The organism is Streptomyces sp. NPDC007901 (genome assembly GCF_042959465.1).
In the GTDB taxonomy this organism is placed as follows: Bacteria; Actinomycetota; Actinomycetes; order Streptomycetales; family Streptomycetaceae; genus Streptomyces.
Genome location: NZ_JBIBKW010000004.1, coordinates 553,578 through 610,485 on the forward strand (window position 1 = coordinate 553,578; position 56,908 = coordinate 610,485).

The following is a 56,908-nucleotide window of genomic DNA, read 5'->3' on the forward strand; positions in this document are numbered from 1 at the left end:
CCAACCCTCGCCACCGACTGACGACTTGTGCCGCAAGTCTCTCGCGTCGATGCGCAATTTTTCACATCCCGTGGGACGTATTGCGATCGACTGTGCCGTGAAGGCACCATGAATCCGGGAAATACGACAGTGACCGCACTCGCATGGCGAACCACCGTGCCTGCGTTGGGACATGCCCGTGAGGGGATGCACATGATCGAACGCCAGCGGAGCACCACGACCGAAACCCGTGCCCTGCAAGTCGCCCCGCCGCCGATCCTGTTACTGGCGAGCGAGCCCCAGTCGGCCAGGGCAGCACGGCTGTTCGTGAGCGACTTCATCACCCATCACAGCCCGGACGCCTCCCGGGACCACATCGACGCCGTCGCGCTGGTCACCTGCGAGCTGGTCACCAACTCCCTGCGCTACGAGACCGACCCGGACGATCCGGTCCGGCTGCTCATCGAGTCCGACGGCTCCCGGACCCGGGTCGAGGTGCACGACCCGCTGAGCCGCCACCCCCGGCTGCGGCCCATCTCCGTCGAACGGGACCGCGGGCGCGGACTGCTGATCCTCGACGCGCTCTGCTCGGGCCGCTGGGGCGTGGGCAACCTGCCCTGGGGCAAGTCCATCTGGGCCGAGGTCAGCGCCGCCTGACCGCCCCCCGCGTCGTACCCGCCTCCGAACACGCGGAGTTGGTCCGCCTCACACTGTGTGGTCCATCTCTCGCGGCAGATGGATCATGCCTGGTCAGAGGCTTGTTAAGCTTCAAACGACTACTCCGAACGGCGGCTTTCGAGTGGCCGTCAGATGAACGGAAGCCTAGCGTCGTACTAACATTTCCGGTTTGTTACCTAGCCGGACCCGGATAACCCCAGGCACACCTGCGGGCCCGCCGGCTCCCCGGAGGGTTCCGGGAACGAGACGCGAGGACCGGATGGCAGCCATAGACGAGAGCAGTGCTCTCGGCCTGCTCGACGATGAGATCCGCGAGGAGTTCGGGGACACGGCCCGATTTTCGGCCGGGGCGGCAGCGTCGCCGCGCACGCTCGTAGACGTGTTCGAAGCAAGTGTACGGACCCACCCCGATGAGCCCGCGCTGGACGACGGCACCACGCAGCTCACCTACCGCGCGCTCGCGGTGGAGGTGGAGCGGCTGCGCCGGCGGCTCGCCGCGGCGGGGATCGGGCTCGGCGACCGCGTGGGCGTGCGCGTCCCGTCGGGGACCAATGATCTGTACATCGCCGTTCTCGGCACCCTCGCGGCCGGCGCCGCCTACGTCCCCGTCGACGCCGAGGACCCGGACGAGCGGGCCGCGCTGGTGTTCGGGGAGGCTGAGGTCGCGGCCGTCCTCGGCGAGGGCCTGCACATCGACGTACGGCGCGCGGACGGTCGTACCGCCGCACGCCCCGGCGCCGAGCACGACGCCTGGATCATCTTCACCTCCGGTTCCACCGGCAAGCCCAAGGGCGTCGCCGTCACCCACCGCAGCGCCGCCGCCTTCGTGGACGCCGAGGCCGCGCTGTTCCTCACCGAGGAGCCCGTCGGACCCGGCGACCGGGTCATGGCGGGCCTCTCGGTGGCCTTCGACGCCTCCTGCGAGGAGATGTGGCTCGCGTGGCGCTACGGCGCCTGTCTGGTGCCCGTGCCGCGCTCCCAGGTCCGTTCCGGCGCCGATCTCGGCCCCTGGCTGGTCGAGCAGGAGATCACCGTCGTCTCGACCGTGCCGACCCTGGCCGCGCTCTGGGAGCCCGAGACCCTCAACGACGTCCGCCTGCTCATCTTCGGCGGCGAGGCCTGCCCGCCCGAGCTGGCGCAGCGCCTGGTGACCGAGGGCCGTGAGGTCTGGAACACCTACGGGCCCACCGAGGCCACCGTGGTCGCCTGTGCCGCCCTGATGAACGGCGAGGAGCCGATCCGCATCGGGCTGCCCCTCAACGGCTGGGAACTCGCCGTCGTGGACGACGCGGGCGAGCCCGTCGCCATGGGCGAGAGCGGCCAGCTGGTGATCGGCGGGGTCGGCCTGGCCCGGTACCTCGACGCCGAGAAGGACGCCGAGAAGTACGCGCCCCTGGAGTCACTGGGCTGGGAGCGGGCGTACCGCAGCGGTGACCTGGTGCGCGCCGACCGCGAGGGCCTGGTCTTCCTCGGGCGGGCCGACGAGCAGATCAAGCTCGGCGGCCGTCGTATCGAGCTCGGCGAGGTGGACGCGGCCCTGCAGGCCCTTCCCGGTGTCGCGGGCGCCGCGGCGGCCGTGCGGACCGCGCGCGGCGGCAACCAGCTCCTCGTCGGCTATGTCGTCACCCAGGACGGCTGGGACCACGCCACCGCCGTCGAGAAGCTCCGCGCCGAGCTGCCCGCCGCGCTGGTGCCGCTGCTCGCGCCCGTCACCGAGCTGCCCACCCGCACCTCCGGCAAGGTCGACCGCAACGCCCTCCCCTGGCCCCTGGAGGGCCTGGAGACCGGCGGCCCGGCCGAGCAGCTGTACGGCACCGAGGCGTGGCTCGCCGAGCAGTGGACCGAGGTCCTCGGCATCCCGGTGGGCAGCGCCTCCGACGACTTCTTCGCGATCGGCGGCGGCAGCCTGTCCGCCGCCCAGCTCACCACCCGGCTGCGTACCCGCTACCCGAGCGCGGCCGTCCTCGACATCTACCAGCAGCCGGTGCTGCGCAAGCTGGCCCGCCGACTGGAGGAGTCCACGCAGGACGACGGCGCCGAGCGCACCATCGCGCCCGTGCCGCGCTCGGCCCAGGCCGTGCAGCTCCTGCTGCTCCTCCCCCTCTTCACGCTGCTCGGGCTGCGCTGGACGGTCGTCCTGGCCGCGCTCGGCAATGTGCTGGGCGGCTACGGCTGGCTGCCCACCGCGCCCTGGTGGCTGGTCGGCCTCGGGGCGCTGGCCCTGTTCACCCCGCCCGGCCGGATCGCGATCGCGGCCGGTGGCGCACGGCTGCTGCTGCGGGGCGTGAAGCCCGGCCGGTACCAGCGCGGCGGCTCCGTCCATCTGCGGCTGTGGACGGCGGAGCGGCTGGCCGAGTTCACCGGGGCGACCACGCTGACCGGGTCCTGGCTGGAGCGGTACGCGCGGGCGCTCGGCGCCAAGATCGGCCCCGAGGTGGACCTGCACTCGCTGCCGCCGGTCACCGGTCTGCTCAAGGTCGGCCGGGGCGCGGCCGTGGAGTCCGAGGTGGACCTGTCCGGCTACTGGCTGGACGGCGACCGGCTGATGGTCGGCGCGGTCCGGATCGGCGCCCACGCGGTCGTGGGTACGCGCAGCATGCTCTTCCCCGGCGCCCGGGTCGGCAAGCGGGCCGAGGTGGCCCCCGGCTCGGCCGTCACCGGGCAGATCCCGACCGGCCAGCGCTGGGCCGGCGCGCCGGCCGTCAAGCTGGGCAAGGCCAAGCGGAACTGGCCCAAGCACCGGCCGCAGCGCGGCACGTACTGGCGGGTGATGTACGGCCTGACGGGCGTCGGGCTGAGTGCGCTGCCGGTGCTCGCCGGTGCCGCCGCCCTGCTGGTGGCCGGGCGTTTCGTGGCCCCCGGGGACGGTCTGGCCGAGGCCCTGCGGGGCGCGGCGGTCGCGCTGGTCCCGGCGACGCTGGCCTTCGGCCTGGCGTACGCGCTGCTGATCCTGGTCTCGGTACGGCTGCTCAGCCTGGGCCTGAGGGTCGGCACGCATCCGACGCACAGCAGGATCGGCTGGCAGGCCTGGACGGTCTCCCAGCTGATGGACCGCTCCCGCGAGACGCTCTTCCCCCTGTACGCCGGCCTTGTCACGCCGGTGTGGCTGCGGCTGCTCGGGATGCGGATCGGGCGCGGTGCCGAGGTGTCGACGGTGCTCGCGCTGCCGAGCCTGACCACGGTCGGCGAGGGCGCGTTCCTGGCCGACGACACGCTGACCGCGCCGTACGAGCTCGGTGGCGGCTATGTGCGGATCGGGCGCGCGGAGATCGGCCGGCGGGCGTTCCTCGGGAACTCCGGGATGACCGCGCCGGGCCGCAGTGTCCCGGACGGCGGTCTGGTGGGCGTGCTGTCGGCGACCCCGAAGAAGGCCAAGAAGGGCACCTCGTACCTGGGGCTGCCGCCGGTGAAGCTGCCGCGCAGCGCGGCCGACGGCGACCAGAGCCGGACCTACGAGCCGCCGGCCCGGCTGCTGTGGGCGCGGGCCCTGGTGGAGGCCTGCCGGATCGTGCCGGTGCTGTGCTCGGTGGCTCTGGCCGGGCTGACGGTGGCCGCGCTGTGCGCCCTCGGCGGGTGGGCGCCGCTGCTGTCCGGTCTTGTGCTGCTCGCCGCCGGTGCGGCCGCGGGTCTGGTCTCGGTGCTGGCCAAGTGGCTGCTGGTGGGACGCCACCGCAGCGGGGAGCACCCGCTGTGGAGTTCCTTCGTCTGGCGCAACGAGCTGGCGGACACCTTCGTGGAGGTGCTGGCGGTGCCGTGGCTGGCCGGTTCGGTGCCGGGTACTGCGGTCCTGACGGCCTGGCTGCGGGGCCTGGGCGCCCGTATCGGCAAGGGTGTCTGGGTGGAGAGCTACTGGCTTCCGGAGACCGATCTGGTGACCCTGGAAGACGCGGCCACCGTGAACCGCGGCTGTGTCCTGCAGACTCACCTCTTCCACGACCGGATCTTGCGGACGGATACTGTTGTTCTCCGTGAGGGCGCCACGCTGGGCCCTGGCGGGATCGTGCTGCCCGGCAGCATGATCGGGGCCCGCACCACCCTGGGTCCCGCGTCGCTCGTCATGGCGGCGGAGTCGGTTCCCGACGACACCCGCTGGCTCGGCAATCCGATCGAGGCATGGCGTCCCTGAGCGCGGGCCGTCCGGTGGCCGCGGGTATCGGTGCACCGAGGGACGGTTCGAGCACAGCGCAGGGAGCGATCGCGGAAGTGGCAGTGCAGCAGTCAGCGGGTCCGGACCCGTACTTCCCGGACAACGGCGATGCCCGGTACCGGGTGCATCGCTATGAGCTCACGCTGGACTACCGGCCAGGCCCCAACCGGCTGGCCGGCATGGCCCGGATCAACGCCATCGCGGGCCGGGCCGCGCTGCCCGAGTTCCAGCTGAACCTGGCCGACTTCAAGATCGGCCGGATCCGGGTGGACGGCCGCCAGCCGCACTGGACGCACCGGGGCGGCAAGCTGCGGATCAAGCCGGCCAAGCCGCTGCGGGCCGGGGCCGCGTTCACCGTGGAGATCCACTGGTCGGGCAACCCCAAGCCGGTGAACAGCCCCTGGGGCGGGATCGGCTGGGAGGAGCTGACGGACGGCGCGCTGGTGGCGAGCCAGCCGATCGGCGCGCCCTCATGGTTCCCGTGCAACGACCGGCCCGCCGACAAGGCCTCCTACCTGATCTCGGTGACCTGCCCGTCCGCGTACTCGGTGGTGGCCGGGGGCCGGCTGCTGACGCGTACCACCAAGGCGTCCACGACGACCTGGGTGTACGAGCAGGCGGCGCCGACGTCGAGCTACCTGGTGAGCCTGGCGATCGGGAAGTTCCAGACGGTGCTGCTGGGCGACCCCGGCTTCGGCGGGGTGCCGATGCACGGGCACATACCAGCCCATCTACTCCCCCAGTTCTCCCGGGACTTCGCGCGGCAGCCCGCCATGATGGACCTGTTCCAGCGGCTGTTCGGGCCGTACCCCTTCGACGAGTACGCCGTGGTCGTCGCCGACGAGGAGTTCGATGTCCCCGTCGAGGCCCAGGGGTTGTCGCTGTTCGGCGCCAACCACGTGGACGGGGCGCGGGGTTCGGAGCGGCTGGTGGCGCACGAGCTGGCCCACCAGTGGTTCGGCAACAGCGTGTCCATCGCCGACTGGCGGCACATCTGGCTGAACGAGGGGCTCGCCAAGTACGCGGAGTGGCTGTGGTCGGAGCGGTCCGGCGGGCGCAGCGCCCAGCAACTGGCGGCCGTCGCCCACCGGTTGCTGTCCGGGCTGCCGCAGGACATCCGGATCGCCTCCCCCGGCAAGAAGGCGATGTTCGACGACCGGGTCTACGAGCGCGGCGGGGTCACGATCCACGCGATCCGCTGCGCGCTCGGCGACGAGCGGTTCTTCCACATGCTGCGGGCGTGGGCGGGGCTGCACCGGGGCGGGGCGGTGACCACCCCGATGTTCACGGCCCACGTCAACCGGTTCGCGGACGAGCCGCTGGACGGCCTCCTCGACGCCTGGGTGCACCGCACCGCACTGCCCGCACTGCCGACCCTCGCCGTCCCGGCCCGCCCGGCGCAGCCGCCCACCAACGCCGAGTCGGCGTAGGCGGGCGGCTCCGCGTCAGGTGGCCGGTACCTTCAGTCTGTCCCAGCTGGTGCGGCCGGGGATGCCGTCGGCGTCCTTGCCCTTGAAGCCGAGTTTGTGCTGCCAGGCCTGGTAGGACTTGCGGTCGGCGTCGGTCCACTCGGGGCTCGGCCCTTCTTCGTAGTGGCCGCAGCCCTCGGCGACCAGGCGTTTGCCCATGGCGGTGACGAGCGGCGACTTCTGGCCGACGTGGAAGAAGCCGCTGCCCGGGAAGGGGGCGTACCGGGGCCTGGACGGCGGCTTGGGGTCGTCGGAGCCGGGCTGGGGGGACTTCCCGGCCAGCCGCTCGGCGATCCGCTTGCGCATCCCGTCCATGGTGAAGCCGCGCGGGTCCTGCTTGCCCGGCTGCCACTCCTTGTGGCCGATGACCGACGCCGCGCTCCAGCCGTGGTGGCGGCAGATCGCGGCGGAGACCTTCTCGATGGCCTCCTTCTGCGCCTCGGGCCAGGGGTCCTTGCCGTCGCCGAGGTTGATGCACTCGAAGCCGTAGAAGTGCCGGTTGCCGTCGGTGTCGGCCTCGTTGTCGTGCGGGAGTCTCGTCTCGTTGACCACGGCGCGGAGCACGTCGCTGTCGCCGAGACCGGCGTGGTTCGCCCGGCCGTTGCCGACCAGGTGCACATGGCCCTGCTTGTCGATGACGCCGTGGCAGAGCGGTCCCGGCAGCCCGGAGTAGCCGTTGTAGCAGATGGCGACGGAGCTGTCGGTGCCCGAGGTGACGGTGTGGTGGATCATCACGCCGTTCACCGGGCCCCAGGGCCCCTTCGTGTTCCGGTTGTGGTGGCGCCAGTCGCGCACCTCGTGGACCGTCAGGCCCTCCGCGCGCAGGACGTCCAGCAGCTTGGCGCCGCTCATGGGGGTGGCCATCAGTTGTCTCCGTCCAGCGGCGCCGCCGCCTCGGCTTCCGCGGTGGTCTGCGACCTGCCGTGCGACGGGTCCTCGGCCGCGACCTCCTCCCGGCGCGCCTGCTCCTCCGCGGCCAGGGCCGCCTTGTCCGCGGCCGGGATGCTGCTGGCCAGCGGCCCGAAGGCGAGCCGCAGGTCGACGGCGCTCTCCTCGCCCTTGACCAGGGCCAGCGGGGCGAGGTGCCGGGTGATGCCGGCCGGGCCCTGGAGCAGCGGGCGGCGCGCCCGGTCGACGGGCCACTCGACGCCGCCGGTGGCGGTGCGCGCGGGGATCAGCCAGTGGTCGCCGGTGCGGTAGGCGCCGCCCTCGGCGAAGTAGACCTCGACCCCGTCCTCCAGGGGCAGCCACTCCCCCTCCGTCAGCGGCACGGCACCGTCCTTCAGCGCGGCCGTACGCCCCTTGCGCCGCGGCCCCTCGTGGTGGTCCCAGCGGCGCAGGAACGGGTTGAGGTCCGGGAGCCGACCGACGCCCGGCGCGGGCTCGGCGGACAGCCGGACCCGCCGTCCGGGCAGGTCGAGTTCCTCGACGCGCAGCAGGGGAAGGGCCTCGAGCCGGGAGGAGTAGGCCGTGTCCGTGAACTCGACCCGGTCGCCGACGTCCAGGTCCAGCTTGTCGTCGTACCCGACGGAGGCCAACCGGACCCAGGTGCCGTCGAGTTCGTCGACCGGGAAGACCACCGACCCGTTCTCCCGGGACCACTTGAAGGTGGCGTCCTTCGCCGCGCCGCCGGCGTGCACCTCGACGCGGTACAGCTGGTTCTCCGGGCCGCGGTAACGGGCGTCGGGCCGGACCAGGCAGGGGTCCTCGTCGGCGTGGTCGGGCCGCTCGCTGCGGGCGGCGAGGCGGGCGGCGGACAGCGACTGCCCCTTCGCCCACTTCTCGAAGGCCGCGCGGACGACTTCCCGCGACGGGTCGGCGTCCTCGATCGCCAGCTCCGCGAGGGACAGCGGCAGCACCTGCCAGACCACCTTCACCCGGGCCGCCGTGTCCGGCATCGCGGCGCCGAGGGCGACCTCGCGCAGCGCCGGGTCCTCGGCCGCGTTCACCGAGCGCTCCCACACCTGCAGATAGACCACGAACGGCGACGTGGCGGGCGACGGCAGCCGGTCGCCGGGCCGCTCCGGGTCGCGGAAGGCGTCGGGCTGGTCCCAGTAGGTCCAGTACGCGGGCGGGACGGTGGTGTCCTCCTGCGCCTCCTCGTCCGGTACCGGTACCCCGGGGGCCGGGCGGTCGGCGTCGACCAGGATGCCGTCGACGTAGTAGCGGCCGCCGTGGATGTACAGGGTGTCGATGTCGTGCCGGCCGCCGACGTACTCGATGCGGAAGCCCGCCGCGTCGCGCGGCCCGCCGTAGCGGCCGATCAGGTCCGCGGCGAGGGTGCGGGCCTGGTGGAGCTGGATGGCGGTCTGCTCGTTGGCGTCGGCGTCGAGCTGGACGCGGCCCTGCTGGGCGACGACCGCGGAGTAGTGCCGCTCCGGCCGGAAGGTGAGGCGGGAGAGATCTGCGTGCATGAAGGGGGTCCCCCTGGTTCAGGAAAGTGCGGGTGAGGCGTACGGCGGCACTGCTCAGGTCACGTAGAAGATCCCGGCGTCCGAGTCGGCGGGCGTGTACTCCGCGAGCCGCGCCCGCAGCCCGTCCTCGCGCTGGGGCCGGTAGAGGTCGTGGAAGGCGCCGAGTTCGGCGCCGTCGTCCGAGCCGCGGCGGATCTCCTCGGGGCCGCCGTCGGCCAACTGCGCGTACCAGGGCGTCCCGTAGCGCACCGCCGCGAACAACGGCCGTACGGCGGTGCAGCGATGGCGCTGCGGAGTGCGCGAACCGGCGGGCACGGCGCTGTACCGCAGACAGCCGACGCCGCGCCGGGCCACGTGCAGCCTGCCGGTGAGGATCGAGTTCTCGGCGATCTCGACGGCGTGGGTGTGGATCTCGCCGATCACGGTGGTGCGGTGGAGGTGCAGCACGGCGTGGGCGTGCCGGCAGTCCGGGGCGGACAGGGCCTCCCGGTCGTGGCCGGTGGCGTCCAGGACGCTGTCGCGGAGGTGGATGTGGAGGGGGTCCTCGGTCACCTCGTCGCCGATGACCTCGATGGTGCCGAGAATGCTGTGCTCGACCTGGAGGCAGGCGGTGGTGCGGTCCAGGACGATGCTGGGTTCCTCGGGCGAGTGCGGCTCGCAGTGCGGTTCCAGGGACCAGCCGGGCACGAGCGTGGAGTGCCGGACCACCACCGCGCCCATCGGCCCGGTGACGTTGATGCCACGGCCGGCCACCAGCAGCCCGTCGAGGACGATCCGGGGCCGCTCGTGCGGGGCGCAGTCCCCCTCCACGGCACGGATGTTGAGGGCGTCGGGCCGGTTGCTGTACCAGTCGAGAAGGCGGATCACCGGCCGGGTGCCCTCGGCGGCGCGCACCTCGAGGCGGTCGCCCGGGTCGAGGTCGAAGTCGAGCTGTTCCTGGTAGGCGCCGCTGTGGGTGATCTCGATGATGCCGGTCCGCTCGGGGTCGCGCTCGCTCTGCCAGGCCCGGTAGGCGTCCATGATCTGCCGGTACGGCTGTCCCGGGCCGACCCGGTAGTAGGTCGCGTCGGGCCGGTCCACGCGGTCGGGCCGGTCGTACTCGCCGCCGCCGAGGTCGGCGCCGTACGCGTAGTGGTGGTCCACCCACACGCCCTGCCGGGGCGCCGACCGGGCTCCGAAGGCGATCCGCCCCAGCTCCGGGTCGACGGCGATCTGGCCGCGCCCCGGCCGGTAGCGCCAGTCGGAGAGGTCGGCGACCACGATGTCCGACGGCGGCACCGGCCGGTCCTCGCCGTCGCGCCGGATCACGAAGCTCTTGCCGGGGCCGTAGTAGTCGAGGAGCCGGTCGTGGAGGAGCCGGCGGGTGATGAAGGCGGGGACGTTGTCGACGGTGGCGATGTGCGTGGGCGACGGCTCCGGGACCGGCTTGGTGACCAGGGGACTGTCGTTGCCGAGGATCGAGAAGGTGTAGAGGTTGCGGGCGCGGTCGACGCAGTACGCCGGGGAGGAGGTGAGCGAGTACGCCTTGAGCCGCCAGACGAAGAGGGCGACCCCGGCCGGACTCCAGCCGCCCTGCTTCCTGGTGGAGCGGGCGGAGCGGACGTCGGCCGTGCGGGCGGTGGTGTCGAAGGGGCCGCCCTGGAGGGCGAGCGCCGAGCCGTCCCTGAGGTCGGGAAGACGGCCGCGTCCCGTGTCCCGGAACAGCTTCACCGACTGGTTCTGGGCGACCAGCCGTGACAGTTCGACGGCCCGTGCGGGCCAGCCGGCGACCTGCTCGGAGATCTCCTCCAGGAGGTGCAGGGTGCCCTTGCGCCGCCGGTTGGCCACCGTGGCGGCCACGTCCGCGCGCGGGGCGATCGCCTCGGCGAGGGCGTCCCGGCCGCCGTCGTGCAGACCCGTGGTGAGAACGCGTTCGTAGCCGGGCAGGGTGCGGTACCCGACGAGATCGCCCAGGTACGGCAGCACCCAGGGCGCGGCCGTCTCCACGAACAGGTCCTCGTACCCCTGCTCGACGCCGTCGCGGACCCGGTCCAGTTGCTCGGTGACCACCGCGAGCAGCGCGCGCAGCGGCTCGCCCTCCTCGGCGTCGCGCAGCAGGTGCCAGCGGGGCAGCAGGGCGGCGAGGCCGTCCGGCGAGTGGGCGGCCATCACTTGACCTCCGTGAGGATGAGGGTGTCCGTCGCCTTCGCGGAGAGCAGGGCGAGCTGGGCGGGGCGAATGCCGCGGAAGACGTACACCGAGCGGCCTTTCCGCAGGCGCTGTGTGTCGGTGATGTCGGGGTTGAGGCGCAGGAGTTGGGACAGTGGGATGCCGTAGCGACGGCAGACGGAGGAGAGCGTCTCGCCGTCGGGGTCCCGGACGGTGTGGATCTTCTCCTCGTACGACGCCTCGCGCGCCCGCACGGAGGACTTCGGTTCGCCGGGGTCCGCGAGGAGCGCGGTCAGCTCGTCCGGGGTGGCGGAGGCGGGGACGCCGGTGAAGACGTCGACGTCCACGTAGTCCACGCCGGGCAGGGTGTGGGCGGTGGCGAGGAGGTCGGAGAGCCGGGCCGGTTGGGCCAACTCCCGTCCTTCGTAGCCGAGTCGGGCGTACAGCGCCTGCCGCAGCCGTGGTTCGACGTACTCCCAGGCATGGTCGGGGGCGACCTTCACCCGGGCGGAGACCAGCAGCAGCACCGGTTCGCGGGCGTCGACGCGGACCGTGAGGCCCGGGTCGCCGTACTCGGACAGGGCGGCCCGCAGGGCCTGGAGGGTCTGCTCGCCGAGCGGGACGTCGTCGGTGCCTGCCACCGTCACGTGCAGCACGCGCCGCCGGCCGTCGAAGAGTTCGCGTGCCGCGGCCCGGCCGATGCCGGCCCGGGAACGGGCGAAGTCCTCGTAGTCGGGCACCGAGACCAGCCGGTCCAGCGCGGAGACCGCGAGCGGGACGGTCCGGCGGGTCAGTCCCGGGCCGTCGGCGTCCGAACCGCCGGTCGCCGGGCGCGGGTTGGTGACCGCGGTGACGCCGAGCGGGCGGGTGAGGGGCTGGGGGATCCGGCCGGCGGCCACGTTGGCCGCCCGGCCGGTGCCGAAGCGGTAGCGGGCGTGGACGTTCTCGTGGCCGCTGGGCAGCCGGGCGCCGTGCACGCCGTCGCCGAAGGTGACCGTGGTCCGGCCGTCGGAGGCGGTGCCGGTGATGTACACGCGCTCGTTCGGGCCGCGCCCGGCGAGGCTGTCGACCTCGTGCCAGAGCACGCCGTCGGCCCGGATCTCCAGGACCGGGGTGGCGCCGAGGGGGTTGTCGGCGGCGAGCCAGGTGAGCGGGGACTGCCAGAGCGCGAAGGTCTGGTTCGTCCGCTCCGAGTCGCCGCTGCCGATGGCCTCCTCGCGGCTCTCGCCGTGGGTGGCCTCGACGACGTTGCCGAGGATCCGGACGGTCGCCCGGCGGTAGCGGTGGGCGAGGTCGGTGGTGAGGATGAGCCGGGTGTGGACGTGGTCGCCGGGCAGCCGGGGGTCCACGGCGGGATCCGCGGCGGCGACGGTGACGACCTCGGTGGCGGTGACGCCGGTGGTGCCCGGGATGTCGGCGCGCTCGCCGCCCACGATCAGGGTGCGGCCCGGCCGCAACCCGTCGTACAGCCGGTCGAGTTCGATCACGTTGCCGTGCACGTCCTCGCCGAGCGGTTCGTCGGCGAGGTCCAGCGGCTCGCTCGCCGCGTACACGGTGGTGTCCCGGATGTGCGAGAGCAGCACGTCGAACTCGTCCAGCCACGGGTCGGCGAGGGTGAGTTCCGTACCGCGGCCGGTGATCCCGTAGTTGGTGTACGCCGCCGTACGCGCCGCCACGACCTGGGTGGTGACGAAGGCGAGCCTGGCGTCGCCGTGGATGGTGCCGCCCTTCGCGGGGCGCTGGATCGCGACCCAGCTGCCGACGGTGATGCCGGTGTGCACGGAGTCCAGCTGGAGCACGTTCCGGTTCACCGGGGCCGGCTTGCTGGCGACGACGATCTCGATGTCGGACTCGGTGCCGCCCACCGTGTAGCGCAGGCTCACCTCGTACTCGCCCTGCGTGAACTGCTTGGTGTCGCCCGGCCGCAGCGGCTCGTCGTGTGCCGTGCCGTCGCTGACGCCGACCTGGACCAGCCCGTCGTCGTCCGGGCGGGACACCGTGAGGGTCCGCTCGGGGAGCCCCCCGCTCAGCCTGACGGTGACCCCGGGATCCTGGGCGGCCCGGCTGGACAGCTCCACCTGCCCGGGGCCGAGGGCGAAGTGGACCTGCTGGGTGACGGGCAGGGTCACCGCCCGCTGGTCGGAGCTGTTCCCCTCGACGTACTGGAACTCCGCCCGCACCGGCGTCCGCCCCGCGCCGTCCAGCACGATCCGCGTCCCCGTGAGCACGGCCCCGGTGAGCGGCCAGTCCGTGGACCGGATGACCCGCCCCTTGTCGTCCTGCACCGGCTTGAGCGGGGCGGTCGCACCGAAGGGCGCGGCGGTGACCCGCATGGCGAGCAGGGCACGGAGAAGGGGGGCGGTATCGGTGACGGCGGCCCTGCGCCAGGCGGGATAAAGGCTCCCGACGGAGGGATTGAGCGCGGCGAGCAGCCGGGCCGGGTCGGTGGCAGGCCGCGCCTCGGGCGCCCGGGCCGCCCTCGTCGCCCGCAAGGCGGGAAGTACGGCGCCGAGCACCTGGAAAGCGGCGGCACTGGAAGCCCCCTTGTCCGGGGGCTCGGGGATCTGCGCGACCGGCCCCGACGGCGCCGCAGACGAGGTACCGCCGTCCCTCCGCGCCGGTGCCAACTCCAGTGCCCGTCGGCCAAGTTCAGCCAGCACAGCCTGAAGCCTCTCGAACCAACCGGCCACGTCCTCCCACGGCTTGGCCAACACCTCCGCCTCACCCAGCCGAGCCACCGGCTCGACCAGCACACCCGCCAGCCCCTCCGGCGTCCTCACCCCGTCCAGAGCCGCCCGCAGCGGCGCCAGCACCTGGTCCTCGAAGTCCTCGATCAGCTTGCTCACCGGCCGCGGATCGGGCACCTCCGGCGTGGGCGGCTCCTCCCCCGGCTCGCCGGGCTCCGCGGGCGCGGCGATCCACAGCCGCACCTCGTCGACGAGTTCCTTGAGCGTGGCCGGCGCGGACCCGGGCAGGGTGAGCGCCGTGATGTCCTCGTCCCGGTCGATCCGCACCTCGGCGACCGGCAGCAACTCACGCTGCCCACCGGCCTGTTCACCGAACACGAACAGCAACTGGTCGCCGGTCTGCAACAGGTTCGCCGTGCCCTCGACGAAGAGCTCCGAGCGGCGCGACAGATCGTCCGGGGTGATGAGCGACGGCCGGCGCCGGCGGACCTTCAGCTCGTTCCAGTCCCAGCGGGCCATGAGGTCCCGGCTGCTCTCGAAGGTGAGGGACTCCTCGTCGGCGGAGGCGGGCACGCTCTGGCTGCGGGCGCCGCGCGGGATCCGCACGGCCAGGGTCTCGGCGCGGGCGTCGCGTTCGAGGGTGTACGCGAGATGGGTGGCGGCGGCGACCCCGGGGCGCGGCCGGTGGCCGACCAGCCGGCCGAGCAGCACCAGCGAGCGGTGCTCGTTCGCCGTACGGACGTACGCCTCGTCGGCGATCCGCTCCGAGTGGAAGGTGAGCAGGTCGCCGAGGACGGCCGTGGCGTCGAGGAGGCCGATCGCCGGGTCGTCCGGGGTGCGGACGGTGAGCCCTTCCAGAGCCGGGTACGCGGGCGAGGCGAGCCGGTCGAGGAGCGCGGCGAGGAAGGTCCCGTACGTGCCGACGCGGTAGTCGAGGGCGGTGCGGCCGGGCGGGTTGTGGACCGGCGCCGGTGCCACGCGCTCGTCGTGGCCGCCGCAGCCGCAGGTGCACTCGTCGGTGGCGGTCATCGGGCCGTCCCTCCCAGGGATATCGCCAGCAGGCCGTTCTCCGGCCGGTCCGGATCGTTGTCGCAGGTGGCGATCTCCAGCGGGCCGAGCCGCAGCACGCCGTCCTCCCTCTCTCCTCGGTCCTGCTCGAACAGCCGCCGCAGCCGGGTGACCTGGACGCTCTCCACGCCGGGGACGGCGGCGGCGACGGCGACCAGGCGGCTGAGCCGCACCGGTTCGCCGAAGGTCAGCGCGTCGGGGTGGAAGAAGCCGCCCCGGCCGCCGCCCAGGGCGCGGTACAGGTCGGCCAGGATCTGCCCGTGCTGGTGGCCGGGCCGGGCGCAGACGTCGAGCGCGATGTCCAGCGGGACCAGCCGGGCGGGGCCCACGACGAGGTCGTGGCCGATGCGCCGGTACGCCTCCAGGGCCTGCGCGACCCGGGTGAGCAGTGCGGCCGACGGCTCGGCGCTGCCGTACGCGTCGATCGCGACGTGCGCCTCCCGGACGCTGCCGGTCCAGCGGAGCTCGGCGGCGGCGCGCTGCACGCCGGGGAGTTCGCCCGCGAGGGCCGCGTAGTCCTCGGCGGTGACCGCGCGCAGGCGGGTGCGGCGCAGGTCGAGGGGGGCCGACTGGCGTACCTGTTCGACGGGTTCGGGTTCGGTGCCGCCGACGGCGGGCAGCGGGTTGCGGACCACGACGGCCGGTGGCTGCCCGCCGTCGCCCTGGACGACGAGGTGGTTGATGGCCTCGGCGCCGACGTTGCCCGCGCTGCCGCCGCCGAGCCGGTAGCGCAGGGCGAGCCGGGCGCCCGGGGTGGGCCGCGCGCCGTGCCGGCCGTCGCCGAAGCGCAGGGCGAGCCGGCCGTCGTCCTCCGGTTCGCCGACGAAGTGCCGCTCGCGTGGGGCGCTGTGCAGCAGGTCGCGGCGCGGTTCCCAGGCCCGGTCGCCGTCCTCGACGCGTACGGCGGGCAGGGCGCGGCGGGGGTCCTGGGCGAGGGCGGCCGTCGCGGAGCCGCGCAGCACCGGCTCGTCGGGGTGCAGTCCGGCCGCGTAGCCGGGACCCCAGCTGTGGGCGATCTCCCAGGCGATGTGCGGGTCGAGGACCGTACCGGCACGGGCGCGGGAGACGAGGACAGCGGCCCTGCTCAGCTTGGAGTCGAGCAACTCGTCGCTCCGGTGCAGGAGTTCGCGCAGCGCCCGGACCGGGTGGGCGCGCAGTTCGAACCGTTCGACGACCTTCAGGCCGAAGATCACGGTGAGTTCGTCGATCTCCGGGTCGCCGAGGCCGTCCCGGTCGCGGGCGCTGCGCCACAGCTCGACGAGCCGCTGCCGCACCCGGCCGGGGATCTCGGCGATCCGTTCGGCCTGCCCGGCGGCGACGCCCGCCGGGTCGGGGAACGGCACCGCCTGGACGACCGGTGCCCGGCCGAGGACCGGCCGGAAGCGGGGTGGGATGCCCGGGTAGACGGACTGCGCGAGCAGCGTGCGCAGGGCGGCCGCCTGGGCGTACGCCGTCCCCGGCACCACGTTCCCCCAGCCTCCGGCCGGGGGGACCCCCACGTGGCGCTGCCCGGCCCGCTCCAGGCCGATGCCGGCGCGCGCGGTCGCCGCCTCGCCGAGGTGCGCGAAGAGGTCTTGGACATCGTCGGGTACGAGGGCCTCGCCGCGCTCCGCCTTGTCCGTGAGGGAGTCGAGGAGCCGGGCGGGGGCGTTGCCCTCCTCGCGGTCCGGGCAGCCGAAGGAGGGAGGGCCGCAGGGGGCGACGACGGCGGGTACGGGCGGCACGGTGACCGTGTCCCCGGACCCGGACCGGCCGTGGTCGGCCAGCACGACGTTGCCGCGGGCCAGGGTGACGTCCTCCACGGGCAGGCAGTCGCGGCCGCCCTGGGTGGTCAGGCAGAGGGGGAAGCGCAGGGCGTCCTCGGCTGCCCAGGTGACCTCCAGGACGGGCTGGTCCTCGATGCGGTCGACGGCCGGGGTGACGGAGGTGAGGCGGACGGCCTGGCGGTGGCTCGGATCGGCGTCGCCGGGCGTGCCGGTGCGCGGGCCCTTCACCTCCTCGAAGACCAGCAAGTCACCCGGCTTCAGGCCGAGTCGCCGGTCCCGGCAGGTCTCCGGGTCGTCCCACTCGTCGCGCAGGGTGGCGGCAGTGGCGCCCTTGGGCAGGGCGCGGACCTCGCCGCCCCAGGTCCACAGGCGGATCGCATTGTGGGCGACGCGCAGCTCCAGCGGGTCGGCGGCGACGACCGGTTCGAAGACCTCGACCGAGCCGCGTTCGTCCAGGTCGCCGAGGTCGGTCTCGTCGATGACCGTGCCGGGTTCGGGGCGGTCGTGCGGGTCGAGGGCGCGGACGTCGACGGAGGCGAAGCGGAAGGTGCCGGGGGCGAGGACGGTGTCGCCGGCGGTCTGGACGGTGACGTAGGCCCGGGCCGTGCAGCCGTCGTGCATCGCGTAGTCGATGAGCCGGACGTGCCGTCGTACCGAGACCCGGCGGCGCGCGGTGTCCAGATAGGCCTCCGTGGCGACCGCGTCCTGCTGGTAGCCGATCTGGTCGCCGGTGTGGGCGAGGAGTTCGACCAGGGTCACGCCGAGGTCGGCGGGGTTGCGCTCGACCCAGTCGGGGGTGGTGAGCGCCAGCCGGTCCAGGAGCAGCTTGCGGAGGGTGTCGTAGTCGCGGGCGGTGTAGTCGACGACGGGCACGGACGGGAGGTCCGGCTCCTCGGGTGTGCCGTCCTGGCAGTCGAAGGGGGTCGGGCAGTCGGGCCGGAAGGAGAACCCGGCGCTGAAGTAGCGCTGGTCGAAGCCCCGGAAGGGCTCGGTGCCCGGGCGGCCGTACGGGTCGGTCTCGACGAGGGACAGCCGGTAGCGGGAGGTGTCGCCGGCCCGGTCGAGGGTGACGTAGAGCCGGTCGTCGAGCTCGGGGTCCTCCTCGCGTTCCACGCTGATGTCGAGGGCGGTGATGCCGGTGATCCGGCGGCCGCCGTCGACGCGGACGTTCTCGGGGCCGAGGCCGTGCGGGGCCTTGCCGAGGAAGGTGACGGTGAGCAGCAGGCCGTCGTCGCTCACCTCGACCGCGTCGACGCCGTTGAGCTGGGCGGCGCGGACCTTCGCCCGGCGGGTGGCGCTGGTCATACGGCCGCCCTCCCCTCGAAGACGTCCTCGCGGACGGCGCCGGTGGCACGGACGACGTACGACAGGTGGACGCGGACCACGGCGTCGTCGTTGGCGATGTCGAGGGCGACCACGTCGACGAGGTCGCCGAGCCAGCGCTGCAGCGAGGCCTGCACGGAGAGTTCGAGGGTGCTGAGCAGTTCCGGGCTGTTCGGGGCGAAGACCAGGTCGAGGAGTCCGCAGCCGAAGTCGGGGCGCATGACGCGCTCGCCGGGGCTGGTGAACAGCAGCTGCTCGATGAGGTCGCGGAGGTGCTCGGCGTGCGGCGCGTGCGCGGTGCGGCCCCGGCGGTCCGCGTGGAACGGGAACGCGATGTCCGTACGGGGGCGGAGGCGCGGGCTCGTCGGGCGGCTCGTCGAACGGCCGGTCGGGTGGCTCATCGGACGGTGACCTTTCGCTGTGCGGCCTGGACCACGGGCGGCCCCTGCGGCACGAGGGCCGCGGAGAAGCACAGGGCCGCGGAGGTGTCGAGCAGCACGGGCGCGCCGTCGACCGTGACGCCGGTGCCGCCGGCGGTCCAGCGGACCGTGGCGCACGGCGAGCGCACCCCGTCGACGGTGTGCGGGCAGCCGGCGACGACATAGGCGTGGGCGGCCGTGGCGACGGCCGCGCCCCCGATCCGTACGGCGCCGGAGGGTGTGGTGGCGGCGGTGACCCGGCCGCCGTGCGGGCAGCCGATCACGGCGCCGGCATCGAGCAGACTCCCGGACAACTTCTCTTCTCCCCCGTGTCTTCTAGCGCTTCGAGCCCACGGTCAGCTGACCCTGGTTGACGGTCACCTGGTCGCCGCGCAGCAGGACCTCGGCGCCCGCGCCGGTGGCGATGACCACCGCGTCCCTGGTGATGCGGATGTACGCGCCGCCCTGGGCCTGGAGCAGGATCCCCTGCTCGGCACCGGCGGTGTCGTCCATGACGATCTTGTGTGCGCCCGGCGTCTGGACGACGACGGGCTTGGTCGGCGAGTTCGCCTGCAGTGCCCGCCGCGCGTCCGGCGGCAGTTCGTCGGCGGCGCCGTACCAGCACCCGGTCCACACCGGGAAGCTGGGGTCGCCCTGCTCGAACTCCACCCACACCCCCGAGCCGGGCGGCGGCACCACGAACTGCCCCGACTGCGGCCCGGTGAACGGCAGGCAGGGCAGCGCCCAGGTGGACGGCTCGTCGCCGAGCACGTCGGGCACCTCGACGGTGATCCGGCCGATGCGCAGCGGGTCGTCGTTGTCGACGACCCGGCCGCGGAACTTGCCGAGGTAGCGGTTGTTGGCTGCTGCCGCCATGCTGAACTGCTCCTGAGTGATGAGGTGTTACGGCCGGACGTAGTCGCTGCGGGCTTCCAGGCCCTCCCGGGAGAGGGTGAAGTTCTGCTGGAACGAGCCCGGACGCAGGGTGTGCGTCACGGACTTGACGTAGTAGTCGCCGTCGTACGCCCGTCCCGAGCCGCGGACGCCGACCAGCTGGCGGGGCTGCAGGAGGTAGCCGTGCCGGTTGACGTCGAGGGAGCCGGAGCCGGAGACGACGTCGGCGGAGACGGCGGCGCGGGCGAGGAGTTCGGCCTCGGCCTGTTCGCGCTGCTGCTTGGCGGTGCCGGCGAGGGTCTTCCGCCGCAGGGCGGGGGTGGGCCGGCGGCCGAGCGGCGGGCGCAGCGGGCTGATCGACGGCTGCGGCAGCAGGGTGGACTGCCGGGTCCCCGGGTCCTGCCAGCGTGCCTGCGGCTCTTCCCGCGCGGTCCCGTCGTACGCGAACGTCAGCTGGTCCACGGTGGTGTTGGCGTCCATGTTGACGTTGAGGGCGTGCTGGCGGATGCCGAGCCGCACCTCCGGACCCCAACGCGCGGAGGACTGCCCCGGGTTCGGGCCGGGCTCCAGATAGAAGGTGTAGCCGTTGGCCTTCGCCAGGTCGGTGACGTACTGCAGGTCGGTGCCGGTCTGGTACGGCACCCGGAGGTCCTGGTGCGGGGGCTGGCTGATCTTCTCGGCGTAGACGTCGGGCCGGATGCCGTAGTCGGAGTACCGGCGCAGGACGGCGAGGACGCGCTCGGAGGGCGGGAGGTTGGGGTAGCGGGCGGTCCGTTCCTCCAGGTCCATGAGCAGGGTCAGGTCCTCGCCGGTGACGGTGAGGGTGGAGTGGCCGGGCTGGTTGCTGGCGCCGACCTCCTGCCGTACGACGAGTCCGTCGAAGAGGACGTCGGTGGTGCCGCGGACGGTGACGGTGACGACGATCCGGGTCTTCGGGTCGAAGTACCCCTCGGGCAGCAGCCGTTGGTTGATGACGCCGCTCTTGGTGAGGTCGAAGGCCAGCTGGAAGCCGCTGCGCTCCCCCGCGGTCGCCGTGATCTGCGCGGACAGCAGGGCCTCGGCCACCTCGGCCGGCACCGGCTGGACGAGCTTGGGGCCCATGAGGAGCGTGATGTGGACGGGGCCCTGCCCCACGGGCTGCTCAGACACGCCGGCGCCCTCCGGCCTCGGGGATCTCGACGACCCGGCCGGGCTCGTCGGTCAACTCCCGTGGATCGAGGACGGGGTTGGCGTCGGCGATGCGCCACCACTGGCCCGGGTCGCCGAAGTAGCGCTGGGCGAGCAGGTCGGGGCGCTCGCCGGCGCCGACGACATGGTCCTGCGTCGGCTGCGCGTCCAGCGGGGGCAGCAGCCGCCGCTTCGCGTACCGGACTTCGGTCCCGTCCTGCTGGACGTGCACCCCGATCTCGGCGTCGTGGTAGCGGCTGGTCCGCGGATACGGATGCGCCCCCGGTATCGCGCCCAGTGCACTCTCGTACGGCTCGATGTCGGCCATGGCTCGCTCCTCAGCCCCTTCCGCTCAGTACGTCCACGCCCGGCAGCCCGAGCGCGCCGAGGCTCCCGCCCCGCGCGGCGGCGGCGAGCCGCTCCTTCTGCGCGAGGTGGGCCAGGTAGAGGTCGGCGCCGCGGTGCCCGGCCGGCAGGTCGCTGACGGTGAGGATCTTCATGCCGATGCTCAGCGAGGCGCGGATGGGGTTGAGATTGACGTCGAAGGCGGATTCATTGACCGACAGTTCGGTCAGCCGCACCGGCATGACCCGTTTGCTCCCCCACGTGAACAGCGTCAACGGCATCTCGATCGGGCTGATCTCGATGGTCCCGTTCTGCGCGAGCCGGCTCGCCGCCCGCAGCTGCGCCGTCGTCGGCTGCACGAGCATCTCCAGCGTCGCGAGCTGCGGATGGATCCCGTCGGGCGCGGCGATCTCCAGCTGGTCGGTCGCGTCGATGTCAGCCGTGAACTTCCACGTCTCCTGGGCCGGGCCCTTGAGGCGCAGGGCTTCGTTCCGGTCCCCGCTGCCTGCACCACCGCTCGCGGAGTCACCGCTGTCCCCGGCGGACTGCGGCGCGATGCTCCGCTCCAAGGTGTCCGGGTTGAACTGCAGCACGATGATGCGCTGGGGGGTACCGCTGGCGGGGTCGACGACGACGATGCCGGAGCGGATGGGTTTGGGGATGTCTGCGTAACGGGTCATAGGCTCTAGATCCTCAAATCTCCTCGCAGGTGGTCCAGCACGACGGACCACCAACCATCATTCCTGTCGAATGCGAAATGATCCTGCTCACGCAGCCGTGAGGAGAGTTCCTGAATCGCTTTCAGACGTTCGACCGGCTTGGCGTCGACAATCTTCCGTGCGCATTCCGCATAGAGGCACAAAAAGGTGATGAAGTTTTCAAGCGAGGCGTTGACGACCTCACTCCCGGGGGAAGTCGCGGAAAAACTGAAGAGACCGACGATGTCATCGTGGACATCGAGGAAGAACCGCGTTCCCGCATCGCCCGGAGGACCTCCGATGATGAGGATCTTGGCGGGTTCACCGCCGAGCATGAATTCATACGAGGAGAACAGGCTCGGCTCCCCCTGCACCTGGGTCGTGAAGACCAGGGGGACATCGACGGGGAGGCCCACGTCGGCGAGGAGCTGCGCGCTGGCGGGTGAGAGGCCGATCTCCTGGAGTTCGGCCATCGACCACCTGGCGATGTTCTCCGAACTGAAGAGTTCGACGAGTTCACTGTAAGAGGTCATTCATCCCACCATTTCACCGAAATTGTCACCAATGTACCCTCGGAAGCACCCGTGGAATTGACGCTGATCGCCGGCCCCATTTGGGTGTTCGTCTTCGCATCGAGAAGATAGAGGTTCTTGTACGAGTCCAGCCCGCTGAACTTCAGGTCTATCTCGTGGTCGGGGTGCATCTCATTGATCTTGGCGTTGATTCTAGCCTGCAGGTCGGGACGGCCGGCCACCAATTCGAGCGCGCGCCTGCGTACCGCTTGCTTGAACGCCTGGGTGATGTTGGTGATGCGGGGTGTCTCCAGCATTTCAGGGATCTTTTCGGGCGGGAGCGGGTTGGGGAAGGTCTTGCCGTTGCCCACCTTGATGAGAATCAGGCCCCCGTTCTGTTCGGCACGCTTCAGCATGAGGGCCTTCCGCGCATAGCCCAGCCTGTCGAACTTCCGGTCCCACTTGGTGCTGGCCGTCTTGCTCGTTCCGTTCGTGGTGAGCCTGCTCTTCTGCTCCTGGTAACCGCCGAACTCCAGCATGTTCTGAATGTTGTTGGCGATCTGGGTGTCGTTCGTGGCGGTCGGAGTGCCGCCCTGCTCGACGGTGGCGGCGCTCTGTTTGACCTCTTGTTCCGCTCTCCGGATGATCCGAAGGGCCCAGTTGTTGCGGTTCCGCTGCTCGTCGGCGGCGAGCGCGGAGATCCGCTTCTTCATCTTCTGGACGAAGTCGAGGATGTTGCCCTGGTCCATGAACAGGAACCAGTCGTCCAGTTGGCTGATGCCGAGCGCCTCCTCGAGCTCCTTCCGGTTGCCCACCTTGTCCAGATGGGCGTCGAGTTCGATACGGGCCTTTTCCTCGTCGGTGACGCCCTCTTCGGGGTTGAGCTTGGCAACGATGGTGAACGGCCGCACGTCCTGGGCGCTGAGGCCGGTCAGCCGGTGCCAGAGGCGGAGGCCGGCCAGGGCCGAGTTCATGACGAGCGGCCTGGCGCCCCGGCTGAGCATGCGCCGGATCTGCGGCCGGATCCTGGCCACGATCCTGGCCAGGCGCTCCTCCTTGGACTCCTTCGAGTCCTCCTTCTTCTTGCGCCGGTCCTTGTCCTGCTTGGACTTGGGCCTGCCGGGGCCTTCCTTGCCGGGCTTGTTCCCGGGCCTGCGGGGGCCGTGCTCGTCCGGCTTCGGTTTACGCGGCTTGCCGTCCTTCGGCTTCTTCGGGTCGTCCTCGTCCCGCTTCGGCTTCTTCGGGTCCTCGTCCCTCTTCGGCTTCCTCGGGGCCTCGTCCTTGCCGTTCTTCGGCCGTCTCGGGGCCTCGCCCTTGTCGCCCGGGCGCCTCGGTGGAGCTTCCTTGCCGTCGCCCTTGGGCTCGGCAGGGGTCTCCTCCCTGGGCTTGTCCAGCTCGCCCGCCTTGGGCCTGCCGGGTTCCTCGCTCTTCGGCTTGTTCGTGCCCGGGGTCTCCCCCGTGTCCTTGGGACGTCGAGGAGTCCCGTCCTTCGGCTTGTCCTGAGTGGTGTCCTTGGTGGTGTCCTTCGGTTTGCCGGAGGTCGGCTCCTCGGTCTTCTCCGGGTTCCTGTCAGCGGGGGTCTTCGGCCTCGGTTCCTGCTCGGGTTTCGGCTTGGGGCGGGGCTCCGGCTCGGTCCTCGGCTTGGGCTGGGGCTTGGGCTGGGGCTTCATCGTCGGAGCGGAGCGGGTGTCCGGCTTGTCCGAAGGCCTCCTGGCGGGGTCCTCCTTCGGGCGGTTGGCCCCCGACGGCTCGGTCGGCTTGGGGCGGGCCGGGGTGTCCGTGTCGCCGGTGGTGGGCTTTCGGGTGGGAGCCGAGGTGTTCTTGGGGGCGCTGCCCTCGTCCTCCGCGCCCCCCGCCGGGCGCCTGCCCGGGCCCTCGCCCTCGTGGCCGCCGCGGAAGAGTTTGGCGGCGATGCCCTTCAGGCGGCGGCCCACCTTGGCGACGTACTTGCCGATGGCGTTGAGGAGGTACTGGTAGGCGAGTTCGAGGAGGGCGACGACGCCGGCCGCGACGGCCTTGGCGAAGAGGAGGCCCGCGCCGCCGAGGCGGACGGCGAGCAGCCAGGACAGGACCGCGCCCATGGCCCGCAGGATCGCGCCCAGGGCGCCGATGGCGGTGCGGATCGCGTCGATGACGGCCATCACCCAGCCCGCTCCGGGAATCAGCTTCGCGATCACCTTGGTGATGACGATCTCGCCGATGATGAAGGGGAGTTGGGGCACGATCGCGTCCCAGGTCTCCTTCACGATCCGTTCGAGGGAGAAGCCGCCCTTGACGAGCTTGTCGATGATCGCCCTGGGGATGCCGAGGATCTCCTGGATCTTCTCCTGGAACCACTGTTTGACCGCGGACTGCACCTCGCGGAACAGGTGGTGCTGCGCGCCGTCGACCGCCGAGTTCTTGGCGCCGCTGAGCCAGCCGCCGGGATCGTCCAGGAAGTCGACCGCGATCATCATGAACTGGCCGAGTGCGCCCAGGAGTTTGGAAGCGTAGTCGAGAATCGTCTTGACCGCGTCGACGATCGACTTGATGACGTCCATGAGCATCTTCTTGAGGATGTTCAGGATGTCGCTGAGCATCTTGGCCAGCTGGTTGAGCAGGTCGGTGACCAGTTGCCTGAGCTCTGCCGCGAGGCGGGTGACGAAGGCGATCGCCGCCGCGACCAGGTCGGTGATGAACTTACGGATGCGGGCGGCGAGTTCGATGATCTCGCGGACGAGTTCGACGGCGAACGCGATCAGGTCGTCGATCAGGCTCTTGATCGTGTCGACGATGAACGTGCGTGCCTCGTCGATCCAGCGCTCGACGGTGTCCTTGAAGTTCTTGATGAAGTTGACGACGGCGTCACGAGCGTCCCGGATGATCCGGACGATCGCGTTCTTGATCTCGACGACCTTCTGTTTGATCCAGTCGAACGCTTTCGTCAGCCAGTTGCCCGAGTCCTGGGCCGCGCTGTCCGCCTTGCCCTTCGCGTCCGTCTCGGCCTGGTCGCCCTTGTCCTTGATCTGTTTGTCGCTGTCGGTCTTCTGCCGGGTGACGTCGTCGTCGGTCTTCTTCTCGCGGTCCTGGACGTCCTTGCGGACCTGGTCCGCTCGGTCGCTCTTCTTGTCGCCGAGCTTCTTGAGCGACTGGTCCTGGTCCTTGCGCCAGTCCTCCCGCTGTGCCGTGACGTCGTCGAGGGCCTTTGTCCGCTGGGCCGCCTGGTCCTTGGTGTTGCGGCCGATCTCCGTGTCGACCTGCTGACGGTGCCTCGTCTGCGAGTCGCGGGTGTCCTTGTCCTTGGTCTGGCGACTGTCCGACATACCCTTCCGGCCCTGGCTGAACGCCGCCTGGAACTCCGGACCCTTGTCGTGCTCGGCCACCGCGGAGGCCGCGTCCGCGGGTACGGCACCGGTGGAGGCGCCGGGGACGGCGGCGGCGCCCTGGCCTCCGTCCGCGCCGGGCACCTTCCCCTTCAGCTCCTCCTGGGGAGCGTCCGGATAGACCTGGTCCTCGCCCATCCCACGGCCGGAGTCGTCCCGGGCCGTGTCGACCGTGTCCTGGCCCTTGGTGTCGACGGCGGCACCCTGCTCGTCGGACGTCTGCTCGGCCGCGCCCTGCATCTGCACCCCGGGCGCGTTGCCCGCCTGGGCCTGCTTCAGCGCCTCGTCCTTGGTGGGCAGCCCGGCGAACTTGGCGGCCAGCTCCTGCTTGTCGACCTTGAAGCCGAGCTTCTCGGCGAGCCAGCCGATGCCGAAGCCCAGCGCCATCTTGAACGTCTGCCAGCCGCCCGGCTCCTCGGCCTTCTCCGCCTCGATCTGCCCCTCGGGCTCCTTTGCTCCTGTGACCTGCGCGTTCTCCTGCTCCGGTGCCTGCGACTTCTGGGCCGGGTCCTGGGAGTACCGGGCCGGTGCGTCGGTCTTCGGCTTGCCTTCGAGAGTCTGCGGGGCGCCCGCCGGGCGCTGCATGGCGGGCGGCGCGGCGGCGAGCTGCTTGTGCTCGTCGCCCACGCTGCGGTCGACCGAGCCGCTCACCCCGCCCATCGCTGTGAGGGCCTTGTCGGGCTTGAGGGTCGCGGCCGTGCTCAGGCCGGCCTCCGGCGAGACCTGGGAGAGGTTCGGGGCCGGAGCCGAGTCCTTCTTCCCCCTGCCCTTGCCGGCGGGCTTGCTCGCGACGCCCGCAGCGGGTGGTGCGCTGGATGCGGATGAGGCGGGCGCGGCGGGCCCAGGGGCCTTCTCCGGCTGCGGGGCTGCGCCGATCGCGTCCTCGGCTGCCTGGGCGGTGGCCGCCGAGGAAGGGGAGGCGGAGGGGGACGGCTTCGGGGTCCGGGGCGCCGCTCGGGGTGTCGTCGTTCGGGCGGGCGCGGGCTGCGTGGGCGTGGCACGGTCCGGCTCCGGCTCCGCCGCGCTCTGCGCGCCGCTGGTGGCGGTACCCGGCCGGTCGGCGTTGGAACCCCCGGTGATCTGCGAGTCCCCTGCGGCCGGGGAGGCCGAAGCGTCGCCCGTGCGATCGTTCGCCGCGGCCGGAGCCGATCCGGTTCCCGCTCCCGGTCCCGATCCGGTCTGCGGCTGCTCCTTCTGGCCTCCGGCGGCCGTTCCGCCCACCGCCTTCGGTGAGTCCTTCTCCTGCGCGGCCCCGCCCTGCTCCCCGGCCGCCGGGGTGCCCTGCCCCTCCTTGGCCGCGCCGTCCCGGCGGGCACCGTCGCCGTCCGGAGCGGCCGTCCGCTGCACCGTGGTCTGGGCGGTGACGGGACCGGCCTTCGGGTCGTCGCCGCTCTTCGGGTCCTTCGAGACGGCACCGGCGTCCGGCAGCTCGGCGGCCTTGTCCTGCGGGTCCAGACCGGCGAGCAGCGTGTCACCGGGCCCGCCCACCGTCTCCGGAGAGGGTTGCGGCGCGGGCGCCGGTTCGGTGGCCGGTGCCTCCTCGACGTCCGCCTCCGCCGCCGCGTCCTCGACGTCCTCGGCGTCCCGCTCCGCCTGCACCTGGTCGGCTTTGGTGGGCGGCGGTGCCGGGAAGGACGGCAGGGCCGCGTCCGCTCCCTGGTCGACCGTCGGCACCCCGGACACGTCGGGGTCCTGGGTCGGCAGGAAGTCGTCCGGCTGGAGGGTGATGTCCCAGGCGCTGGGTTCGGTGCCGCCGGCCTCCACCTCCGAGGTGCTGTCGGAGAGCGCGCCCTCGTCGTCGGCCGTCTCCTCGGGTCCGTCGAGGTCCTGGCTCCGTACGCCGTCCAGGCGGCTCGACGGCGTGGGGAGCGGGATGTCGGTGCCGGTCCTGGGCGAACCCGTCGGCCGGTCCGTGGCCGGTTTCTCCGCCGACGGGACCTGCCGCCCGGCGGCGAACTGGTCGGCGGCGCCGGGCCGGTTGCGCGCGGCGGACTCCTCCGCGCCCGCGACGGGGACCCCCTGCTCGTCGGCGGTCTCCTGACCGCCCTCCTGCTGAGCCTGCTGGTTCTGGCCGCCCTCCTGCTGCCCCTGCGGTTCCTGGGTGCCCCCGCCCTCCTGCCGACCCGGCTGGTCCTGGCCGCCGTTTCCCGTTTCCTGGTCCGGTGTCTGCTGCTGCGCGGCCGTGGCCGACGGCGTCTCGTCCCGCACCCCGGCCGCAGGAAGCCCTGCCCCGCGCGCCGCGCCGCCCGGGGAACCCGAGCCCCCCGGCCGCTCCCGCTGCTCCCGTGCCTCGGACTCGGCCCGTTCCCGCCGCGTCCGCTCCTCGGTCTCGGTCCGCTGCCGCTCGCGGGTGCCGCCGTTCAGGGGTGTGCTGCCGGGCGCCCCCTCCCGCTCGGCCCGCTCCTTCTCCGGGCCGGACGCGGTGACCGGCCGGTCCCGGCCCTCCCGGTCCTCCCGGGCCCGGCGCCGTGCGCTCTCCCGCTCGTCGCGGACCTGCTCCGCCGTGTCCGGCTCGACCTCGGGGGCGTCGTGTGCGTCGCTCTCCACGCGGTCGTCGGCGTAGTCGTCGTACGCATCGATGTCGTCGACGAGGTCGAGGACCCGGTCGTGCTCGGGGGCGAGCAGTCGGCCCTCCAGCCGGGCGAGGACGTTGTCGAGCAACTCGGCGGGCAGCCCGGCCAGTTGCCTGCGGGTGCGCTGGGAGAGGTCCTCGGGGTCGCCACGCAGGGAGCGGACGAGCGAGTTGGCGAGCCGGTCCACGAGGGTCGCCGGGTCGATCGCCTCGGCGCGCCGGCGGTCGGCGTCGACGGTGGCGTACCGCAGCCAGCCGGGGGTGGCCTGGCCCTCCTGGACCGGTGGGGCGGTCTCGTCGCGGGCGGCGGCCTCCGCCTCCCGTTCGATCGCCTGCTGCGGCAGGCTCACCGCGCCCAGGTCGCGTCCGGCCCGCAGCGCGCCCAGGCCGTGTGGGTTCTGCACGGTGTGCTGGAGTTCGTGGGCGAGCAGCCGCCGGCCCTCGTCGGTGCCGGGCTTGAAGGCGCCCTCGCGGAAGAGGATGTCCTGGCCGACGGCGACCGCGTCCGCGCCGAGCAGTTCGGTCAGCTGTCCGGCGTCCCGGCCGGTGTGCAGCCGTACCCGGCCGAGGTCGTGGCCGAGCTGTTCCTCCAACTCGCGGCGCAGGCCGGGGTCGAGGGGCTGTCCGGCGCCGCTGACGATGTTCTTCGGCTCGGGGGTACGGGACGTGGCGGCCCGCTCCCGGCGTTTGCGGCGGCGCTGCTCGGCGCTCTGCTGCGCCTGTGCGTCCTGCTGGGCCCGGGAACTCATCGGCTCACCTCCCCGTGGCCGCTGAGCCCCTCGTGCACGGCCCGCGCCAGTTCCTGGCCGAGGCGGCGCGCGGACAGCCCCGCCGGCAGGAGCGGCAGCCCGGACAGCGCGTCGACGGCGAACGGGCCGTCCGCGGCGAGGGGCACACCGTGCAGCCTTACCAGCCGGGTCAGTTCGGTCTCGAACGCGGCCGAGACGCGTTCCGGGTCGGCCCGGAAGCCGTCCAGGACCAGCTCGCCGATCTCCACGCGGATCGCCGAGGGCTCGGGCGAAGGACTCACACCCATCCGCGGACCTCCGTCGGCGTCAGGGAGCGCTCCAGTTTCAGGTACTCGGTGCGGGCCGCGGCGAGCATGTGCCGCATCTGCAGCCGGTCGCCCTCCTCGGCGGCGAGGAACGCCCCGGACAGCGCGATGTTGCGGATCGAGCCGCCGGCGACGGTGAGCTGGGCGAGCAGCCCGGGGTCGATGTCCTTCACCGGGGCCTGCGCCGGCAGCACCCGGCGCCAGATCTCGGCGCGCTCCGGCTCGCCGGGGAAGGGGAAGTCGACGACGAAGCGGATGCGCCGCAGGAACGCCGTGTCGAGGGCGCTCTTCATGTTGGTGGTGAGGACGGCGAGACCCCGGTAGGCCTCCATCCGCATCAGCAGATAGCTGACTTCGAGGTTGGCGTACCGGTCGTGGCTGTCCTTGACCTCGCTGCGCTTGCCGAACAGCGCGTCGGCCTCGTCGAACAGCAGCAGGGCGCCGCCGCGTTCGGCGGCGTCGAAGACCCGGCGGAGGTTCTTCTCGGTCTCGCCGATGTACTTGCTGACGACCTGGGAGAGGTCGATGACGAAGAGGTCGAGGCCGAGTTCCTTGGCCATGACCTCGGCGGCCAGGGTCTTCCCGGTGCCGGAGCCGCCCGCGAACATGGCGGTGACGCCGAGGCCGCGGCGCAGGGTGCCGGCGAACCCCCACTCCTGGTGGACGGTCGCCCGCTGCCGCACATGCGCGACGATCTCCCGGAGCACGGTGGTCTGCCGTTCGTGCAGGACGAGGTCGTGCCAGCCGGCCCGCGGTTCGATGCGCCGGCCCAGCTCGTCCATGCCGATCCGGGCCTCGTCGAGCCCGGCCCGCCAGGCGAGTTCGGCGACGTCCAGCTCGTCCTCGTGCGGGAGCCGGTGCCGTACCGTGGCCGCCGCGGCGCGTACGACGTGCGGCGGCAGCTGGAACTGGGCGACGAGCGAACGGAGTTCACGCTCGTCCAGGTCGGTGTCCGCGAAAGCGCCCGCCCACAGGCCGAGTTGTTCCTCGTCGTCCATGCGGGGTACGGCGACCCGGGCGCCGTGGGACCGCTCCGAGCGCAGCGGGTCCTCGCTCGACACCACCACCGGGACGGCGGCCGAGGCCAGGAACGACTCGGTCGCCGCCCGCTGGTCGCGGTCCAGGTCGCCCGCCTCGACGAGCAGCGCGGCCGGCAGCAGGATCGCCTCGCGCTGCCAGAGCCGGGCGAGCCGGTCCCGCTCCACGGGGTCGGAGGGGAGGTCCGCCGCGCTCATCGCGTACGTCCCGAGCCCCGCGCGGGCGGCCGCGGCGGCGGCGATGTCGGCCCGGCTGCGCGGATCGCCCCCGGTCAGCTCGACGGTCGGCGTCTCGGCCGGGTGCGTCCAGCCCTCGGCGAGCCGGTCCGCCGCCAGGCCGTACGACGGCGGCAGCGCGTCCGGCACCGGGGTGCGGCGCAGCTGGCCGTGCAGCCGGGCGTCCAGATAGGGCGAGCCGAGGAGGAAGTGCAGGATGCGCTCGTCGAGCCGCAGCCGTGAGGTGGTCAGCCGGGAGTCGTCGTCGAGCTCGACGATCCGCCAGCGGCGCAGCGGCGCGACCGGCGTGAGGGCGCTCCAGTGCGGGTCCGCGAGCGCGGCGAGGGCGAGCGAGAACGTGGGGTGGGCCCGCTCGGGGTCACCGCACGCGGCGGCGCACCGGGCGGCGGCCGTGGGCTCCAGTTCGTGGGCGGCGGTGAGGAGGACGAGGTCGCGTTCGAAGGGGGTGAGGCTGAAACAGGCGACCAGGGCGTCGAGGGGGGCGGTGCCGGGGCCTTCGGCGGAGACAGGGGCGGTGCCCTCGTCCCCGGGCGCGGGCACGTCAGGGGCCGCGGACGGCTTCGGCCCGCTCGGCGCCGCCCCGGCGGCCCGCGCCGCGTGGGCGTCGACCCGAGCCAGGACACGCCGGATCTCCGCGGTCAGCGTCGTACCGCCCGCGCCCGCCGTGACCGGCTCGTACGCCTCCATGTCGGTTCCCGTCCCCGTCGTCCCCATGCCGCCTCAGCGCTCCGTGCCGTCGTCGACCGGCTTGCGCGGAGCGCTCTTCCCGGTCTCCGGCTGCGCCGACCCGCCACGGGTCCCGGTGCCGGTCGTGGGCTTGCGGGTTCGGGAAGGAGCCTTCCCGACGGTCTTCGCCGCGGTCTTGGCGACCGTCTTCGCGGTGGTCCCGGCCGCCGTCTTCGCCACGGCCTTCGCAGGCGTCTTCGCAGGTGTCCTCGCGGCCTTCTCCGCACGCGCGCCCGCCCCCGCCCCCGCAGCGGCACCGGCAGCCGCATCCGCGGGCTCGGCCTCGGCCTCGGCCTCGGCCGGAGGCGCGTCCTCCGGCTCCGCCCCCGGAGGGACCGGCGCGCCCGGCGCCCCGAACGGCAGCACCCGCACCTCGGGCCGCTCCACCGGCTTGCGCGGCGCCGGGGTCTCCCTGCCGTCGATGAGGACGAGGGCCGCCTGGTAGACGACGGACAGGGTGTACGGCGTCTGGTAGAGCATCCCCCACAGCTTGGAGGTCTCGTCGACGTCCATCACCGAGGGCGCGAAGCGGATCCGCTGCGCGGCCTCGGCCAGGTCGCTGCCCGCCAGGTAGGGGCGTTCACCGGCCTGTTCGACGACGTCCTTCGGCAGGACCGGTATCTCGTGCAGGGTGCGCACCACGGAGCCGATCAGCCGCTGGCCGACCAGTTCCTTCTCGTCGCCGTACGCGCTGATCAGGTAGTGCAGGTCGAGCGCGGCGGCGGGCCGCCTGACCAGGGTGCCGTCGGACGCCCGGGTGGGCAGGTCGTCGTTGCGGCGGGAGGTGTTCGGGGTGACCTGGTAGAGGAACACCGAGATCGTCGGCTGCTCCAGCTGCGGATCGGCGGGCGGCTTGCGCGGCTCGACCTTGACGGCCTCGCCGAACTCCGGGCCCACGTTGTTCTCGATAAGGAGCGCGAGGGCTTGAGTAACGTGCGCGATGGCGAGTGCGTTGCTCATGACGTCAGTTCCTCGGTCCCTCTCGGTCTGCCAGGTACTCGGCGAGGCTCAGGGCGGCCCCGGCCCGCTCCTTCGCGGGCGGGCGGCGGCGGCCGTCGCCGGCCGCCGCCGCGGTCACTTCGAGCCGCCCGATCTGGACCTGGACCACCTGTTCGGCGGCGGCCCGCGCGGGTCGCCGGGCGGCGGCCTGCCGTACGGCGTCCCGGGCTGCCGCCGTGTCGGCGGCGCTGGGTCGCGGAGCCGCCGACACGGCGTCGGGGACGGCGTCCGTACCCGGGGGGACAGGCAGGGGCGCAGGGGTGCGTGACGGTTCTGGCCGCACACGCCCCGCCGGGGGCCGTGCGGCGCCGGACGCCGCCGGTCTCGGCGCCGCCGGCGCGACGGGCGCGGCGGGCCGCAGCAGCGGCGCCACGGGGCGCCGTACCGCGGGCTCCGCGGGCGCGACCGGCGGCTCCCGGTGTACGACGGTCCGCTCCCGTTCCGTGTGCGTCGTCCGCGTCTCCCCGAGCGCCGGCCGGGGTGCGGCCGTCTCCGGTACGGCCGCCGGTGCGGTCGTGGGCCACAGCGGCGCCTCCGTCCCGGGCGCCGTGGCCCGGACCGCCTCGACCCGCTCGAACGGGCCGGGCAGCCGCGGCCGTACCCGTGTCACGGCCGGTCGCGGGGCGGTGTGCCGGGCGATCAGCCGGTCGAGGAAGTCGGGGGCGTCCGGGGTGTCAGACATCCGCGCACAGCTCCAGGTAGTAGCGGCGCCGCAGCGGGCTGAGCGCCAGGATCTCCGGCTCGCTCCACCCGTAGGCGGTGGCGAGCAGGTGGACGTCGAGCAGCAGGTCCCGGGCCCAGGAGTCCAGTTCGGTCCAGAGGTAGGACGCGATGTCCAGCTCGGCCCGGGTGGCCGCGCCGCACTCGGGGCAGGCGACGTTGAGTGTGAGGTCGGCGCCGGGGTCGGCCGCCTCGACGGCCTCGGCGATCCGGCGCTGCACCGGCGCGGGCAGCTCCGCCGCCGGCACGGCCGTGCCGTCGTGAGCCGCCGACACCAGGCAGCGTGCGAGCAGGGCCGCTCGCGGATCGGCCGCCCTGGCCGCGGTGTGCAGGTCGGCGACGGAGGGCAGCCGGAACTCGGCGTCCCAGCCGTCCTCCTGAATCCGCACGACCCGCTCGCCGCGCCCGTCAGACTCGCCGAGCGAGCCCGCGAGCTGTCCGGCGTCCAGGTCGAACTCCATGTCCTGGCCGCAGGCGGCGCAGGCGAGGCGCACCTCCATCCGCTCGCCGAACAGCGCCCGGCGCAGCGTGATCAGGTCCGCCTCGCGCTCGCCCACCGGGAGGGCGGGCAGCGCCGCCGCGTCGGCGTCCGGGCGTGCCGCGCGATGCAGCAGCAGCGCCCGGCCCACGGACGCCTCGCCGAGGCCCGCCTCCCAGGTGGCCAGCAGGTCGGCCGCCGCCATGGCCCGCTCCCCCGACACCCCTCACCTCACGCCGGGTTGAGGAACGAGGGCTCCTCCGGCTCGGGCACCTCGTAGTCCCGTTCCCAGCCCTCGCACTCGAGCTTCAGCGACTGGATGGCCACCGCGTTGGCGTTGGCGTCCATCTCGCCGAGGACCTGGTACTCGCTCGGCCAGGTCCGGTACAGCTTGTGCGAGACGGCGACCTGCCCGGCCTCGTTGAGGACCTGGATGACGATGTCCTTGCGGAAGTCGGCCAGGGACACCTCGGCGCCCAGGCCGGCGCCGACCTGCCAGACCTTGTTGGCCCAGCGGTCGAACTCGGGGTCGTGGGTGACCCCCCGCTCCAGGGTGATGCCGTCGAACTCGGAGCGGCCCGGCGACTTGCGCGGGGAGGAGGGGTCGCCGCCGTTGCGGTGCTTGACGACCTCGGTGGTCCGCTTCAGCGGACTGATCTTGCTGATGCCGGCGACCGTCCGACCGTCCCACAGCACAAGGAACTTGAAGTTCTTGTAGGGGTCGAAGCGGTGCGCGTTGACCGTGAACTCAGCCATCGGATTCCTTCAGCTCTCCCTGAAGCGCTAGAGCGCGAACTGGCCGGACGTCTGCTGGATCCTGACGACCACGAACTCGGCCGGGCGGACCGGCGCGATGCCGACGAGGACGTTGACGACACCGGCGGCCACGTCCTCGGCCGTCGTGGTCTCGCTGTCGCACTTGACGAAGTACGCCTCGCGCGGGGTGCTGCCCTGGAAGGCGCCCTGGCGGAACAGCGTGTGCAGGTACGAGGAGGCGGCCAGCCGGATCTGCTGCCACAGGCTCTCGTCGTTGGGCTCGAACACCACCCACTGCAGGCCGCGTTGGAGGCTCTCCTCCACGTGCAGCGCGAGCCGCCGTACGGGTACGTACTTCCAGTCGCTGTCGAGGGCGTCGGAGCCCTCGAGGGTGCGCGCCCCCCAGACCAGCGGGCCGGTGACGGGGAAGGTGCGCAGGCAGTTGACGCCCAGCGGGTTGAGCAGCCCGGTCTCCCGGTCCGTCAGGTCGACGGTGAGCGAGTGCACGCCGACCAGCTGCGCGTCCGTGCCCGCAGGGGCCTTCCACACGCCCCGCTCGGAGTCGGTTCGCGCGATGACACCGGCGATCGCGCCGGACGGCGGGAAGGCGCGAAGCCGGCCGGTGAGCGGGTCGGTGAGCTGGAGGTGCGGGAAGTACAGGCCGGCGTGGTTGCCGCGGACGGCGTCGAACGCCGAGATCCCGGCCCGTGCCGAGTCCACGCTCACCCAGGTGGCGGGCGCGTCGACGAGCAGGAAGATCCGCCGCTCCTCGCACAGCCGCTGCGCCGCCGAGACGACGGTGAGGGCGTCCTCGGTCTTCTCGTACGAGGCCAGTTCGGGCAGCGCCAGCAGGTTGACGTCCGGGACCTGGCGCAGCGCCTGGATGCCGGTCTTGCCGGCCTCGGAGCCGATGAGGTCGCGGGGGCCGGGGGCGGCCCCGTCCTCGCCGCCCTCCAGCGGGAACACCGGCGGGTTGACCGAGGCCTCCAGGCCCAGGTCGTTGGCGCACTGGCCGAGGAAGCGGACGACGTCCTCGGGGTCGGTGGAACCGGCGACCACCTGGATCCGGCGGCCGAAGGCGGTGACCTCGACACCGGCGAAGGCGTGCTTGCCGGGAGCGTCGGGCAGCGCGCGCAGCTTGCGTTCGAGCAGCAGCGCCAACTCGGCCACGGTGGACGGGGCTTCGCCGTCGCAGTCGGGGTCGTAGAGCTTGAACTCGCGCTCCACGTCACCGATCTTGACGGTCAGGTCGACGGCGAGGTCGGGCAGTTCGCGGCCGAACGGCTTGGAGACCGTGCCGGACGGGTCCGGTCGCCCCTCGCCGACGGCCTCGACGCGGATCAGCCGGGAGCCGGCGTTGACGACGGTCGGCGCGTAGCTGCCGCTGCCGGTGTCCATGGACAGGCCGGTGAAGCTCTCGCGGGCGTCGCCCCGGGCGTCGTAGACCCGCAGGTTGAAGGTCGCCTCGCAGTCCGGGGTGTCGTAGTCGACGGCCACCCGCAGGCCGTTGCCCCAGACGCCGGGTTCCTTGGCGTGCACCTCCAGGACCCGGCTCTCGCTGTGGCCCTCGGTGGACTCCAGGACGACGCAGGCGGCCTTGCCACTGCCGGACTTGGCGACGCGGACGATCACGGCGACGGTGCCGCCGTTGCCGAAGAACTGGTGGACCGCGTAGGAGAGCGGGCTCTGCGCGCTCAGGCCGCCGAATCGCCGCTCGAAGTCGGTGAATCCGGTGACGCGCACCGGCTCGTTCAGCGGGCCGCGCCGGGTGTGTCCCACGAACGCGGTCACCGAGGTGGTCACGGCGGAGACGGCGCGGGTGCTGCTGGGAAGCTCTTCGACGTAGACGCCCGGATACGTCGGCCTCGCGGCGCTCACGGCATTCGTCGGCATTCCCCCTCCTATCCCTTCTCAGGCACCGGATGGCAGGCACCAAGAGGCGGCAGAGGGAGAGGTCGTGCTCGAAGCGCGCGGCGGTCGGTCCCGGCGCACACGGTGGCGCCGGCCACGCACTCCGTATCAGTTTCCCCCGTCAGTACCCCGGACGGACGGCCGCCCGGGTCAAGCACGCACGCTTGTGACTCCTGATGCTCAAGTGCCCCTCCACCTTGGGGAGTCGGGCGTTGCAGGAGCAAGGTGGGTTCACGCCAGCTCGAAGGGAGGTTCGATGAAGAGCCACTTCTGCAACGCGCACACGATGAGCACGTGTCGGATCAGGTGGTTCACAGAATTCACACAGCCGATGGTGCAGCAGAATGGACCGCATGTCCCGACGTACCTCGCAATCCCGGCGGCAGCACGACTCCGCCCCAGTTCACAACCCCTCCTGCCCTTGCGGTCTCGCGGAGACGTACGAAGAGTGCTGTGGCCGATTCCACCGGGGTGCGGCCACGGCCCCCACGGCCGAACGCCTGATGCGCTCCCGCTACTCCGCCTTCGTCAAGCGCGACGAGCCGTACCTCCTGCGAACCTGGCATCCGCGAACGCGCCCGCCACGGATCGACTTCGACCCGGGGATGCGCTGGACCGGCCTGGAGATCCTGGACACGACGGACGGCACCGCCTTCCACCCCACCGGCACGGTGACGTTCCGGGCGTCCTTCAAGGGCGGTTCGCTGCACGAGCGCAGCCGGTTCGAGCGGGTGGCGGGCAACTGGGTCTACGTGGACGGGGAGTTCCCCGAGGAGCACAGCTAGGGCGCGAGGATGTCCAGTTCGTGCAAGGCGCCCACGGTGATCTCGCGGGTGAGTTGTTCCGCGCGGGTGGCGTCGCCCTCGCGGACCGCCTCGGCGACCTGAACGTGGAGGGTGACGGCGGCCGGGTCGGGGTCCTCGAACATGACCTCGTGGTGGGTGCGGCCGGCGAGGACCTCGGCCACGACGTCGGCGAGGCGGGCGAACATCTCGTTGCCGGACGCGGCGAGGATCACGCGGTGGAACGCCATGTCGTGGACGAGGTAGGCCTCCAGGCGGTGACCGCGCGAGTTGGCGACCATGCCGAGCGCGCACTCGGTGAGCTCGGCACACTGCTCCGGCGTGGCGTTCCTGGCCGACAGGCCGGCCGCCACCGGCTCGATCGCCGAGCGCAGCACCGTGAGCGAGCGCAGCTGGTGCGGGCGGTCGGCGCCGGCCAGCCGCCAGCGGATGACCTGCGGATCGTAGACGTTCCACTCGACCTTGGGGCGGACCGTGACGCCCACCCGGCGGCGGGACTCGACCAGGTGCATGGACTCCAGGACCCGGACCGCCTCGCGCATCACCGAACGTGACACCTCGAAGTGCTGGGCCAGCTCGTCCGTGCGCAGGACGCTGCCCGGCGGGTAGTCGCCCGCGGTGATCGCGGGGCCGAGGGTGTCCAGTACGCGGCCGTGCAGCCCCCGGCCAGGTGTGCTCATGCACTCAGCGTACCGAGTGGATCACAGCCTCAAAAAGTCAGACTTATTTGTCACACACTCTTGAATTCGTCGTACCTAATGGGTTTCAGTGTGGCCGACACCGGATGACGTACGCCGGTGTCTCTCGTCGAGGAAGACAGCGAGGCAGTGATGGACACCCCCCACGTCGTCGTGGTGATGGGCGTCGCCGGCACGGGCAAGACCACGATCGGTCCGCTGCTCGCCGCCCGGCTCGGCGTCCCGTACGCCGAGGGCGACGACTTCCACCCGCCGGCCAACATCGCCAAGATGTCGGCCGGGCACCCGCTCGAGGACGCCGACCGGTGGCCGTGGCTGGACGCCATCGGCGGCTGGGCGCACGGGCGGGCGGGGCTCGGCGGGGTGGTCAGCAGCTCCGCACTGAAGCGGTCGTACCGCGACCGGCTCCGGGCCGCCGCCCCCGGCATCGTCTTCGTGCACCTCACCGGCGACCGCCGGCTCATCGAGGACCGCATGGCGCACCGGCAGGGTCACTTCATGCCGACCGCGCTGCTGGACTCCCAGTTCGCCACGCTCGAACCGCTGGAGGCGGACGAGCCGGGCGTCGCCGTGGACGTCTCGGGCACTCCCGAGGAGATCACCGCACGGGCCGTGCGCGCGCTGGACGCGCTGCCCGACCTCACCCCGCAGTAGCCCTCCGTAGCCCCCTCATCCCCGTACCTGCAAGGGAACCCCGTGACCAGACTCAGTGTCGAGATGCTGGCAGCGGACACCGTCGCGCCCATCACCTCGGCCGGACATGCCCGACTCGGCATCGCCGTCCTGTTGGGCATAGCCGTCATCGTCCTGCTCATCACCAAGTTCAAGCTCCACGCCTTTCTGGCGCTGACCATCGGCTCGCTCGCGCTGGGCGCGTTCGCCGGGGCACCGCTCGACAAGGTCATCACCAGCTTCACCACCGGCCTCGGCTCCACGGTCGCCGGCGTGGGTGTCCTGATCGCGCTCGGGGCGATCCTGGGCAAGCTCCTCGCCGACTCCGGCGGCGCCGACCAGATCGTCGACACGATCCTCGCGAAGGCGGGCGGCCGTGCCATGCCGTGGGCGATGGTGCTGATCGCCTCCGTGATCGGCCTGCCGCTGTTCTTCGAGGTCGGCATCGTGCTGCTGATCCCGGTGGTGCTGATGGTCGCCAAGCGCGGCAACTACTCCCTGATGCGCATCGGCATCCCGGCCCTCGCGGGCCTGTCCGTGATGCACGGCCTGGTGCCGCCGCATCCGGGCCCGCTGGTCGCGATCGACGCGGTCGGCGCCAACCTGGGCGTGACCCTGGCCCTCGGCGTCCTGGTCGCCATCCCGACCGTGATCGTCGCCGGTCCGCTGTTCTCGAAGGTCGCCGCCCGCTGGGTGGACGTCCCGGCCCCCGACCGGATGCTCACGCAGCGCCCCTCGGAGGACCTGGACAAGCGTCCCGGCTTCGGCGCCACCCTCGCCACGATCCTGCTGCCGGTCGTCCTGATGCTCGCGAAGGCCCTGGTGGACATCGTCGTGGACGACCCCACCCACACCGTCCAGCGCGTCTTCGACGTCATCGGCTCCCCGCTGGTCGCCCTCCTCGCGGCCGTACTCGTCGGCATCTTCACGCTGGGCCGGCCGGCCGGGTTCTCCAGGGAGCGGATCTCGCAGACCGTGGAGAAGGGCCTGATGCCCATCGCGGGCATCCTGCTGATCGTCGGCGCGGGCGGCGGCTTCAAGCAGACGCTGATCGACTGCGGTGTCGGCCAGATGATCCTGGAGATCTCCAAGGACTGGTCGATCCCGGCGCTGCTGCTGGCCTGGCTGATCGCGGTGGCGATCCGCCTCGCGACGGGCTCGGCGACGGTCGCCACGGTCTCGGCGGCCGGCCTGGTGGCCCCGCTCGCGGCCGACATGTCGACCACCCACGCCGCCCTCCTCGTCCTCGCCATCGGCGCCGGCTCGCTCTTCTTCAGCCATGTGAACGACGCCGGCTTCTGGCTGGTGAAGGAGTACTTCGGCCTGAGCGTCGGCCAGACCCTCAAGACCTGGTCCGTCATGGAGACGATCATCTCGGTGGTCGCGGGCGGTCTGGTCCTCCTCTTGTCCCTGGTGATCTAGTCCCCTCACGAACATGGGAGCGGTACGACGATGGCGGCTCACCCCCTCTTCGACATCGGCGGCCGGACCGCCCTGGTCACCGGCTCCAGCCGGGGCATCGGCCTCGCGCTGGCCCGGGGGCTGGCCCAGGCCGGCTGCACGGTGGTCCTCAACGGGCGGGACGAGGACCGGCTGGCCGAGGCCGCCGCCGGGATCCCCGGCTCCCGCACGGCCGCGTTCGACGTGACCGACGGGCCCTCCGTCGCCGCCGGCATCGCCGACGTCGAGGAGCGGGTGGGCCCGCTGGACATCCTGGTCAACAACGCGGGCATGCAGCTGCGGGCCCCGCTCCTGGAGTTCACCGACACGGACTGGCACCGCATCCTGGACACCAACCTGACCAGCGCGTTCCTGGTGGGCCGGGAGGCGGCGCGCCGGATGACCGCCCGTGGCCACGGCAAGATCATCAACATCTGCTCGCTGCAGAGCGAGGTGGCCCGGCCGGGCATCGCGCCGTACGCGGCGACCAAGGGCGCGCTGAAGATGCTCACCAAGGGCATGTGCGCCGACTGGGGCCCGCAGGGCGTCCAGGTCAACGGCCTCGGCCCCGGCTACATCGAGACCGAGCTGACCCGGCCCCTCGTCGATGACGAGGAGTTCAGCGCCTGGGTGCGCCGCCGCACCCCGGCCGGCCGCTGGGGCCGTACGGAGGACCTGGTGGGCGGGGTGCTGTTCCTCGCCTCCCCCGCCGCCGATTTCGTGAGCGGACAGGTCCTGTACGTCGACGGCGGCATGACGAGCGTGCTGTGAAAGGGGCTGGGCAGATGCTGGGTTGTGTGATCCACGGCCAGGACGACCTGCGGGTGACGGAGCTGCCCGCCCCGGAACCCGGCCCCGGCCAGGTCCTGGTCGCCGTCCGCTACGGCGGTGTCTGCGGGTCCGACCTGCACTACTGGCGGCACGGCGGGGTCGGCGACTTCCGGCTGCGCGAGCCGATGGTGCTGGGCCACGAGGTGGTGGGTACGGCCGTCACCGGGCCGCTCGCCGGCCGGCCGGTCGCGGTGCACCCGGCGACTCCGTGCGGGCGCTGCCCCGAGTGCGCGGACGGCCGCCGGAACGTCTGCCGTGACACCCGCTACCTCGGCAGCGCGGCCCGCTTCCCGCACGTCCAGGGCGGCTTCGCGGCACGCCTCGCGGTACCGGCGGAACAGGTACGCCCCCTGCCGGAGGGGCTCCCCCTCCACCGGGCGGCCCTGGCCGAGCCCCTCTCCGTCGCACTCCACGCGGTACGTCGGGCCGGTGACGTGTCCGGCCGCCACGTCCTGGTCACCGGCGCCGGCCCGATCGGCTGCCTGGTGGTCGCGGCCCTCCGCTCGTCCGGCGCTGCCCATGTCACGGTCACCGACCTCCTCCCGGAGGCCCTGCACTACGCGACGATCGCCGGCGCCGACACGGTCATTCGAGCCGACGACCCCACCGACCCCAACTGGCCCACCGAGGCCGACACCGCCGTCGAGGCGTCCGGGGTGGCCGCGGGCCTGGACACCTGCCTCCGCCTGGTCCGCCGCGCCGGCGTCGTCGTCCAACTGGGCATGCTCCCACCCGGCCACTCACCCTTCCCCGGCAACCTCGTCGTCAGCCGCGAGATCGAACTCCGCGGCGCCTTCCGCTTCGACACCGAGTTCGACGAGGCCCTGGCCCTACTGTCCCGCGAGCCGAAGTTCGACGAACTGATCAGCGCGGTCGTCCCACTGCCGGAGGCCGAGAGGGCCTTCGCGTTGGCAGCGGACCGCAGCCGGTCCTGCAAGGTGCTGCTGGACTTCGAAGGCTGAGGGCAGCGGCGGAGTCCGGCACCGCAGACGCGTTCGGCACTGCGGGTGCGTTCGGCACCGCCAGCCATCCGCCGTCGCGGCTGATCACCGTGGCGGCGGGAGAAAGAAGCCCACGGGGCGGGCTTCGACACCCGGAGTCCGGTGGTGCGGAGTGGGCCCTGCCCGACGGTCGCTTCGAACCCCCTCCGTGCGGCGTTCTTTCCGCCGCAGCCGTGATCAGGCGCGACGGCGGTACCCGGCAGTGCCGTGCCTGCCGCCGCAGTCCTGCTCGCGTCGGCGTCCCTTCGGCAGGCCGCGCCGGGTCTCGCCCCGCAGGGTCACGGGCGCCACAGCGGATGCTCCCGCTTTGCCCACTCCCGGCTCACCTTCCCCGTGCGCAGGCCTCGGCGGGACTCCGGGTCGGAGACGGCCATCCAGATGTGGCCGGCGAGGACGACGCCGATGGTGAGGGCGAGCCAGTCGTGGACGAAGGTGGCGGAGGTGCGCCACATGAGGGGGGTGAGGTGGGTGAACCACATGAGCAGGCCGGTGGCGAGCATGACGAGGGTGGCGCCGGCGATCCAGTTGGCGTAGATCTTCTGGCCGGCGTTGAACTTGCCCGCGGGGCGGGAGGACGGGCGCTTGTCGCGGCTCAGGGCGGCGTGCAGCCAGAGTCGGTCGTGGGGGCCGAAGCGGTTGAGGAAGCCGAGGTCCCTGCGGAAGGCGCGGGAGGCGAGGCCGAGGAGGACCGGGACGGGGAGGGCGAGGCCCGCGCACTCGTGGATCCGGACGACCAGCTCACGGCGGCCGACGAGGATCGCCAGCTGCGGGATGTAGAGGCAGGCGGCGGTCAGGACGCAGATGCCCATCAGCGCCGCCGTCGTGCGGTGGATCCAGCGCTCGGCGGGAGTGAAGCGGTGCAGCCGCTGCTCCGTGCCGGCCGGGGCTTCAGCTCGTAGGCTCATCGTCGCGTCCGTTCGAACGGCCGACCCAGGCGTCGACGTCGTAGCCGAGGTTCTCCCAGTATCCCGGCCGCACCTTGTCGGTCACCGTGATGCCGGAGAGCCACTTGGCCGATTTGTAGAAGTACATGGGGGCCACATAGAGGCGGACCGGGCCGCCGTGGTCGTGGCCGATGTCCTTGTTCTGCATGCGCAGCGCGACCAGGACGTCCGGCCGGCGCGCCTGGTCGAGGGTGAGGCTCTCGGTGTACGCGCCGTCGAAGCAGGTGAAGCGGATCGCCTTGGCGGTGTCCCGGACGCCCGCCAGGTCCAGGAGGTGGGAGAGCCGGACGCCGTCGAAGGGGGTGTCCGGAACCCGCCAGCCGGTGACGCACTGGACGTCCTTCACCAGCCGGGTCTGCGGCAGGGCCCGCAGGTCGTCCAGGGTGTACGTGCGCGGCTTGTCCACCAGGCCGTCGATCTTCAGCTGGTAGTTCGCGGCGGTCTTGGTCGGCACCGACCCGGTCACCGAGTAGTAGCGGAAGCCGCCGCCGTTCGGGAGCAGTCCGGTCAGACCCGTGGGGTCCTTGCCGGAGAAGGTGCCAAGGACCGACTCGGTGACGCGTTGCAGCACCGGCGCGGTCACCAGACCGAAGGCGCCGAGGCCGATGGTGCCGAGGAACACCCGGCGGCCGACCGGGGTCCCCTCCTCGGCGCGCCGTGGCTCCTCGGATCGTTCAGAGTTCACGTACTCATTCGAACACCCTCGGGGCGGCCCCGGCCACGGAATCCCGCAGCCGTAAGGAATCCACAACCTCTTCTCATGAAGCTCCCAGCGCGCGCTCCCGGGCCGCCCGGAACGCCTCGCAGGGGTCGCGGTCCGGGTAGGACCAGGGTGCCGGGGTGGCATGGCGGCCGATGCGCTGGAAGAGGGCCGCGGCCTCGGCGTACCGGCCGGCGCCGGAGGTGGCGTGGGCGAGGTGGTTGAGGTCGACGTGGCGGCGGGGGTGTTCCTCGATGCCCCACTCCAGCCACCAGTCGAAGGCGGCGGTGAGGGCGCGCCGGGCGGAGGGTTCCTCCCAGTGGCCGGCGGCGGCCGGGTCGGCGGGGGCCCGGCCGGTCACGGCCAGCACCCGGTGGCGCTCGGCGTAGGCGACGACCGGGAGGACGGCGAGGGGCGAGTCGGCCGGGGCGGCGGCGGCCGAGCGTTCCGCGAAGGCGCACAGTTCGTACGTCCCCTGGGTCTCGGTCTCCGCGATCCGGGCGGCCATCAGATGGTGGGCGTGGTGGTGCTCGGGGTGCCGGCCGCGCACCTCGCCGAAGATCCGGCGCGTCTCGTCGTCGGTGCCCAGGTACCGGGCCAGCATGAGCAGGCCGAGCCACGGGGTGGGGTCGGCGGGGGCGAGCGCGGCGGCGCGGTCGCAGGCCTCGCGGGCCCGGTCCGGGTCCTCCTTGCCGCGCAGGGCGCGCCGGACCAGGGTCAGCGCGTACAGGGTGGCGGCGCCCGCGGAGCCGGGCTCGGCGAGGAGCCACTCGCGGGCCCAGGCGATGGCGTAGGGCTCGCGGGCGAGAACGGTCACCCGGTGGCCCCGGCGGTCCCAGTCCTCACCCGTATGGAGCAGCAGGGAGCGGGCGGACTGCCAGCGGCCCTGGGCCAACGCGGCACGGGCGGAAATGAGTTCGGCGTCGTCGAGAGCGTCGTCGGGGCAGTGCTCGCACCCGGGGTGCGCTGCCGCGCGGGGAACTTCGGCGACGGCCCGGCCTGGGCCTAAGAGGGGCGGGGTTGGGGGCACCGCGGAACTTCCTGGTTGTCGGGCTGCCATCGGCCGATCACGCACAGCAAACCCCCAGCCAAGACTTTGCGTCAAGCCGAACAGAGACGGTACTCCGTTCAACTACCGTGAGTGGTGCGGAACTTGACGCGCGCCGGAGTCGGGTTGGCGTACCGTGGCCGTGGGGCCCGGGGTTCCGGCTGTGGCGTACGCCATGGCGCGGGCCGTCCCGGCGGCGGACCATGGCCGTAGGGGCTTGGCCGCCGCCCCGATCCACCGTCCGTGATCGATTCGGTCGGCGTGACCGAGTCGACTGCCCGGTTCCGGGCACTCCCGGAGCAATCCCGACCCGGGACCGCTACAGTCGGCCACTACGCACCCCGTAGCCCGGCCGCATGATCGAGGTACGCAGCGTGTCCGTTCTGGTTCTGATTCTCGCCGTGAGCGCGGCCTGTTGCCTGGGCTTCGGGTTCGTGCTCCAGCAGAACGTCGCCCAGAAGGCTCCGCTCAGCGACTTCCTCTCGCCCCGGCTGCTGCTCGACCTGATGCGGGTACCGCGCTGGCTGGGCGGTATCGGCCTGATGGTGGCCGGCATGGTCCTCGGCGCGGTCGCCCTCGGCAAGGGCGAGATCTCCCTCGTCGAACCGCTGCTCGCGACGAACCTCCTGTTCGCCCTCGCCCTCTCCCGGCACCAGACCAAGCACCCCCTCAGCCACCAGGGCTGGGCGGGCCTCATCCTGCTGGCGGGCGGCGTCACCACGTTCATCGTGGCGGGCGAGCCACGCGGCGGGAACGCCGTCGCCAACCCGCTGCGCCACTGGCTGATCATCGGCGTGATGGTCGGCATAGCCCTGCTGCTCACCACCTACGCCAAACGCTCCCGCCTCAGCGCCGGCCCGACCCTGCTCGCCCTGGCCGCCGGTCTCCTCTACGGCGTCCAGGACGCGCTGACCCGGGTCACCAGCACCCGCTTCTCCGAGGGCGGCATCATGGAGGTGCTGACCAGCTGGCAGCCGTACGGCGTGCTGGTGCTGGGCGTCACGGGCCTGATCCTGGTCCAGAGCGCGTTCGAGACCGCCGAGCTCCGCATGTCCCTGCCCGCCCTCACCGCGGCCCAGCCGCTCGCCGGGATCCTGTGCGGCGTCGGCTTCCTGGGGGACCGGCTGCGCACCGACACCGGGGCGCTGGCCTGGGAGGCGGCGGGCCTCGCCGCGATCGTGGCGGGCATCGTGCTGCTGGGCCTGCATCCGGCGATGCCCCGCGGATCGGCACCCCGCGAACCCGCCCTGGACCTCCAGCCGCGCTGACCCCCGCACCCCGTCGGCCTGCTTGGATGACGGCATGAGCGCTGCTGACGAAATCCTCGACATCGTCGACGAGCACGACCAGGTCATCGGGCAGTCCCCGCGCGGCGAGGCGTACGCCCGCGGCCTGCGCCACCGCTGCGTCTTCATCCAGGCCCGCGACACCAGCGGCCGCCTCTTCGTCCACCGCCGCACCGCCACCAAGCTGGTCTTCCCCTCCCTGTACGACATGTTCGTCGGCGGCGTGGTGGGCGCGGGCGAGTCCTACGACACCGCCGCCCTCCGCGAGGCCGAGGAAGAACTCGGCGTGACCGGCCTCCCCCAGCCGACCTTCCTCTTCAAGTTCCTCTACGAGAACGGCGCCGGCCAGAGCTGGTGGTGCGCGGTGTACGAGGTCCACTCCGACCTGCCGGTGCAACCCCAGGTGGAGGAGGTGGCCTGGCACGCCTTCCTGACCGACGAGGAGGTCGTGTCGCGGCTCGGGGAGTGGGAGTGGGTACCGGACGGCCTCGCGGCATGGGAGAAGCTCCGGCTGGAGCGCCCCGAAAGGGGCACGGGGAACTGCGCGACCAGCCCCCACCGGCCCGCGGACGACCCACCGCCCTCCCCCCGGTAGTCTCCCTCCACGTGATCGAATTCGCGCGGAACGTCCGTTTGTGGTTCGCCCCCGAAGAGGTACGCCAGGAGGGCACGACCCCCGACTACCGCTTCTCCCTCGCCAACGAGCGGACCTTCCTCGCCTGGCTGCGCACCGCCCTCGCCCTCATCGGCGGCGGCTTCGCCGTGGACCAGTTCCTGCCCGACCTCAGCCGGGGCTGGCGCGTCGGCCTCGCGCTCGCGCTCCTCGCCGCCGGCGTCCTGTGCTCGCTCCGCGCCGTGAACCACTGGATGCGCTGCGAGCGCGCGATGCGGCGCGGTGAGGACCTGCCGGTGTCCCGGTTCCCGGCCCTGCTGAGCGTCGTCGTCGCCGTGGTGGCCGTCGCGATGGTCGTCGTCGTGCTCGTCGGGTGGGAAGGATGACGGAGCCGGCCCGCGACCCGGGGCTCCAGCCGGAGCGGACCCGGCTGGCCTGGCGCCGTACGACCCTGTCGGCGACCGTCGCCGGCGTCCTCGCGGCGAAGGCCGCGGTGCACGACGGTGCCTCGGCCGACGGAGTCGTCATCGGCGCCCTGTGCTGCGCCCTGTGGCTCGGCTTCCTCCTGATCGCCCACCGCCGCATCCGGGCCCTCGCGGCCACCGACCGCCCCGCGGCACTGGCCCCGCGCCGGGCGACCGCCGCGGTGTTGTGCACGGTCGCCATCGCGGTCTGCGCCGCCGCACTGGTCGTATGAGGACCCGGCCGAGGACTCAGCGCTCCTCGGGCTGAGGAGTCACTCCCCCCTCCGGCTGAGAAGTCAGCCCTCCTCCGGCCAGTCCACGGTCACCACCAGCTTGCCCCGGGTGTGCCCCTCCTCGCTGCGCCGGTGTGCGTCGGCCGTCCGCTTCAGCGGGAACGTCTCGGTGACATGGACGGTCACCGCTCCCTGCTCGGCGAGCGCGGCGAGCCGTGCCAGGTCCTCGGCGTCGGGCCGTACGAAGCAGTAGCGGCCGCCGAAGTCGACGATGTCCGGGTCGGCGATCGAGGCCATCCGTCCCTCGGGGGCGAGCAGGTTCGCGGAGACGGTCAGGGCCTCGCCGCCGACGGTGTCGAAGACCGCGGCGACGCCTTCCGGGGCCAGTCCGCGAACGCGTTCCGCCAGTCCCGGACCGTAGGCCACCGGCTCTGCGCCCAGCCCCCGTACGAAGTCGTGATGGGGTTCGCTCGCCGTGCCGATGACCCGGGCGCCGAGGTGGGCCGCGATCTGCACGGCGAGCGAGCCGACCCCGCCGGCGGCGGCGTGCACGAGGACGGTCTCTCCGCGCTTGACCTCCAGGGTGTGGACCAGCACCTGATAGGCGGTGAGTCCGGCCAGCGGCAGCCCGGCGGCCTCCTCGAAGGAGAGGTTGCGCGGTTTGCGGGCGAGGGTGCGCACCGGGGCGGCGACGTACTCGGCGAAGGTGCCCCGGGAGAGGAAGTCCTCGCGGACGTAGCCGATCACCTCGTCGCCGACCGCGAACTCGGTGACCGCCGCCCCCGGCCGTACCACGACCCCGGAGACGTCCCAGCCGGGGATGACCGGGAAGACGGCGTCCAGGACACCGTCCAGAAGGCCTTCACGGCACTTCCAGTCGACCGGGTTGACGGCCGCCGCCCGGACCTTCACCAGCACCGAGTCGGGGCCGACCTTCGGGTCCTGGACCTCGCCGTACTCCAGTGTCCCGGGTCCGCCGTACCGGCTGTAGCTGATCCCCTTCATGCAATCGACCCTCCGGGGTACTCGGGCGCCACGCAACCGGGATGCCCGCATATGCGCGGTTCGCGTGGCAGCCTGTCCGTCGGCATCACGCCACTCTCCTGAACCCCGCACCCCCGAAGGTGAGCACCATGACCATCCTTCATCAGGAACACACCGCGCACAGCCACCTCCACGGACCGGACTGCGGCCACGACCGGGTGCCGCACGGCGACCACGTCGACTACGCGCACAACGGGCATCTGCACCGCGAGCACGGCGGCCACTGGGACGAGTGCGAGCCCGACGGGCACGTGACCCACGCGGACCACGAGCACCGGCACGGCGACGGCTGCGGGCACACCGGTGTCCTGCACGGCGACCACATCGACTACCTGCACGACGGGCACCGGCACGCCGAGCACGACGGCCACTGGGACGACCACTGAACCGGCCCGGTCCACCATCGGTGGCTCCCCGTCGTGCGCGCGCGGAGAGCCACCGTCTCCCGGCCGGGGCTTAGGGTGGTCCCGGTCACTTTCGGCTCACTCGCTGGACGACATACCGACTGGTCGGCATCATAAGTCGGGTCCTGTTCATTCGTTCGTAGGAGCGATGCATGAGCCCCGACCACCCGCCCGGACTGGATCTCGACCGGCTGCGCGGACTGCTCGACCGCGAGCGCCCCGGCCTGGTGACCGGTCCTCTGACCGGAAGGCTGATCGAGGGCGGACGGTCGAACCTCACCTACGCGATCTCCGACTCCACCGCGAAGTGGGTCGTACGGCGGCCCCCGCTCGGCCATGTCCTCGCCACCGCGCACGACATGAAGCGCGAGCACCGCGTGATCAGCGCGCTGCACCCGACCGAGGTGCCGGTGCCGGCCCCGGTGCTGCTGTGCGAGGACGAGGAGGTGCTCGGCGCGCCGTTCTATGTGATGGAGTTCGTCGAGGGCACCCCCTACCGCACCGCCGAGCAGCTCGCCCCGCTCGGCGCGGAGCGCACCCGCAACGCGGTGCTGTCGCTCGTCGACACGCTGGTCGAGCTGCACGCCGTGGACCCCGGGCAGGTCGGCCTCGCCGACTTCGGGCGCCCGGAGGGGTTCCTGGACCGGCAGCTGCGCCGCTGGGGCAAGCAGCTGGACGCCTCCCGCAACCGTGACCTGGCCGGCATCGACGAGCTGCACGCGACCCTGGGCCGCCGGCTGCCCGACTCCCCCGCGGCCACCGTCATCCACGGCGACTACCGCCTCGACAACGTCCTGATCGGCGACGACGACCAGATCAAGGCGATCCTCGACTGGGAGATGTCCACGCTCGGCGACCCGCTGACCGACCTGGGCCTGCTGGTGATGTACAGCCAGCCGCTGGGCGCGCCCGACTCGCCGGTGTCGACCACGGCCGAGGCACCCGGCCACCCGTCCCCGCAGGAACTGGTCGAGCGCTACGCGGCCCGCTCCGGCCGGGACGTCTCGCACATCTCCTGGTACACGGCGTTCGCCTGGTTCAAGCTCGCCGTGATCCTGGAGGGCATCCACTACCGGTACACGCTGGGCCAGACCCTCGGGCAGGGCTTCGACCGCATCGGCGAGCTCGTCCCCGTCTTCATCGAGCACGGACTGACCACTCTTCAGGAAGGCTGACCGGCCATGGACTTCGCGTTCGACGCACGCACCGAGGAACTGCGCGCCAAGCTGCTCGCCTTCATGGACGAGTACGTCTACCCGGCCGAGCCGGTCGCCGAGGAGCAGCGCGCGGCGCTGGCCTCGCCGTGGGACACCCCGGCCGTGGTCGAGGAGCTGAAGGCCGAGGCCCGCAGGCAGGGCCTGTGGAACCTCTTCCTGCCCGACGCCGAGTACGGCGCCGGCCTCACCAACCTCCAGTACGCGCCGCTCGCCGAGATCACGGGCCGCTCCCCGCACCTGGCGCCCACCGCGCTGAACTGCGCGGCCCCGGACACCGGCAACATGGAGGTGCTCGCCCAGTTCGCCGACGAGGCGCAGAAGAAGCAGTGGCTGGAGCCGCTGCTGGCCGGTGAGATCCGCTCCGCGTTCGCCATGACCGAGCCGGAGGTGGCCTCCTCGGACGCCACCAACATCACCACGTACATCGAGCGGGACGGCGACGACTACGTCATCACCGGCCGCAAGTGGTACATCTCCGGGGCGATGAACCCGGACTGCAAGATCTTCATCGTGATGGGCAAGACCGACCCGGACGGCGCCGACATCCGGCGCCAGCAGTCCATGGTCCTGGTCCCGCGCGACACCCCCGGAGTCACCGTGAAGCGCGCGATGCAGGTCTTCGGCTACTCGGACCACTCGCACGGCGGCCACGCCGAGGTGATCTTCGACCACGCGCGCGTGCCGGTCTCCCACCTGGTCGGCGAGGAGGGCGGCGGCTTCGCCATCGCCCAGGCCCGCCTCGGCCCGGGCCGGATCCACCACTGCATGCGGCTGATCGGCATGGCCGAGCGGGCGATCGAGCTGATGTGCCGCAGGGCCGTCTCCCGCCAGGCCTTCGGCAAGGCGCTGGCCCAGCAGGGCGTGGTGCACAACTGGATCGCCGACGCGCGGGTGACCGTCGAGCAGCTGCGGCTGCTGGTCCTGAAGACCGCCTGGCTGATGGACACCGTCGGCAACCGCGGCGCCCACACCGAGATCCAGGCCATCAAGATCGCCACCCCGCGCGCGGTCGTCGACATCATCGACCGGGCGATCCAGCTGCACGGCGCGGGCGGCGTCAGCCAGGACTTCCCGCTGGCCGAGCTGTACGCCTCGGCCCGGACCCTGATGATCGCCGACGGCCCCGACGAGGTGCACCAGCGGTCGCTGGCCCGCCGGGAGCTGAAGAAGTACCTGTAGGCGCAGGAAAAGACCGGCGGCCCCGTGATCGGGGCCGCCGGTCTTTTCGCGTCTCAGGGCCGCAGTGCCCGCAGCAGCAGGTCGGCCAGGTGGTCGGCGACCTCCTGCGGAGCCATGGGTCCGTCCGGCCGATACCAGGTCGACAGGTGGTGGACCGAGCCGAAGTGGTAGTCGACGACGAGATCCGCCGGGGTCGCGGTCGAGAAGACGCCCTCGCGCTGGCCCTCCTCGATGAGTGCGCGGAAGCGTTCGTGGTAGCGCCGGCGCTCGGCGCGCACCTGCTTGTTCTTCTCCGGGCTCAGATGGTGCATGGACCGGAAGAAGATCGACGCGTCGTCGAGGTTCTCGATCGTCGTCACGACGACGTCGGCCGCCGCGCCCCGCAGCCGTTTCTCGATCGGCTCGTCCGCGTTCGCGAAGGCGTCGAGCCGTTCCTGCTGGACGCGCAGCATGCGCGCGTACACCTCGTGCAGGAGGTCGTCCTTGGAGCCGAAGTAGTGGTACAGCGCCCCCTTGGTGACGCCGGCCGCCTCCACGATCTCCTGCACGGAGGTGCGGTCGTAGCCCTGCTCCGCGAAGAGCCGGGTGGCGGCGGCAAGGAGCCGCTGCGGAACGGGAGCCCCGTCCCCGTCCGTCGTCCTGGGCACTGCCGCCACCTGCCTTCCTCGTCGTCTCTGCTAACCCTGTTGCGGTCGGGAACGCAGTTCCCGTCGGAGGATCTTCCCACTTGCCGTCTTCGGCAGGTCGGGCAGGATCTCCACCTGGCGCGGGTATTTGTAGGCCGCCAGTCTCTCCTTGCAATAGAGGGCGAGATCGTCCGGGTCGGTTGCAGCTCCCGGGCGAAGACTGATGTAGGCCTTGACGGTCTCCCCGCGGTACCCGTCGGGCACGCCGACGACGGCCGCCTCGCGCACCGCCGGATGGGTGTACAGCACGTCCTCGACCTCGCGCGGCCAGACCTTGAAGCCGGACGCGTTGATCATGTCCTTCTTGCGGTCGACGACGTACAGCCAGCCCTGCGGGTCCATGAACCCGATGTCGCCGGTGCGCAGTTCGCCGTCCGGGAAGGTCTCCGCGGTGGCCTCGGGCCGCCGCCAGTACCCGGGCACGACCTGCGGCCCGCGCACCGCGATCTCGCCCTGCTCCCCGAAGGCCACCTCGCGGCCCGCGTCGTCGATGATCCGTACGACCGTGTCCGGACCGGACACGCCGACCGCGAGCGTCCCGGAGACCGGGTCGACCGGCGCCTCCAGGCCCGGCGGCACGGAAGCGCACGGCGCGGTGCACTCGGTCAGCCCGTAGCCGTTGCGGATGTACGGCCCGTACCCCGCGCGGAACTTCTCCACCAGCGCCGGCGGCAGCGGCGCGCCGCCCGAGGAGATGTTCACGAAGGAGGCGAAGTGCTCCGGGGTGACGTCCGGGTGGGCGGCAAGGGCCATGAAGGCGGTGGAAGGACCCACCGTGTACTGCGGGCGGTGCTCGGCGAACGCCTCCAGGACCAGGCCCGGCTCGAAGCGGTACGTCAGTACCAGGGTGCCCGCGCTGGTCAGGCAGGCGCCGAGCTGGCAGACCATGCCGGTGATGTGGAACAGGGGCGCGAGGGCGTAGTAGACCGGCGCCTCGGGAAGCGCGAGCCCGGTCCGCTGCCGCTCGGCGTTGTACATGATGTTGCCGTGCAGGTTGGTGGCGCCCTTGGGGGCGCCGCTGGTCCCCGAGGTGTAGCTGATCAGCGCGATGTCGGAGGGCGCCGGATCCCGCCCCTCGGGCGCCTTGCCGCCCCGCCGCGCGACCTCGACCAGGTCCTCGGCGTCGGCGGCCTGCGGCAGCCGCTCGAAACCCAGCACGCGCGCGTCGTCCCGCGTCTGGAAGTCCAGCTCGCTCGCGGTGAGCACGATCCTGACCGGCGAGTCGGCGGCCGTGTCGCGCAGATACGACTCCCAGGCCCGCTGCGAGCAGACCAGCGCGGCGACCTCGCCGTCCCGCAGGACGTGGGAGACCTCCCCCGACTTGTACATCGGGTTGACCGGCACCACGGTCGCGCCCGCCTTCCAGGCGCCGAGCAGCGCGAGCACGAAGTGCGGCGAGTTCTGCAGGACGACGGCGACCCGGTCGCCGCGTTCCAGGCCGCGCTCGGCGAGGTGGGCGGCGACGGAGTCGCTCAGCTCGTCGACCTCGCGGAAGCTGAGGCGGGCGTCGAAGTAGGCGAGGAAGGGACGGTCGGGTGCCTCGGCGACGGCCGCGCGCAGGGCGTGCACCAGTGAGTCGGGGGGATCGACCGGCCCGCGCTGGGCCTCGTTGAGCAGCGCCGCCCAGGGCCGGGCGGCGTAGATGGACTCGGTCTCAGCCTCACTCACCGGACGGCCTCCCACTTCTGCTGGATGTGGTTCATGTTCGTCAGCCAGCGGTCCGGGTCGGCGGCCCGTGCCTGGTAGAAGTCGGCGACCTCGGGATGCGGCAGGATCAGGAACCGGTCCTCCGCCATACCCTTGAACAGCGCGTCCGCGACGGCGTCCGGCTCGATGGCGGTCGGCTGCAGCACGATATCGCCCGCGCTGCCGGTGGCGGCGAGCATGTCGGTACGGACGCCCTGCGGGCAGATGGCGTGCACGTTCAGGCCGCGGTGCCGGTAGGTCAGCGACAGCCACTCGGCGAAGGCGTACGCGGCGTGCTTGGTGACGCTGTACGGGGCGGCGCCGATCATGGTGAGCAGCCCGGCGGCGGACACGGTGGACACGAACCGCCCGCTCCCCCGCTCCAGCCACTCCGGCACGAGCTCCTGCGCGGCCCGCACATGCGCCATGACATTGACGTCCCAGGCCGAGGCCCACACGGCGTCCTCGGCCGCCTCGGACCCACCCGACCCGAGCCCCGCGTTGGCGCAGTACACGTCCACGGCCCCGCCGAGCGCGTCCCGGGCGGCCCCGACAATGCCGGACGCGTCCCCCGGAACGGCGATCCCGCCGATCTCCGCGGCGACGGCGGCCGCCTTCTCCCCGTCCAGGTCGTTCACCACGACACGGGCCCCCTCGGCAGCGAACCGACGCGCCAGCGCAGCCCCGATGCCACCTCCCGCCCCGGTGACCACGACTCGGGCATCTTGCACGGCTCCCACCATCGGTCTCCTTCGACACGACGCGACCAGACTCGGCTCAGCAACGACACACTAACCGGTCGGTATGTTTGAGAAAAGGGCGACTGTCACACCCCCTAAGTGCGCAGGGCCACGCTTCGAGAAGCGACCACTGCAACCCCCTGGGGGCGCGGGGCTGTATCGATGTGCGGCTCCGCCGCGTGGGCGCGACCAGCCGCACACGACCCGCACCCGGACGACGACGGAGGCCACCCATGCGCCCTTCCAGACGAAGTCTGCTCGCAGCAGCCTCGGCAGCGGCCGTGTCATCCGTACCCATGGCCACGACAGCCGACGCCCCCGCCCACCTCAAGACCGGTTTCGACCGCCTCGCCGCCGACGGCTACTCCCTCCTCGGCGGCCAGAAGGTCGGCATCGTCACCAACCCCACCGGCATCACCCAGGACGTCCGCCACATCGTCGACGTCATGCACGCCGACCCCCGCGTCCGGCTCACCGCCGTCTTCGGCCCCGAGCACGGCTTCCGCGGCACCGCCCAGGCCGGTGGCTCCGAGGGCCGCTACGACGACCCGGCGACCGGCCTCCCCGTGTACGACACGTACCTCAAGAGCGGCCGGCCCCTCGCCGACGTCTTCACCGCCTCCGGCGTGGACACCGTCGTCTTCGACATCCAGGACGTCGGCGCCCGTTTCTACACGTACATCTGGACCCTGTACGACTGCATGGAGGCGGCTCAGCCGGCCGGGAAGCGGTTCGTCGTCCTGGACCGCCCGAACCCGGTGACCGGCCGGACGGCCGAGGGCCCGGTCCTGCACAGGGAGTTCGCCAGTTTCGTCGGCCGGCAGCCGATCGCGCAGGCGCACGGGATGACGGTCGCCGAGCTGGCCCGGCTGTTCAACGCCCGGTTCCTGGACACGCCGGTCGCCCTGGACGTCGTACCGATGACCGGCTGGCGGCGTTCCCGCTTCTACGACGCCTACGGCCTGCCCTGGGTGCCGCCGAGCCCCAACATGCCCACCCCGGACACGGCCCTCGTCTACTCGGGCACGTGTCTGTTCGAGGGCACGAACCTGTCCGAGGGGCGCGGCACCACCCGGCCCTTCGAACTCCTCGGCGCGGAGGGCATCGACGCGCGCTGGGCGGCCGCCGTCAACGAGCTCGCGCTGCCGGGCGTGCGGTTCCGGGAGGCGTACTTCGCGCCGACCTTCTCGAAGTTCCAGGGGAAGACGGTCGGCGGGGTGCAGATCCATGTGCACGACCGGGCCGCCTACGACCCCGTCCGTACCGGAGTCGCCCTGCTGGTCACCGCGAAGAAGGTGTGGGACGGCTTCGCCTGGCGGTCGGACGGCTGGATCGACAAGCTCACCGGCTCCACGAGCGTGCGCACGCTGATCGACGCGGGCGCGGACACCGACGAGGTCGTCGGCGCCTGGCAGGACGAGCTGGCCGCGTTCCGTCGCATTCGAAAGGAATTTCTCCTCTACAGGTGAGGCGCGTCGTATGGCCAACCTTGCCCGTCGGCGGGACGATGCGCGCACATCGCACCGGTTCGGGGGACGAGGAGCCCGGTATGGCGGATCCTGGGATGAGTGTGACTCCCTATTGGGAGCTGACCTTCGACGCCGACGGGGATCCGGACGGCGCCGAACGCGACCGGCTGCTGGGCGAGGTCACGGGCCACGGGGTCCGTGACCTGATCGTCTTCGCGCACGGCTGGAACAACGACCGTTCGGGCGCGACCGCCCTGTACCGGCAGTTCTTCGCGCCGATCCCGAAGCTCGCGCCGAAGGCGCAGATCGGGTACGTCGGGGTCATCTGGCCGTCGATGCGGTTCTGCGACGAGCCGATCCCCGACTTCCCGAGGTCGGCGGTGGCCGCGGAGGCGGTGGAGACCCCGGCCGCCGCACTCGACAAGGACACCCGGCGCGCTCTCCTGGAGGCCTTTCCGGAGCGGGCCACCGTGGTCGACCAGATCGCGGGGATGCTGGAGCGGCGTCCGGCGGACGGGCTGGAGCAGTTCGGGCAGCTGGTGAGGGTGCTCGTCGACGTCCGGCCCCGGGGCCCGCAGCCGCTCCTCGCGGCGGACACGCTCACGGACGGCACGTCCGAGGGCGAGTCGGTGCTGTTCTCCGGGGACACGGCGGATCTGTGCGGGGAGTTCGCGCAGGCGCTGGCGTCCCTCCAGCCGGCCGCCGGGTTCGCGCTGCCGAATCCGTGGGACGGCGCGAAGGAGCTGCTGCGGCAGGCGACGTACTACGCGATGAAGCGGCGCGGGGGGATCGTCGGGGAGCGCGGGCTCGGGCCGTTGCTGGGGCGGCTGGCCGCGGCGGCGCCGGAGGTGCGGGTGCATCTGGTCGGGCACAGCTTCGGCGGCCGGCTGGTGTCGTTCGCGCTGCTGGGACTGCCGGACGGGGTGCGCGCGGTCAAATCCGTGACGCTGCTGCAAGGGGCCTTCTCGCATTACGCGTTCGCCGACCGGCTGCCCCACGACCCGCGCGCGGCCGGGGCGCTGCGGGGCCGGCAGAACCGGATCGACGGTCCGCTGGTGTGCTGCTACTCCCACTTCGACCAGGCGCTCGGCACGTTGTATCCGCTGGCCTCGCGGATGGCGGACGAGAACCGGTCGATCGCGCCGCAGGAGCCGCCGGTCGAGGAGTTCGGGCTCCCGGGACTGGGGCAGGTGCTGGGGGCCGAGTGGGGCGCGATGGGCCATGACGGTGTCCAGGCGGTGCCGGGCACGCGGTCACTGGATCTGGCGGCGGCCCTGAGCGGCCCGCTCGCCGCGTCGGGTTGTGTGAACGTCGACGCGGCGGCGGTCGTGAACAAGGGCGGCCCGCCGGCCGGGGCGCACAGCGACATCGTGCACCCCGAGCTGGCGCGGGTGGTGCTGGCGGCGGGGCGCATCGTGTGACCCCGCCGCCGTGAGTGGGTCACCGGTGTGACGTGAACTCCACCACCTGCTGGAAGGTCGGCCGGTTCTGCCAGCTGATGTTGTAGTGCTTGATGCCGCCCAGGGTGCGCTGGACGATCGAGTCGGCGCACCACTGGTCGCCCGCCGAGCACAGGGTGTCCCCGGGGTAGACCGTGGACGCGCTGGTGCCGGCCGCCGTCTTCAGCGTGCTGATCAGGATGTCCCGGCAGGCGCTGAGGCTGCCGCCGCCGCAGTACTGCGCGGCCAGCGGTCCGGACACGGTCTGCCCGAGCACCGACCGGATGTCCTTGTCGACATAGCTCCACCAGCCGTACTGGAAGGAGCTGCCCGCGTGCGAGCCGGTGGGCCCGTGTGCGGCCGACGGTGACTCGTCGATCGGCAGGTTGGCGGTGAGCGCGGTGTACAGGTCGGAGCCGAGGCCGGGTTGGAACTCGGCCTTCACCAGCAGCGGCCACCAGGCGTCGAAGATCCGGATGGCGTCGGAGTTGGCGTACGTCTTCGAACCCGCCGAGGTCTCCGTGCGCTTGGCGCCCGCGGTCAGCCAGGTCTGGAGCTTGGTGACGGCCGCGGCGGCCGTGGAGTCGGTGACCGTGCTGCTGTTGATCACCTTCAGCAGGTTCGGCAGCACGTCCTCACCCCGCAGGTCCTCCAGCGATGCGTCTGCCATGGCCTTGACAAGCGAGGAGCGGGTGACGCCCCCGGCGGCGACGAGTTTCTTCACCCGGTCGTTGAGGAGGTTGCC

At 72.4% G+C, this 56,908-nt stretch carries 46 protein-coding genes (1 of these 46 running past the window's edge); 17 read left to right on the plus strand and 29 right to left on the minus strand.

Annotated elements, in window-relative coordinates; translation table 11 throughout:
* The first annotated feature begins 192 nt into the window (after window positions 1–192).
* From ACFZDK_RS17165 to ACFZDK_RS17175, 3 genes are all read left to right on the plus strand, one after another.
* Window positions 193–636, plus strand: coding sequence for an ATP-binding protein (locus ACFZDK_RS17165; RefSeq protein WP_390973245.1), 444 nt, complete (start codon window positions 193–195; stop codon window positions 634–636).
* Window positions 637–916: 280 nt separating this feature from the next.
* Window positions 917–4,783 (plus strand): Pls/PosA family non-ribosomal peptide synthetase, encoded by a 3,867-nt coding sequence (locus ACFZDK_RS17170; RefSeq protein ID WP_390973247.1) that lies wholly within the window; start codon window positions 917–919, stop codon window positions 4,781–4,783.
* A gap of 77 nt (window positions 4,784–4,860) precedes the next feature.
* Complete coding sequence (locus ACFZDK_RS17175; protein ID WP_390973249.1) at window positions 4,861–6,234, plus strand: M1 family aminopeptidase; 1,374 nt, start codon at window positions 4,861–4,863, stop codon at window positions 6,232–6,234.
* Window positions 6,235–6,249: 15 nt separating this feature from the next.
* Here ACFZDK_RS17175 and ACFZDK_RS17180 read toward each other — a convergent pair whose 3' ends face one another.
* The 20 genes from ACFZDK_RS17180 to ACFZDK_RS17275 are packed head-to-tail and all read right to left on the minus strand — an operon-like array spanning window position 6,250 to window position 35,548.
* Window positions 6,250–7,137: a peptidoglycan-binding protein gene (locus tag ACFZDK_RS17180; protein WP_390973251.1), complete on the minus strand. Its 888-nt coding sequence runs from the start codon at window positions 7,135–7,137 to the stop codon at window positions 6,250–6,252.
* Entirely contained in the window at window positions 7,137–8,687 is a 1,551-nt protein-coding gene (locus ACFZDK_RS17185; RefSeq protein WP_390973252.1) for a DUF6519 domain-containing protein, read from the minus strand. Before ACFZDK_RS17185 ends, ACFZDK_RS17180 begins: the two co-directional genes overlap by 1 nt.
* Before the next feature lie 54 nt (window positions 8,688–8,741).
* On the minus strand, window positions 8,742–10,835 hold the full coding sequence (locus tag ACFZDK_RS17190; protein ID WP_390973254.1) for a hypothetical protein: 2,094 nt from the start codon (window positions 10,833–10,835) through the stop codon (window positions 8,742–8,744).
* Complete coding sequence (locus ACFZDK_RS17195; RefSeq protein ID WP_390973256.1) at window positions 10,835–14,551, minus strand: putative baseplate assembly protein; 3,717 nt, start codon at window positions 14,549–14,551, stop codon at window positions 10,835–10,837. The genes ACFZDK_RS17190 and ACFZDK_RS17195 overlap by 1 nt, the downstream gene beginning before the upstream one ends.
* On the minus strand, window positions 14,548–17,661 hold the full coding sequence (locus ACFZDK_RS17200) for a putative baseplate assembly protein (protein ID WP_390973257.1): 3,114 nt from the start codon (window positions 17,659–17,661) through the stop codon (window positions 14,548–14,550). The genes ACFZDK_RS17195 and ACFZDK_RS17200 overlap by 4 nt, the downstream gene beginning before the upstream one ends.
* A complete protein-coding gene (locus ACFZDK_RS17205; protein ID WP_390973258.1) occupies window positions 17,658–18,080 on the minus strand; it encodes a GPW/gp25 family protein in 423 nt (140 codons plus the stop codon). The genes ACFZDK_RS17200 and ACFZDK_RS17205 overlap by 4 nt, the downstream gene beginning before the upstream one ends.
* Window positions 18,077–18,412 (minus strand): hypothetical protein, encoded by a 336-nt coding sequence (locus ACFZDK_RS17210; RefSeq protein ID WP_390973259.1) that lies wholly within the window; start codon window positions 18,410–18,412, stop codon window positions 18,077–18,079. The genes ACFZDK_RS17205 and ACFZDK_RS17210 overlap by 4 nt, the downstream gene beginning before the upstream one ends.
* Before the next feature lie 22 nt (window positions 18,413–18,434).
* Complete coding sequence (locus ACFZDK_RS17215; protein WP_390973261.1) at window positions 18,435–18,974, minus strand: phage baseplate assembly protein V; 540 nt, start codon at window positions 18,972–18,974, stop codon at window positions 18,435–18,437.
* 27 nt (window positions 18,975–19,001) lie between these two features.
* Window positions 19,002–20,141 (minus strand): hypothetical protein, encoded by a 1,140-nt coding sequence (locus ACFZDK_RS17220; RefSeq protein ID WP_390973262.1) that lies wholly within the window; start codon window positions 20,139–20,141, stop codon window positions 19,002–19,004.
* Window positions 20,134–20,487 carry a hypothetical protein gene (locus ACFZDK_RS17225; RefSeq protein WP_390973263.1) on the minus strand — a complete coding sequence of 118 codons (354 nt, stop codon included), beginning with the start codon at window positions 20,485–20,487 and terminating at the stop codon, window positions 20,134–20,136. The genes ACFZDK_RS17220 and ACFZDK_RS17225 overlap by 8 nt, the downstream gene beginning before the upstream one ends.
* Window positions 20,488–20,497: 10 nt before the next feature.
* Complete coding sequence (locus ACFZDK_RS17230) at window positions 20,498–21,184, minus strand: hypothetical protein (protein ID WP_390973264.1); 687 nt, start codon at window positions 21,182–21,184, stop codon at window positions 20,498–20,500.
* A gap of 5 nt (window positions 21,185–21,189) precedes the next feature.
* Window positions 21,190–21,735, minus strand: coding sequence for an SUKH-4 family immunity protein (locus tag ACFZDK_RS17235; protein ID WP_390973265.1), 546 nt, complete (start codon window positions 21,733–21,735; stop codon window positions 21,190–21,192).
* Window positions 21,732–28,397 carry a DUF4157 domain-containing protein gene (locus ACFZDK_RS17240; RefSeq protein ID WP_390973267.1) on the minus strand — a complete coding sequence of 2,222 codons (6,666 nt, stop codon included), beginning with the start codon at window positions 28,395–28,397 and terminating at the stop codon, window positions 21,732–21,734. The genes ACFZDK_RS17235 and ACFZDK_RS17240 overlap by 4 nt, the downstream gene beginning before the upstream one ends.
* Window positions 28,394–28,684 carry a hypothetical protein gene (locus ACFZDK_RS17245; protein ID WP_390973269.1) on the minus strand — a complete coding sequence of 97 codons (291 nt, stop codon included), beginning with the start codon at window positions 28,682–28,684 and terminating at the stop codon, window positions 28,394–28,396. Before ACFZDK_RS17245 ends, ACFZDK_RS17240 begins: the two co-directional genes overlap by 4 nt.
* Window positions 28,675–30,690, minus strand: coding sequence for an AAA family ATPase (locus ACFZDK_RS17250; RefSeq protein ID WP_390973271.1), 2,016 nt, complete (start codon window positions 30,688–30,690; stop codon window positions 28,675–28,677). Before ACFZDK_RS17250 ends, ACFZDK_RS17245 begins: the two co-directional genes overlap by 10 nt.
* A 6-nt stretch (window positions 30,691–30,696) precedes the next feature.
* On the minus strand, window positions 30,697–31,662 hold the full coding sequence (locus ACFZDK_RS17255) for a Pvc16 family protein (RefSeq protein ID WP_390973273.1): 966 nt from the start codon (window positions 31,660–31,662) through the stop codon (window positions 30,697–30,699).
* Window positions 31,663–31,666: 4 nt separating this feature from the next.
* Complete coding sequence (locus tag ACFZDK_RS17260) at window positions 31,667–32,383, minus strand: hypothetical protein (RefSeq protein ID WP_390973275.1); 717 nt, start codon at window positions 32,381–32,383, stop codon at window positions 31,667–31,669.
* The gene (locus tag ACFZDK_RS17265; protein WP_390973277.1) at window positions 32,376–33,104 is read right to left on the minus strand and encodes a hypothetical protein; all 729 of its coding nucleotides are present in this window, start codon (window positions 33,102–33,104) and stop codon (window positions 32,376–32,378) included. Before ACFZDK_RS17265 ends, ACFZDK_RS17260 begins: the two co-directional genes overlap by 8 nt.
* A 26-nt stretch (window positions 33,105–33,130) precedes the next feature.
* Window positions 33,131–33,655 carry a phage tail protein gene (locus tag ACFZDK_RS17270; protein ID WP_355717858.1) on the minus strand — a complete coding sequence of 175 codons (525 nt, stop codon included), beginning with the start codon at window positions 33,653–33,655 and terminating at the stop codon, window positions 33,131–33,133.
* 27 nt (window positions 33,656–33,682) lie between these two features.
* The gene (locus ACFZDK_RS17275; protein ID WP_390973279.1) at window positions 33,683–35,548 is read right to left on the minus strand and encodes a phage tail sheath subtilisin-like domain-containing protein; all 1,866 of its coding nucleotides are present in this window, start codon (window positions 35,546–35,548) and stop codon (window positions 33,683–33,685) included.
* A 371-nt stretch (window positions 35,549–35,919) separates the two neighbouring features.
* On the opposite strand from ACFZDK_RS17275, the gene ACFZDK_RS17280 reads away from it, so the two are divergent.
* The gene (locus ACFZDK_RS17280) at window positions 35,920–36,351 is read left to right on the plus strand and encodes a YchJ family metal-binding protein (protein WP_390973281.1); all 432 of its coding nucleotides are present in this window, start codon (window positions 35,920–35,922) and stop codon (window positions 36,349–36,351) included.
* On the opposite strand, the gene ACFZDK_RS17285 is transcribed toward ACFZDK_RS17280, so the two are convergent.
* Window positions 36,348–37,049 (minus strand): FCD domain-containing protein, encoded by a 702-nt coding sequence (locus ACFZDK_RS17285; RefSeq protein WP_390973282.1) that lies wholly within the window; start codon window positions 37,047–37,049, stop codon window positions 36,348–36,350. The genes ACFZDK_RS17280 and ACFZDK_RS17285 overlap by 4 nt on opposite strands.
* Before the next feature lie 150 nt (window positions 37,050–37,199).
* Here ACFZDK_RS17285 and ACFZDK_RS17290 point away from each other — a divergent pair, with 150 nt between their 5' ends.
* From ACFZDK_RS17290 to ACFZDK_RS17305, 4 genes are read left to right on the plus strand one after another with little or no spacing between them, the layout of a single operon-like run.
* Window positions 37,200–37,721, plus strand: coding sequence for a gluconokinase, GntK/IdnK-type (locus ACFZDK_RS17290; protein ID WP_390973283.1), 522 nt, complete (start codon window positions 37,200–37,202; stop codon window positions 37,719–37,721).
* Between the two features lie 42 nt (window positions 37,722–37,763).
* The gene (locus tag ACFZDK_RS17295) at window positions 37,764–39,161 is read left to right on the plus strand and encodes a gluconate:H+ symporter (protein ID WP_390973284.1); all 1,398 of its coding nucleotides are present in this window, start codon (window positions 37,764–37,766) and stop codon (window positions 39,159–39,161) included.
* 30 nt (window positions 39,162–39,191) lie between these two features.
* Window positions 39,192–39,950 carry an SDR family oxidoreductase gene (locus ACFZDK_RS17300; protein WP_390973285.1) on the plus strand — a complete coding sequence of 253 codons (759 nt, stop codon included), beginning with the start codon at window positions 39,192–39,194 and terminating at the stop codon, window positions 39,948–39,950.
* A 14-nt stretch (window positions 39,951–39,964) separates the two neighbouring features.
* The gene (locus tag ACFZDK_RS17305; RefSeq protein ID WP_390973286.1) at window positions 39,965–40,972 is read left to right on the plus strand and encodes an alcohol dehydrogenase catalytic domain-containing protein; all 1,008 of its coding nucleotides are present in this window, start codon (window positions 39,965–39,967) and stop codon (window positions 40,970–40,972) included.
* A gap of 317 nt (window positions 40,973–41,289) precedes the next feature.
* On the opposite strand, the gene ACFZDK_RS17310 is transcribed toward ACFZDK_RS17305, so the two are convergent.
* The 3 genes from ACFZDK_RS17310 to ACFZDK_RS17320 form a co-directional block, all read right to left on the minus strand.
* Window positions 41,290–41,916: a cytochrome b/b6 domain-containing protein gene (locus ACFZDK_RS17310; protein ID WP_390973287.1), complete on the minus strand. Its 627-nt coding sequence runs from the start codon at window positions 41,914–41,916 to the stop codon at window positions 41,290–41,292.
* Window positions 41,900–42,640 carry a molybdopterin-dependent oxidoreductase gene (locus ACFZDK_RS17315; protein WP_390973288.1) on the minus strand — a complete coding sequence of 247 codons (741 nt, stop codon included), beginning with the start codon at window positions 42,638–42,640 and terminating at the stop codon, window positions 41,900–41,902. The genes ACFZDK_RS17310 and ACFZDK_RS17315 overlap by 17 nt, the downstream gene beginning before the upstream one ends.
* 73 nt (window positions 42,641–42,713) lie before the next feature.
* Window positions 42,714–43,685, minus strand: coding sequence for a hypothetical protein (locus tag ACFZDK_RS17320; RefSeq protein WP_390973289.1), 972 nt, complete (start codon window positions 43,683–43,685; stop codon window positions 42,714–42,716).
* A 392-nt stretch (window positions 43,686–44,077) separates the two neighbouring features.
* Between ACFZDK_RS17320 and ACFZDK_RS17325 the strand changes: the two genes are divergently transcribed.
* From ACFZDK_RS17325 to ACFZDK_RS17340, 4 genes are read left to right on the plus strand one after another with little or no spacing between them, the layout of a single operon-like run.
* A complete protein-coding gene (locus ACFZDK_RS17325; protein WP_390973290.1) occupies window positions 44,078–44,971 on the plus strand; it encodes a DMT family transporter in 894 nt (297 codons plus the stop codon).
* Between the two features lie 34 nt (window positions 44,972–45,005).
* Complete coding sequence (locus ACFZDK_RS17330) at window positions 45,006–45,584, plus strand: NUDIX domain-containing protein (protein WP_390973291.1); 579 nt, start codon at window positions 45,006–45,008, stop codon at window positions 45,582–45,584.
* Window positions 45,585–45,595: 11 nt separating this feature from the next.
* Complete coding sequence (locus tag ACFZDK_RS17335) at window positions 45,596–45,988, plus strand: DUF202 domain-containing protein (RefSeq protein ID WP_355717822.1); 393 nt, start codon at window positions 45,596–45,598, stop codon at window positions 45,986–45,988.
* Window positions 45,985–46,299 (plus strand): DUF202 domain-containing protein, encoded by a 315-nt coding sequence (locus ACFZDK_RS17340; RefSeq protein WP_390973292.1) that lies wholly within the window; start codon window positions 45,985–45,987, stop codon window positions 46,297–46,299. The genes ACFZDK_RS17335 and ACFZDK_RS17340 overlap by 4 nt, the downstream gene beginning before the upstream one ends.
* A gap of 63 nt (window positions 46,300–46,362) precedes the next feature.
* On the opposite strand, the gene ACFZDK_RS17345 is transcribed toward ACFZDK_RS17340, so the two are convergent.
* The gene (locus ACFZDK_RS17345; protein WP_390973293.1) at window positions 46,363–47,304 is read right to left on the minus strand and encodes a zinc-binding dehydrogenase; all 942 of its coding nucleotides are present in this window, start codon (window positions 47,302–47,304) and stop codon (window positions 46,363–46,365) included.
* A 128-nt stretch (window positions 47,305–47,432) separates the two neighbouring features.
* Between ACFZDK_RS17345 and ACFZDK_RS17350 the strand changes: the two genes are divergently transcribed.
* From ACFZDK_RS17350 to ACFZDK_RS17360, 3 genes are all read left to right on the plus strand, one after another.
* Window positions 47,433–47,729 carry a hypothetical protein gene (locus tag ACFZDK_RS17350; protein WP_390973294.1) on the plus strand — a complete coding sequence of 99 codons (297 nt, stop codon included), beginning with the start codon at window positions 47,433–47,435 and terminating at the stop codon, window positions 47,727–47,729.
* A gap of 170 nt (window positions 47,730–47,899) precedes the next feature.
* A complete protein-coding gene (locus ACFZDK_RS17355) occupies window positions 47,900–48,922 on the plus strand; it encodes a phosphotransferase (protein WP_390973295.1) in 1,023 nt (340 codons plus the stop codon).
* A gap of 6 nt (window positions 48,923–48,928) precedes the next feature.
* Complete coding sequence (locus ACFZDK_RS17360; RefSeq protein WP_390973296.1) at window positions 48,929–50,143, plus strand: acyl-CoA dehydrogenase family protein; 1,215 nt, start codon at window positions 48,929–48,931, stop codon at window positions 50,141–50,143.
* 53 nt (window positions 50,144–50,196) lie between these two features.
* Here ACFZDK_RS17360 and ACFZDK_RS17365 read toward each other — a convergent pair whose 3' ends face one another.
* Genes ACFZDK_RS17365 through ACFZDK_RS17375 form a run of 3 tightly spaced genes read right to left on the minus strand, consistent with a single transcriptional unit; the run spans window position 50,197 to window position 53,258 of the window.
* A complete protein-coding gene (locus tag ACFZDK_RS17365; RefSeq protein WP_359209060.1) occupies window positions 50,197–50,790 on the minus strand; it encodes a TetR/AcrR family transcriptional regulator in 594 nt (197 codons plus the stop codon).
* Window positions 50,791–50,820: 30 nt separating this feature from the next.
* Window positions 50,821–52,497, minus strand: a complete 1,677-nt coding sequence (locus ACFZDK_RS17370; protein ID WP_390973297.1) for an AMP-binding protein — start codon at window positions 52,495–52,497, stop codon at window positions 50,821–50,823.
* Window positions 52,494–53,258: an SDR family NAD(P)-dependent oxidoreductase gene (locus tag ACFZDK_RS17375; RefSeq protein WP_390973299.1), complete on the minus strand. Its 765-nt coding sequence runs from the start codon at window positions 53,256–53,258 to the stop codon at window positions 52,494–52,496. The genes ACFZDK_RS17370 and ACFZDK_RS17375 overlap by 4 nt, the downstream gene beginning before the upstream one ends.
* Window positions 53,259–53,488: 230 nt before the next feature.
* On the opposite strand from ACFZDK_RS17375, the gene ACFZDK_RS17380 reads away from it, so the two are divergent.
* Both ACFZDK_RS17380 and ACFZDK_RS17385 read left to right on the plus strand, forming a co-directional pair.
* Window positions 53,489–54,724 (plus strand): exo-beta-N-acetylmuramidase NamZ domain-containing protein, encoded by a 1,236-nt coding sequence (locus ACFZDK_RS17380; protein WP_390973301.1) that lies wholly within the window; start codon window positions 53,489–53,491, stop codon window positions 54,722–54,724.
* 80 nt (window positions 54,725–54,804) lie between these two features.
* Window positions 54,805–56,145 (plus strand): serine-threonine protein kinase, encoded by a 1,341-nt coding sequence (locus ACFZDK_RS17385; protein WP_390973303.1) that lies wholly within the window; start codon window positions 54,805–54,807, stop codon window positions 56,143–56,145.
* A gap of 19 nt (window positions 56,146–56,164) precedes the next feature.
* Here ACFZDK_RS17385 and ACFZDK_RS17390 read toward each other — a convergent pair whose 3' ends face one another.
* Window positions 56,165–56,908 carry the 3' portion of a penicillin acylase family protein gene (locus tag ACFZDK_RS17390; protein WP_390973305.1) on the minus strand. The gene runs 2,043 nt beyond the window's last position, so 744 of the gene's 2,787 nt are visible here — the last part of the coding sequence; its start codon lies off the right edge, out of view; its stop codon occupies window positions 56,165–56,167.

Coding starts and splice junctions, on each gene's coding strand:
- ACFZDK_RS17270 (WP_355717858.1), bottom strand. CDS start 33,655: ATGGCTGAGTTCACGGTCAACGCGCACCGCTTCGACCCCTACAAGAAC.
- ACFZDK_RS17350 (WP_390973294.1), top strand. CDS start 47,433: ATGACCATCCTTCATCAGGAACACACCGCGCACAGCCACCTCCACGGA.
- ACFZDK_RS17285 (WP_390973282.1), bottom strand. CDS start 37,049: ATGAGCACACCTGGCCGGGGGCTGCACGGCCGCGTACTGGACACCCTC.
- ACFZDK_RS17385 (WP_390973303.1), top strand. CDS start 54,805: ATGGCGGATCCTGGGATGAGTGTGACTCCCTATTGGGAGCTGACCTTC.
- ACFZDK_RS17185 (WP_390973252.1), bottom strand. CDS start 8,687: ATGCACGCAGATCTCTCCCGCCTCACCTTCCGGCCGGAGCGGCACTAC.
- ACFZDK_RS17355 (WP_390973295.1), top strand. CDS start 47,900: ATGAGCCCCGACCACCCGCCCGGACTGGATCTCGACCGGCTGCGCGGA.
- ACFZDK_RS17300 (WP_390973285.1), top strand. CDS start 39,192: ATGGCGGCTCACCCCCTCTTCGACATCGGCGGCCGGACCGCCCTGGTC.
- ACFZDK_RS17375 (WP_390973299.1), bottom strand. CDS start 53,258: ATGGTGGGAGCCGTGCAAGATGCCCGAGTCGTGGTCACCGGGGCGGGA.
- ACFZDK_RS17340 (WP_390973292.1), top strand. CDS start 45,985: ATGACGGAGCCGGCCCGCGACCCGGGGCTCCAGCCGGAGCGGACCCGG.
- ACFZDK_RS17380 (WP_390973301.1), top strand. CDS start 53,489: ATGCGCCCTTCCAGACGAAGTCTGCTCGCAGCAGCCTCGGCAGCGGCC.
- ACFZDK_RS17310 (WP_390973287.1), bottom strand. CDS start 41,916: ATGAGCCTACGAGCTGAAGCCCCGGCCGGCACGGAGCAGCGGCTGCAC.
- ACFZDK_RS17235 (WP_390973265.1), bottom strand. CDS start 21,735: ATGACCTCTTACAGTGAACTCGTCGAACTCTTCAGTTCGGAGAACATC.
- ACFZDK_RS17260 (WP_390973275.1), bottom strand. CDS start 32,383: ATGTCTGACACCCCGGACGCCCCCGACTTCCTCGACCGGCTGATCGCC.
- ACFZDK_RS17215 (WP_390973261.1), bottom strand. CDS start 18,974: ATGGCGGCAGCAGCCAACAACCGCTACCTCGGCAAGTTCCGCGGCCGG.
- ACFZDK_RS17330 (WP_390973291.1), top strand. CDS start 45,006: ATGAGCGCTGCTGACGAAATCCTCGACATCGTCGACGAGCACGACCAG.
- ACFZDK_RS17180 (WP_390973251.1), bottom strand. CDS start 7,137: ATGGCCACCCCCATGAGCGGCGCCAAGCTGCTGGACGTCCTGCGCGCG.
- ACFZDK_RS17225 (WP_390973263.1), bottom strand. CDS start 20,487: ATGGCCGACATCGAGCCGTACGAGAGTGCACTGGGCGCGATACCGGGG.
- ACFZDK_RS17290 (WP_390973283.1), top strand. CDS start 37,200: ATGGACACCCCCCACGTCGTCGTGGTGATGGGCGTCGCCGGCACGGGC.
- ACFZDK_RS17280 (WP_390973281.1), top strand. CDS start 35,920: ATGTCCCGACGTACCTCGCAATCCCGGCGGCAGCACGACTCCGCCCCA.
- ACFZDK_RS17255 (WP_390973273.1), bottom strand. CDS start 31,662: ATGAGCAACGCACTCGCCATCGCGCACGTTACTCAAGCCCTCGCGCTC.
- ACFZDK_RS17265 (WP_390973277.1), bottom strand. CDS start 33,104: ATGGCGGCGGCCGACCTGCTGGCCACCTGGGAGGCGGGCCTCGGCGAG.
- ACFZDK_RS17360 (WP_390973296.1), top strand. CDS start 48,929: ATGGACTTCGCGTTCGACGCACGCACCGAGGAACTGCGCGCCAAGCTG.
- ACFZDK_RS17305 (WP_390973286.1), top strand. CDS start 39,965: ATGCTGGGTTGTGTGATCCACGGCCAGGACGACCTGCGGGTGACGGAG.
- ACFZDK_RS17275 (WP_390973279.1), bottom strand. CDS start 35,548: ATGCCGACGAATGCCGTGAGCGCCGCGAGGCCGACGTATCCGGGCGTC.
- ACFZDK_RS17165 (WP_390973245.1), top strand. CDS start 193: ATGATCGAACGCCAGCGGAGCACCACGACCGAAACCCGTGCCCTGCAA.
- ACFZDK_RS17240 (WP_390973267.1), bottom strand. CDS start 28,397: ATGAGTTCCCGGGCCCAGCAGGACGCACAGGCGCAGCAGAGCGCCGAG.
- ACFZDK_RS17200 (WP_390973257.1), bottom strand. CDS start 17,661: ATGACCAGCGCCACCCGCCGGGCGAAGGTCCGCGCCGCCCAGCTCAAC.
- ACFZDK_RS17345 (WP_390973293.1), bottom strand. CDS start 47,304: ATGAAGGGGATCAGCTACAGCCGGTACGGCGGACCCGGGACACTGGAG.
- ACFZDK_RS17245 (WP_390973269.1), bottom strand. CDS start 28,684: ATGGGTGTGAGTCCTTCGCCCGAGCCCTCGGCGATCCGCGTGGAGATC.
- ACFZDK_RS17250 (WP_390973271.1), bottom strand. CDS start 30,690: ATGGGGACGACGGGGACGGGAACCGACATGGAGGCGTACGAGCCGGTC.
- ACFZDK_RS17190 (WP_390973254.1), bottom strand. CDS start 10,835: ATGGCCGCCCACTCGCCGGACGGCCTCGCCGCCCTGCTGCCCCGCTGG.
- ACFZDK_RS17170 (WP_390973247.1), top strand. CDS start 917: ATGGCAGCCATAGACGAGAGCAGTGCTCTCGGCCTGCTCGACGATGAG.
- ACFZDK_RS17195 (WP_390973256.1), bottom strand. CDS start 14,551: ATGACCGCCACCGACGAGTGCACCTGCGGCTGCGGCGGCCACGACGAG.
- ACFZDK_RS17205 (WP_390973258.1), bottom strand. CDS start 18,080: ATGAGCCACCCGACCGGCCGTTCGACGAGCCGCCCGACGAGCCCGCGC.
- ACFZDK_RS17230 (WP_390973264.1), bottom strand. CDS start 21,184: ATGACCCGTTACGCAGACATCCCCAAACCCATCCGCTCCGGCATCGTC.